The organism is Pseudomonas sp. 09C 129 (assembly GCF_002843625.1).
In the GTDB taxonomy this organism is placed as follows: Bacteria; Pseudomonadota; Gammaproteobacteria; order Pseudomonadales; family Pseudomonadaceae; genus Aquipseudomonas; species Aquipseudomonas chlororaphis.
This window is the reverse complement of the sequence record NZ_CP025261.1, coordinates 4,621,290-4,678,960: the sequence shown is the minus strand read 5'-3', so window position 1 is coordinate 4,678,960 and position 57,671 is coordinate 4,621,290. Positions and strand designations below refer to the sequence as shown.

The window sequence follows — 57,671 nt, the reverse complement described above, 5'->3', positions numbered from 1 at the left end:
TGGTGGCGGTACGCCGCGACAGCGAGGTGCGCAACGGCCAGATCGTGGTGGCGCGGCTGGACGGCGAGGTCACCATCAAGCGTTTCGAACGCCTGGCCGATGGCGTGCGCCTGCTGCCGCGCAACCCGGCCTATGCGCCGATCCTGATCGGCGAGGACCGCGACCTGGCCATCGAAGGGGTGTTCTGTGGCCTGGTGAGGCAAGGCTGATGGGCGCTGTCGTGGCACTGGAGACGCTGTTCAATGCCGGCCGGGTGTGGAAGGGCCGCCCGACGGCGCCCGCGGCCAGCCCGCAACCCACCGGCCACGCCATGCTGGATGCGGCCTTGCCCGGCGGCGGCTGGCCGGAAGCGGCGCTGACGGAAATCCTCATCGCCGCCCAGGGGGTCGGCGAGCTGCAACTGCTGTGGCCGACCCTGGCCCGGCTCTCGGCCGCCGGCGAACGCATCGTGCTGGTGGCGCCGCCCCATGTGCCGTATCCCCAGGCCTGGCAGAGCGCCGGGGTCGACCTGCGCCAGTTGGCGGTGATCCAGGCCGGCGAGCGGGATGCCCTGTGGGCCGCCGAGCAATGCCTGCGTTCGGGCAGTTGCGGGGCCGTGCTGTGCTGGCCGCAACAGGCCGACGACCGCGCCTTGCGGCGTTTGCAGGTGGCGGCCGAGACCGGCCAGACCCTGGCCTTTGCCTACCGCTCCCTCAAGGACGCCATCAACCCTTCGCCGGCGGCCCTGCGCCTTGTCGTGGAGGCGCGGCCGGCGCAGCTGCGGGTGCTCAAGTGCCGTGGCGGCCTGGCCCATTCGGCGCCGATCGCCTTCGCCCCGGGGCCCTGAGGTTGCCATGCGCTGGGTCTGTATTCTGTTCCCGCAATTGGCGCTGGACGCGGCGCTGCGCCAGCGCCCCGAACCGGAGGCCGCGCTGGCGCTGCTCAGCGGGACGCCGCAGCGCCGGGTGATCCAGGCGGTGAATGCCGCGGGCCGCGAGCTGGGGTTGCGCCCCGGGCAGTCGTTGACCGCCGCCCAGGCCCTGAGCAAGGACTTCGCCAGCGCCGAATACGACACCGAGGAAATCGCCCGCTGGCAGCAGTTTCTCGCGGCCTGGGCCTACCGCTTCAGCTCCCAGGTCAGCGTGCATTACCCGCGCACCCTGGTGTTCGAGATCGAGTCGAGCCTGGGCCTGTTCGGCCCCTGGCCACAGCTGGAGGCGCGCCTGCGCCAGGAGCTGGACGAGCTGGGTTTTCGCCACCGCATCGTCAGCGCGCCGAATCCGGCGGCGGCCCGGGTGCTGGCCAATGCCTACGACGGGCTGGCGGTGACCGACCTGGAGCAATTGCGCCAGGCCCTGGGGCGCATGCCCGTGGAGCGTCTCGGCCTGCCGCCGGGCACGGCCACAGCCTTGTCGCGCATGGGCCTGCGCACCTTCGCCCAGGTGCGTGGGCTGCCGCGGGACACCCTGGCCCGGCGTTTCGACGCGGGCCTGCTCAAGCACCTGGATACTTTGTTGGGCGAGCGCTCCCTGGCGCTGGCGTTCTATCAGCCGCCGGACCGTTTCGATCTGCGCATCGAATTGAATTTCGACGTGCTGTCTCATCAGGCCCTGCTGTTTCCCCTGCGCCGCCTGACCTGCGATCTGGCGGCGTTTCTCTGTGGCCGTGACAGCGGGGTGCAGCGCTTCGAGCTGCACCTGGAGCATGTCGAGCTGCCCGACACCCTGGTCAAGGTCGGCCTGCTCAGCGCCGAGCGCGAGCCGGGGATGCTGTTCGAACTGGCGCGCGGGCGCCTGGAGCAAATCCAGGTGCCGGCGCCGGTGCGTGGCGTGCGCCTGGTGGCCGAGGATTTGCCGCGCTTCGTGCCGCAGCACCGCGAGCTGTTCGACGAGCGCCTGCAGCAATCCCTGCCCTGGGAGCAACTGCGCGAGCGCCTGCGCGCCCGCCTGGGGGACGAGGCGGTGCATGGCTTGCGCTTCCACTCGGACCACCGCCCCGAATGCAGCTGGCAGCCGGTCGGCGACAGCCAGGCCTGCCCGCTGCTGCCCGGGCCCCGGCGCCCGGGCTGGCTGCTGCGCGAGCCGCTGGTGCTGGCGGAGGGGGCGGCGCGCATCCTCATGGGGCCGGAGCGCATCGAGTCCGGCTGGTGGGACGGCGGCGACGTGCGCCGCGACTATTACCTGATCGAAACCCGCGGCGGCCAGCAGGGCTGGGCATATCGCCCGGTGGGCGAGGCGGGGCCCTTGCTGTTGCAGGGCTGGTTCGCATGAAGGGCTACGCCGAACTGCACTGCCTGTCGAACTTCAGTTTCCAGCGCGGTGCCTCCAGTGCCCGCGAGCTGTTCGAGCGGGCGGCGGCCCAGGGCTACCAGGCCCTGGCGATTACCGACGAATGCAGCCTGGCCGGCATCGTCCGGGCCTGGCAGGCCTCCAGGGACAGCAACCTGGCGCTGATCGTCGGCAGCGAAATGCGCCTCGACGACGGCCCGAGGCTGGTGTTGCTGGTGGAGAGCCTGGAGGGTTACCAGGGCCTGTGTCGGCTGATCACCCGTGGCCGGCGCCGGGCGCAGAAGGGCCAGTACCAGCTGCTGCGCGAAGACTTCGAACAACCCTTGCCGGGGCTGCTGGTCCTGTGGCTGGCGGACGGTCAACCAGAGGGTGAGCAGCAAGAAGCGGGGCGCTGGTTGCAGCAGGTGTTCGCCGACCGGCTATGGCTGGCCGTGGAGCTGCACTGTGGCCAGGACGATCAGCGGCGCCTGGGCGAGTCGCTGGCGCTGGCCCGCGGGCTGGGCATTGCCGCCGTGGCCTGCGGCGATGTGCATATGCATGTGCGTGGGCGGCGGGCCTTGCAGGACACCATGACCGCGATCCGCCATCACGTGCGGGTGGCCGAGGCCGGCCAGCGCCTGCACCCCAATGGCGAACGGCATTTGCGCAGCCTCGAGGCCTTGCGCGGGCTGTATCCGCCGGCCTTGCTGGAGGAGTCGCTGAGGATTGCCGAGCGCTGCCATTTCGACCTCGGGCAGTTGCACTACCAGTACCCCCGGGAACTGGTGCCCCAAGGGCAGACGCCGGCCAGCTGGCTGCGCGAGCTGACCGAGCGCGGCATCGTCAAGCGCTGGCCCGGGGGCGCCAAGCCCAAGGTGCTCAAGCAGATCGACGATGAGCTGGAACTGATCACCGAGCTGGGGTACGAGAGCTATTTCCTCACGGTGCACGACATCGTCAACTTTGCCCGCGGCCAGTCGATCCTCTGCCAGGGCCGGGGCTCGGCGGCCAACTCGGTGGTGTGTTTCGCCCTGGGCATCACCGAGATCGACCCGGACCGTTCGACCCTGCTGTTCGAGCGTTTTCTCTCCCGCGAGCGCAACGAGCCGCCGGATATCGACGTGGACTTCGAGCACGATCGCCGCGAGGAAGTCCTGCAGTACGTGTTCCAGCGTTACGGCCGCCACCGCGCCGCGCTGACCGCGGTGGTCAGCACCTACCACGGCGCCGGCGCGGTGCGCGATGTGGCCAAGGCCCTGGGCCTGCCGCCGGACCAGGTCAACGCCCTGGCCGATTGCTGCGGCCACTGGAGCGACACGCCGCCGGCCGTCGAGCGCCTGCGGGAGGCCGGTTTCGACCCGGACAGCCCGGTGCTGCGCCGGGTCCTGAGCCTGACCGGGCAACTGATCGGCTTTCCCCGGCACCTGTCCCAGCACCCCGGTGGCTTCGTGATTTCCGAGCAGCCGCTGGACACCCTGGTGCCGGTGGAAAACGCGGCCATGGCCGAGCGCACCATCATCCAGTGGGACAAGGACGACCTGGACGCGGTCGGGCTGCTCAAGGTGGACGTGCTGGCGCTGGGCATGCTCAGCGCGATTCGCCGCTGTTTCGATCTGGTGCGTGGTTATCGTGGCCAGCAGTGGACCCTGGCGACTATTCCGCCGGATGACCCGGCCACCTACGAGATGATCGGCCGCGCCGACACCATCGGCGTGTTCCAGATCGAGTCGCGGGCGCAGATGTCGATGCTGCCCCGGCTCAAGCCGAAGGATTTCTACGACCTGGTGATCGAGGTGGCCATCGTCCGGCCGGGACCGATCCAGGGCGGCATGGTCCATCCGTACCTGCGCCGGCGTGACAAAAAGGAGGAGGTGACCTATCCCTCCAGGGCACTGGAGGTGGTACTGGAGCGGACCCTGGGCGTGCCGCTGTTCCAGGAGCAGGTGATGCAGATCGCCATCGTCGCCGCCGACTACACCCCCGGCGAGGCCGACCAGTTGCGCCGTTCCATGGCCGCCTGGAAACGCCACGGCGGCCTGGAACCCCATCGCCTGCGCCTGCGCGACGGCATGCGCGCCAATGGCTACAGCGACGAGTTCGCCGCGCAGATCTTCGAGCAGATCAAAGGCTTCGGCAGCTACGGTTTCCCCGAGTCCCACGCCGCCAGTTTCGCCTTGCTGACCTATGCCAGCTGCTGGCTCAAATGCCACGAGCCGGCGGCCTTCGCCTGCGCCCTGATCAACAGCTGGCCCATGGGTTTCTACAGCCCCGACCAGATTCTCCAGGACGCGCGCCGGCATCAGTTGGCGATTCGTCCGGTGGACGTGCGCGCCAGCACCTGGGATTGCAGCCTGGAGCCGCTGGCCGGCGCGCAGCCGGCGTTGCGCCTGGGGCTGCGGATGATCAAGGGCTTTCGCGAAGACGACGCGCGGCGGATCGAGGCGGCGCGTGGGCATGGCCCGTTTGTCGACATCGCCGACCTCGGGCAACGGGCGCGCCTGGACAGCCGCGCCCAGGAGCTGCTGGCCGATGCCGGCGCCCTGCGCGGGCTGGTCGGGCACCGGTATCGGGCGCGCTGGGAAGTGGCGGGGGTGCAGCAACAGCTCGGCCTGTTCGCCGGCCTGCCGCGCCAGGAGGAAGCGCCGGTGGTCTTGCCGCGGCCGACGGTCGGCGAAGACCTGCAGGCCGATTACCTGAGCGTCGGCACTACCCTGGGGCCGCATCCGCTGGCCTTGTTGCGGGGCGAGCTCAAGGCCCGGCGCTGCCGCAGTTCCCGCGAGCTGCTGGAGGTCGAGCACGGGCGCCCGGTGAGCATCGCCGGGCTGGTCACCGGGCGCCAGCGACCGGGCACCGCCAGCGGCGTGACCTTCGTCACCCTGGAAGACGAGTTCGGCAACGTCAACGTGGTGGTCTGGCGTGACCTGGCCGAGCGCCAGCGCAAGGTCCTGGTGGGCGCGCAGTTGCTCAAGGTCGATGGCACCCTGGAAACCGAAGGCGAGGTCCGCCACCTGATCGCCGGGCGCCTGAGCGACCTCAGCGACCTGCTGAGCGGTATCACCGTGCGCAGCCGGGATTTCCGCTGATGTAGCCACTGCCGCAGGCTGCGACAAGGCTGAAGGCCTTCAGCGATCTTGAGACTTTTACGGCCGTTGCGGCCGATCGCCGCCTGTGGCAGCGGCTACAGGCCGGGGTTGTTTGCCCGGCATCATGGCGATTTGTCCGACAAGCGCGAAAATGCGGTGAAACCATCCGCGTGGCCTGTGCTCCAAATCTTGAGTACCTGTCCGTGGCGTTCGGGGCGCGGCCGGGAATGCCGTCATTCAATCGTGTTCACTGGGTCAAGCGATGCCGTTCTTATCCGATCCTCATGGTTGCCAGGGCTGGAGAGGCGAGATGGCCGGGCGCATCCAGGCGTTCGACTGGTCCGTCACCGAGCTGGGCGCGCTGGAGCAGTGGTCGTCGAGCCTGTGCAGCGCCGTGCAACTGTTGCTGGCCTCGCCGGTGCCGCTGGTCATGCTCTGGGGCCGCTCGGGCTACATGGTCTACAACGATGCCTACGCCGAATTCGCCGGCGGCCGGCATCCGTACCTGCTCGGCCGCCAGGTGGAGCTGGGCTGGCCGGAAGTGGCGGATTTCAACCGCCATGTGCTGGACACCTGCCTGGCGGGCGGGACCCTGTCGTACCGCAACAAGGAGCTGGTCCTGCTGCGCAACGGCCAGCCGGAACATGTCTGGATGGACCTCTACTACAGCCCGGTGGCCGGCGACGACCAGGCCCCGGCCGGGGTCATGGCGATCGTGGTCGAGACCACCGCCCACGTGCTGTCCGAGCAGCGCCGCCAGGAAGTCGAGAACGCCTACCGCGCGGAAAACGAACGGGTGCAGCTGGCGCTCAATGCCGGGGCGCTGCTGGGTTCCTTTGTCTGGGACATCAAGGCCGATCGGCTGTCGGGCGACGAGCGTTTTGCCCGGACCTTTTCCTACCCGCTGGAGCAGCCGCTGGACGACCTGTCGATGGCGGTCGCCGACGGCCGGGTGCACCCCGAGGATCTGCCGCGGATCAAGGAACAGGCAGCCTACAGCGTGAAAAAGGGCGTGCCCTACAACACCGAATACCGGATCCGCCGGGAGGACGGCAGTTACCTGTGGGTCATGGGCTGTGGCCGTTGCGAGTTCGACGACACAGGACAGGCCTTGCGCTTTCCCGGCGTGCTGATCGATATCCACGAACGCAAGATGGCCGAAGAGTCGCTGCTGCAACTGACGCGCAACCTCGAGCAGCGGGTGGCCGAGGAGGTCAACGCGCGGGTCTCGGCCGAGGAGCAACTGCGCCAGGTGCAGAAGCTCGAAGCCATTGGCGGCATGACCGGTGGCGTGGCCCACGACTTCAACAACCTGCTGCAAGTGATCGCCGGCAACCTGCACCTGCTGGCGCGCCATGAGCCGGACAATGCCAATGTGCAGCGCCGGGTCGGCGCGGCCATTACCGCGGTCGAGCGCGGCGCCAAGCTGTCCGCGCAATTGCTCGCGTTCGCCCGGCGCCAGCCGCTGTCGCCCGAGGTCTACAACCCCCGCCGGATCCCCGACAGCCTGAGTGAGCTGCTGCAACGGGCCCTCGGCGAAACCATCGACATCGATGTGCAACTGCCGGCGAAGCCCTGGTGCATCAAGGTCGATCGCAGCCAGCTGGAAAATGCCTTGCTCAACCTGGCGATCAACGCCCGCGACGCCATGAAGGGCGAGGGCACCATCGGCATCCGCGGCGAAAATGTGGTGCTCGACCGCGGTTTCTGCGCCGGCAAGGGCATCAGTCCCGGTGACTACCTGTGCCTGTCGGTGGCCGATACCGGCGATGGCATGCCCCCCGAGGTGCTCAAGCAGGCGTTCGAGCCGTTCTTCACCACCAAGCGCGACGGCCAGGGCACCGGGCTGGGACTGAGTATGGTGTTCGGTTTCGTCAAGCAGAGCGGCGGCCATATCGAGATGCTCAGCACGCCGGGGCAGGGCACCACGGTGCGCATGTATTTCGTGCGCAGCACCGAACCGGAACCGGGAGAGGCGCCCCGGCGCGGGCAGCGGCCTGGCCACGGCCAGGAAACCATCCTGGTGGTGGAGGACAACGAGGACGTCCGCGCGGCGGCGGTCGAGCTGCTGGAGAGCGCCGGCTACAAGGTGCTGGTGGCGGCCAATGGCGATGCGGCCATGCAACTGCTGCTGAGCGGCGCCCGGGTCGAGCTGATCTTCACCGATGTGGTAATGCCCGGCCTGATCAAAAGCACTGACCTTGCGCTCTGGGCCAAGACCCAGTCGCCGGCCGTGGCGGTGCTGTTCACCTCGGGGCATACCCGCGACATCATTTCCTGCAATCACCAGCTCAGCCCGGACACCCACCTGTTGAGCAAGCCCTACAGCCCGGATGCCCTGACCGCCATGGTCAGGTCGGTGCTGGAGGCGTGAGGCCATAAGCGGGGAAAAGTCCGCCAAACGTTCGACATCCGCGGTTGCTCAAAACCCCGGGCCCATGCACCCTGCACCTCGGTCGGGTGGCTGCCGGTCGCCGGTGCTGGCGCCGTGGGGCTTTCTGACTTGACCTCTGTTCCGACACCTCCGATACAAGGCTGTCCCATGACTTCAGCGCGCAACACGCCTTCGCCCCAGGTTTTGTCTTCCTTGCCCGCGAACAGCTCGGGTTTTGTCAGGGTGCGCGGCGCCCGCGAACACAACCTGCGCAACGTCGACGTGGATATTCCCCGCGATGCGCTGGTGGTGTTCACCGGGGTCTCCGGCTCCGGCAAATCGTCCCTGGCGTTCTCGACCCTGTATGCCGAGGCCCAGCGCCGCTACTTCGAATCGGTGGCGCCCTACGCTCGGCGCCTGATCGATCAGGTCGGGGTGCCGGATGTCGACGCCATCGAAGGCCTGCCGCCGGCGGTGGCTCTGCAACAGCAGCGCGGCACGCCGAGCACCCGCTCTTCGGTGGGCAGCGTCACCACCTTGTCCAGCCTGATCCGCATGCTCTATTCCCGGGCCGGCAGCTACCCGCCGGGACAGCCGATGCTCTACGCCGAAGACTTCTCCCCCAACACCCCGCAAGGGGCCTGCCCCAACTGTCACGGCCTGGGCCGGGTCTACGAGGTCAGCGAGGCGTCCATGGTCCCGGACCCTTCGCTGACCATCCGCCAGCGCGCGGTGGCGTCCTGGCCGCTGGCCTGGCAGGGGCAGAACCAGCGCGACATCCTCGTGACCCTGGGCTACGACGTCGATATTCCCTGGCGCGACCTGCCGCAAGAACAGCGCGACTGGATCCTGTTTACCGAAGAAACCCCGACCGTGCCGGTGTACGCCGGGCTGACCCCGGAGCAGACCCGCGAGGCCCTCAAGCGCAAGCAGGAGCCGAGCTACATGGGCACCTTCAGCGGGGCCCGGCGCTATGTGCTGCACACCTTCACCCATTCGCAAAGCGCGCTGATGAAAAAGCGCGTGTCGCAGTTCATGCTCGGCAGCCCGTGCCCGCTGTGCGAGGGCAAGCGCCTGAAGCGCGAGGCGCTGTCGGTGACCTTCGCCGGCCTCGACATCGGCGAGCTGTCGCAGATGCCCCTGCTGCAACTGGCCGAGGTGCTCAAGCCGGTGGCCGCCCAGGCTTACCTGGAACAGGCCGAGGAGGCCGGCGAGGTCTGGAGCCACGAACAGACCCAGGCCGCGCGCCAACAACGGATCGCCCAGGGTGCGCCGGGGCATGTCGGAGGGCCGGATGTGCGGCACACGCCGAACCTGTCCCTGGAAAAACGCCTGGCCGTGCAACGCATCGCCCAGGATCTGCTGGAGCGGGTCAGCACCCTGACTGGCCTGGGCCTGGGTTACCTGGCCCTGGAACGCAGCACGCCGACCCTGTCGTCCGGCGAGTTGCAGCGTCTGCGCCTGGCGACCCAGCTGGGTTCGCAGCTGTTCGGGGTGATCTATGTGCTCGACGAGCCTTCGGCCGGCCTGCACCCGGCGGACGCCGAGGCGTTGTTCGAGGCCCTGCAGCAGCTCAAGGCTTCGGGCAATTCGCTGTTCGTGGTCGAGCACGACCTGCAGACCATGCGCCGTGCCGACTGGCTGATCGACGTCGGCCCGGCGGCGGGCGAGCAGGGCGGCCAGGTGCTGTACAGCGGTCCGCCGGCGGGGCTGGCCCAGGTCGCGCAGTCGCAGACCCGCGCCTACCTGTTCGCCGAACAGGCGCCGGCCCGTCGTACCGCGCGCCAGGCCCAGGGCTGGCTGCGCCTGGAGGGCATCAGCCGCAACAACCTGAAGGACCTGAGCGCGCAATTCCCCCTCGGCTGTTTTACCGCGGTGACCGGGGTCTCCGGTTCCGGCAAGTCGAGCCTGGTCAGCCAGGCCTTGCTGGAACTGGTGGGCGCGCACCTCGGGCGGCCGCAGAGCAACGAAGAGCCGGAGGAGCTGAACCTGGAAGACGACGCCCCGCAGGCCAGCAGCGGCGAAGTCACCGCCGGGCTGGAGCGGATCAAGCGCCTGGTGCAAGTGGACCAGAAACCCATCGGCCGTACCCCGCGCTCGAACCTGGCGACCTACACCGGGCTGTTCGACCACGTGCGCAAGCTGTTCGCCGCCACCCCCGAGGCGCGAGCGCTGGGCTACGACGCCGGGCAGTTCTCCTTCAACGTCGCCAAGGGCCGCTGCCCGGCCTGCGAAGGCGAGGGTTTTGTCAGCGTCGAGCTGCTGTTCATGCCCAGCGTCTATGCGCCGTGCCCGACCTGCCACGGCGCGCGCTACAACCCGCAGACCCTGGCTATCCAGTGGCAGGGCCTGGACATCGCCCAGGTCCTGCAACTGACGGTGCAGGAGGCGGTCGAGGTGTTCGCCGGACAGGCGAGCATCCGCCGTTCCCTGGAAGTCTTGCGCGATATCGGCCTGGGTTACCTGCGCCTCGGCCAGCCGGCCACCGAACTGTCCGGCGGCGAAGCGCAGCGGATCAAGCTGGCCACCGAGCTGCAGCGCAACCCCCGCGGCGCCACCCTGTATGTGCTGGACGAGCCGACCACTGGCCTGCATCCGCGGGATGTCGATCGCCTGCTGGAACAACTGGACAACCTGGTGCAGGCCGGCCATAGCGTGGTGGTGGTCGAGCATGAAATGCGCGTGGTGGCCCAGGCCGACTGGGTGATCGATATCGGCCCGGGCGCCGGCGACCAGGGCGGCAAAGTGGTGGTCAGCGGGACGCCACAACAGGTGGCCAGGCACCGCAAGAGCCGCACCGCGCCGTTTCTGGCCCAGGCGCTGGGGTGAATCGCGGCACCCTCCGCGGGGCTTCGCTCGTGGCGGGTTGTGAGGCGGGCGGTGGGGCGCGGGAAATGTCGCTGCAGGCGACGAACGGTTAGCGCTGTGGTCTGATTGACGGTCGACAGACTGCGGTGGTGGAGGTCATTCTGGTAACTGGCGAGTGCCTGTAAGTGCGCTTGCTACCGATCAACAAACGGAGGTGTTTCATGCCGGTGCCCCACGACCTGTATCAGGACCTGAGCTACAGCAAAGAAGACATTCAACAGCGCCGGGCCAGTGACCCGCACTTGAATGCCTTGTTCGACAAATACTCCAGCATTGATGATCAGGTGCTCAAAGCGGAGGCCGCGGCGGCCGCTGACGAGGAGCTGAAACGACTCAAGGAAAAGCGGCTGCTGATCAAGGATGAAATCTCCGAGAAGCTGACTGCCCGCTTCTGACCCCGACCCTGTCCTGAGCGAGATGTCCCGAGGCTTCGGGCGTCTCGCCAGGTTCTATGCACTAGCCACTCCCTTCCTGCTGTTTACTTATCTATTTCCCTGTTGCCATCCGCCCCATGGGCGAGGCGCACCCAGGGTGGGCGCGCCTGTGTCATCACTTGCCTGGCTGCGGGCACTTGCACGTGCTCGGGCCTATCACCGGGCCTTTGCAAGGGTCCTTGGACGGTCCGAGCACCGGGCACGCGGCCATGGCCGACAGGGATGAAGTGAGCAGCAGGGAAACCAGGAGGATTTTGATTTTCATGGGGGGATATCCACTCTCAATGTGATGGCGATCAATCGGATTCGATGGTTCGCCGTTCCTTGTGCGGGCGTCAGGTGACGCTGCGCTGGAAAACCTATATTTGATGATAATGAGAATCAATAAGAATATGACGAATGGTAATAATACTGCTGCCCAGCCAACGGCGCGCGACCGGCTTGTTCGGGGCTGAGTGCGAGGGTGTCAGGGCGTCTGCGACAGGGCGCTGCTCAGCGGCAGGCGCGCCATATGCGTGGCCTTGAGCGAGCCGAAGTACAGGGCGTCGCCGTATTCGCGCACCGTGGTGATGGGGGCGTAGTTGCCGGCGCTAGCGTCCTGCAGGTTGGCGATGACCTGGCCCTGGGTATCCAGGCCGAGGACGAAGCCGCGTTTTTCCACCGGCTTGGGCAGCACGGTCATGGCCCGCACGATCATCTTGCGCATCAGCGGGTAGGGCGCGGTGCCGTCCAGCAGGACATTGCGCGGGGCGTAGAGCGCCACCCAGAAACGCCCCTGGCCGTTGAAGCTGAGGTTATCCGGCAGCCCCGGCAGGTTGTCGATGAACAGGTCGTGGGTGCCGGCCTTGGCGCCGCTGAGCCAGTAGCGGCTGATCCGGTAGGCGCCGGTTTCGTTGACCAGCACATAGGCTTCCTGGGGCCCGAGGGCCACGCCGTTGGCGAACTCCAGGCCGTCCAGCAACTGTTCGGTCTGGCCGGTCTGGAAGTCATAGCGCAGCAGACGCCCGTCGCCGCCGTGCTCGATCACCGCCTCGCCATCCTGGCCGTAGCCCCAGCGGCTGGTGGCATCGCTGAAGTAGGCATAACGCCCGGCGGCGTCCACCGCCACGTCGTCGGTAAAGCCGAAGGGCAGGCCGTTGGCGGAGGTGGTGAGGGTGCTCAGCTGGCCCTTGGCGTCCAGCGCCAGCAGGCCCTTGACCGCGTCGGCGATGATCAGCCGGCCATCCGGATGCCGGGCCAGGCCCAGGGGGCGTCCGCCGGTATTGGCCAGTACCTGCAGGGTGCTGCCGTCCAGGGCGGTGCGGATCACCCGCCCGTCATGCAGGCCGCTGATCAGCGAGCCATCCTCCAGCAGCAGGGCTTCCGGCCCATCGATATTCAGCGCGCCCACCGTCTGCACGCCCTTGAGCTTCTGGTTCTCGGCGTACAGGCCGCTCTTCAGCGAAGGTGCTGGCGACGGGGCCCAGGCCAATGGCTGGACCTTGGTCGGCATCAGCAGCAGAAAGGCGCCGATGGCGATGACCACGACCAACAGCAGATGGCGAAACTTGATCCGACGGGGTGCGGCGGGCTTCATCGAGGGCGGCTCCTGGTGATGGGTTCAGGTCGCGTTCTGCGGCGCGACGTCGGCGCCCCGGGGAATCGCCCGTTGCGCCATCTCGCACAAGGCTAGCAGGGAGTCGGCGGACTCCCGTTCTATCCGCCTTCTGAATAGCAGGCGATTGCCCAGGCGCATCAGCAAGCCGTCGAAGCGGTATTCCAGGGTGCGGATAAAGCGCGTGCGGTGGGCGTCCAGCGCCTGGCACTCGTAGGTGACCACCAACTCCAGGCCATGATCGCCCTTGGCCGCGGCGCTCCAGCGATGCCCGGGCAGGTACTCGTCGACCCGCCAGCTCAGGTGCCCGCTGCGCCCGCCGGCGTGGATGTCTTCCTCGAAGCGCGCGCCGGCGGGCAGGGCCCCGGCCGGACCCTGGACCTTCAGCGACGAGGGGTGCCACTCCGGCCAGCGGCTGGAGGCGCAGGCGTAGTCGAGCAGGGCCACCGGGTTGCGCGGAATATCGATCTGATGCTGCATGCGGGTCATGGACGAGGACCTTGTCGATAGAGAGGAGGTGGCGGGTTCCGGCTCCCAGTACAGGGTGCCGAACAGGTAATCCATCAGCGGCAGGACGATGTTGAAATTGCGCTCCTGCATCAGCTCGCGACGGTGATGCAACTCATGCAGGCGGCGCATCTGGCGGATCCACGGCAGCCGCGCCAGCGGGTGCTCGGCCGGCAGGTGTTCGCAGGCATGGAACACCTCGTAGGCCAGGTAACCGATCAGGGTGCAGCTGGCGAACAGCGCCGCGACATTGGCATTCCAGAACTTCAGCAGCCACCACAGCGGCAGGGCGAACAGCAGGCTGTGGACCACGATCAGCCAGGCCGGAAACAGGATCACCCGCCAGTCCCGGGGGCCGTCGTAGGTCATGTGTCCGGGCACGAAGAAACTGTGGTGATCGCCGCTGTGGCGGGCGTAGAACATTCGCGCGAAGGCCTGCTTGTGGTGGCCCAGCCAACGGTGCACGACGTAGATGCACAGGTTGAAGAACAGCAGCGCCACCGGCACCGCCAGCCACTCCAGGGGCTGTACCTGGTGCAGGGTGCTCCACAGCAGGGCGATGCCCGCCATACCATAGGCCAGCACGAAACCGCCGTGCAGCCACGGGTTGTAGCGCGGGTGAACCGCGGCGCGGTAACGCTCGCGAAATGCCAGGGTGGTTTGCCTCAAGGCCGTTCTCCTGTGGGTTTTATTGTTCTTGTTGACAGAAGATTAGTCCTGCTCGAATTATCCAGCTAATGGATATTCGGAATGGGCATTATTCATGAAGCTGAATTTGCGGCACCTGGATCTCAACCTGCTCTTGGTGTTCGACGCGCTGATGCAGGAGCAGAACCTGTCCCGCGCGGCGGTGCGCCTGAACCTCAGCCAGCCGGCCGTGAGCAACGCCCTGGCGCGCCTGCGCAGCCAGCTCGACGAGCCGCTGTTCATCCGCACCGCCCGGGGCATGCAGCCCACGCCGCGGGCCCATGTACTGCACGGTTCGGTGCGCCAGGCCCTGCGCCTGCTGCAGGAAGGCTTGGACCCGGGCAGCGAGTTCGACCCGGCGGCGGCCGACCAGACCTTTACCCTGTCGATGAACGACTACGCCCAGGCGCGCCTGTTGCCGGCGCTGTCGCGGCGCCTGCAAAGCGTCGCGCCCAAGGTGCGCCTGGCGGTGCGCAGCGATGCCGCCGACTCCCTGCCGGCCTGGCTGACCACCGGGATGCTCGACCTGGCGGTGGACTATCTGTACTTCGACGATCCCGACCTCTGCTACCAGCCGCTGCTGGAAGAACAGCTGGTGGTGATCGGCCGTATCGACCACCCGGCCTTCGAGCCGCAGCTCGGCCTCAAGGCCTATGAGCAGAGCCGGCACGTGGCGATTCCGGACCGGGGCGGGCGTGGCTCGCCGCTGGAGATCGTCCTCGGTTCGGCCAAGGTCCAGCGCCATGTGCAGCTGTTCGTCCCGCATTACCTGAGCATTCCCTTGATCGTCGCCCAGTCGGATTTGCTGGGCACGGTGCCGCGGCGCCTGGCGGAGCACTTCTGCGCGCTGATGCCGATCCGCATCGCCGAACTGCCCTTGGTGGCGCCGCCGGTGCAGGTCAGCCTGATCTGGCATCGCCAGCAGGAGCGGGTGCCGGGGCATCGCTGGCTGCGCGAGGAAATCATCGCCCTGGCCGCCCGGTTCGCGCAGCAGCCGGAGCTTTCCGGGCGTTGATGACAAAAAACCAACAAAAGATTGGGACTGGTCCGATTGGCACCGCGGACACCGCCTGTATCCTTTGGGGCCCGCTTGACGAGCAGCCGTGCTGACTCAGAGGCGTCAACCCATTGGAGATTGCATGCGTCACTCGATTCTGAACATTGCCCTGGCAGCCAGTTGCCTCTTTGGCCTGGCCGGGCAGACCGCCATGGCGGCGGTGGATGCCAGCCAGTACGTGGAACTCAAGGATGCCGTGCCGCAGGTCGTGCCCGGCAAGATCGAAGTGGTGGAATTGTTTTCCTACGGCTGCGGCCACTGTTACAACCTCGAAGCTTCGATCAACCCCTGGGCCGCCCAGCTTCCCGAAGACGTGAACTTCGTCAAGCTGCCGGCCATGTTCGGCGGGATCTGGGATGTCTACGGCCAGCTGTACCTGACCCTGGCGACCATGGATGCCAAGCCCGAAGCGCACCACGCGGTATTCGAGGCGATCCACCGCGGCAACCGCCTGAAAACCCCAGAGGCCATGGCCGAGCTGCTCAAAGGCCAGGGCATCGAGCCGGCGAAGTTCCTCGCCACCTACAACTCCTTCGCCGTGCAGGCCAAGGTGATGGACGCGAAAAAACGCACCGCGGCCTACCAGGCCACCGGCGTGCCCTCGCTGGTGGTGGACGGCAAGTACCGCTTCGGCATGACCAACGACGGCGCCAAGGGCCTGTTCGCGGTGGCGGACCAGTTGATCGCCCAGGTGCGGGCGGCAAAATAAGCCCTCGATCCCCTGGCCGCTGTCCAGCCGGCGAGGCTCGGCAGCGGCCCAAGGGCATCGAGCGGTAGTCAAAAAGGGCGTCGCTAGCGATGCCCCTCACAAGCGCTGTCAGTCCTTGATCCGCGGCGCCTGCGGATGCGGGCTCGGGAACGCCTGCTCATAAGCGCGGCACAGGCGCAGCACCTGATCATCGGCAAACCGCGCCCCCACCACCTGCAGGCCCACCGGCAAGCCGTCCTCGGCGAAGCCGCACGGCACCGACGCGGCCGGTTGCTGGGTGAGGTTGAAGGGGTAGCTGAAGGGCGTCCATTCCATCCATTCGCCCAGGCCGGAACCCGGTGGCACGTTGTGCCCGGCAGCGAAGGCGGTGAGCGGCAGCATGGGCGAGACCAGCAGGTCGTAGCGCCTGTGGAACCCGGCCATGTGCGCCACCAGCGCCGCGCGGGCTTCCAGGGCCAGGGTGTAGTCGTGAAGGCTGATGCCTTCACCCTGCCGGGCAATGCGCAGCAGGCCCGGGTCGAGCTGCTGGCGTTGCTCCTGGCTCAGTTGCCCGGCCAGCCGCGCGGCGCCGGCGAACCACAGGGTATTGAACAGTTCCAGCGGGTCGCTGAACCCCGGGTCGACCTGCTCGATGTGGGCACCCAGTTGCGCCAGGCGTTCCACCGCCCGGGCCACCACCCGCGCCACCTGTGGCTGCACCTTCACGTAGCCGAAATCGGCGCTGTAGGCGATACGCAGGCCTTTGAGGTCAGTGCTCTGCGGCAGCCAGGGCGTGCTGCGTGGGGCCCCGGCAAGGCCGTCGCGGGCATCCGGGCGGGCGACGGTTTGCAGCATCAGCAGCGCATCGTCGACGGTGCGGGTCATCGGCCCCAGGTGCGAGAGGATAGTCATGGCGCTGGCCGGCCACTGCGGCACGTAGCCGAAGGTCGGCTTGATCCCGAAGGTGCCGGTGAAGGCGCAGGGAATGCGGATCGAACCACCGGCATCGCTGCCCTGGTGCAGCACGCCGAGGTTCAGCGCGGCCGCGGCGGCCGCGCCACCGGAGGAGCCACCGGCGGTGGTGCGGGTGTCCCAGGGGTTGCGGGTGATGCCGTACAGCGGGTTGTCGGTCACGCCTTTCCAGCCGAACTCCGGGGTGGTGGTCTTGCCCAGCAGCACCGCGCCGGCGTTGCGCATAAAGGCCGGGAAGGGTGCATCGACGTCCCAGGGGCCGCTGGCGGAGGTGGTTTTCGAGCCCTTGCGGGTGGGCATGCCACGGGTCAGGGTCAGGTCCTTGATCGAGGCCGGCACGCCGTCCAGCGCACCGCAGGGCTGGCCCTTGAACCAGCGCTGCTCGGAGGCTTTTGCCGCGTCCAGCGCGCCTTGCGGGTCGACATGGCAATAGGCGTTGACCTGCGGGTTGAAGCGCTCGATGCGCGCCAGGGCGTCCTCGGTCGCTTCCACCGGCGACAGGCGCTTGTCACGGTAATGGGCGAGCAGTTCGACGCCGCTCATCTCGGCGATTTCGCGGTGTCGGGTCATGCTGTCGCTCCTGCTTGCGCCGCGTTGACCATGGCCCGCAGCAACACGGCGCAACCGTCGGCCAGGTCCTGGGGCGCGGCGTTTTCGATTTCGTTGTGGCTGATGCCGCCTTCGCAGGGCACGAAGATCATTCCGGCGGGGCCCAGCTCGGCGATGAAGATCGCGTCGTGCCCGGCGCCGCTGACGATGTCCATATGGCTCAGGCCCAGCTGTTCGGCGCCCTGGCGTACCGCGGCGACGCAGGCGGGGTCGAAGTCCAGTGGCGGGAAATCGGCGGTGGGGGTCAGTTCGAAGCCCAGGCCGTGCTGCTGGCAGGTGTCCTCGATCACCTGGCGCACCTCGTCGACCATGGCTTGCAGTTTGTCGGCATGCAGGTGGCGCAGGTCGAGGGTCATCTGCACCTGGCCGGGAATCACGTTGCGCGAGCCCGGGTGCAGGCTCAGGCAGCCGACCGTGCCACAGGCGTGAGGCTGTTGCTCGTGGGCGATGCGGTTGACCGCGCCGATCACCTGGGCGGCGCCCACCAGGGCATCCTTGCGCAGGTGCATCGGCGTCGGCCCGGCATGGGCCTCGACCCCGGTCAGGGTCAGGTCGAACCACTTCTGGCCGAGGCAGCCCATGACCACGCCAATGGTGGTCTGGCGGTCTTCCAGCACCGGGCCCTGTTCGATGTGCGCCTCGAAATACGCGCCCACCGGATGGCCGAGCACCGCCCGCGAGCCGGCATAACCGATGCGTCGCAACTCGCTGCCCACCGACAGCCCCTGTTCGTCCTGCTTGCGCAGGGTGTCGTCGAGGTCGAACTTACCGGCGAACACCCCCGAGCCCATCATGCACGGCGGGAAGCGCGATCCTTCTTCGTTGGTCCAGACCACTACCTCGATCGGCGCCTCGGTCTGCAGGTCGAGGTCGTTGAGGGTGCGGATCACCTCCAGGCCGGCCATCACCCCGTAGCAACCGTCGAACTTGCCGCCGGTGGGCTGGGTGTCGATATGGCTGCCGGTCATCACTGGCGGCAGCTGCGGGTTACGCCCGGCGCGACGGGCGAAGATATTGCCGACGCCGTCGATGCTGACGCTGCACCCGGCCTCTTCGCACCAGTGCACGAACAGGTCGCGGGCCTGGCGGTCGAGGTCGGTCAGGGCCAGGCGGCACACGCCGCCCTTGGCGGTGGCGCCCAGCTGCGCGAGGTCCATCAGCGATTGCCAGAGGCGTTCGCGGTTGACCAGCGGGGGGCTGTCTTGCAACGGGGGTACGGACACAATCGGACGGTTCATTTCATCTCTCCCCTCAGGCGCTCAGGGCCAGGTAGCGGTTCTTGATGCTCGGGTCGGCGCGGAAGTCGGCGGCGCTGCCCTGGTAGACCACGCGACCCTGTTCGAGGACGTAATGGCGGTCGGCGAGCTTGTCGCAGACCATCAGGTTCTGTTCCACCAGCAGCACCGGCAGGCCGTCGTCCTTGATCTTGCGCAGGATCTTCACCAGCTCGTCGACGATCACCGGGGCCAGGCCTTCGGTGGGTTCGTCGAGAATCAGCAGCTTGGGATCGTTGAGCAGGGCACGGGCGATGGCGAGCATCTGCTGCTCGCCGCCGGACAGCGCGTGGCCGGCGTTTTTGCGCCGCTCCTTGAGGCGCGGGAACATGCCGTAGACATCCTCCAGCTGCCAGCGGCTGCTCTTGCGCTGGGCGATGCGCAGGTTTTCCTCGACGCTGAGCAGGCGGAAGATGCCGCGGTGTTCCGGCACCAGCGCCAGGCCCTGGCGGGCGATCTCGAAGATCTTCTTGCCCACCAGCTCCTGGCCGTTGAAGCGGATCTGCCCCTGGCGCGGGCAGATGATCCCGAGGATGCTGCGCAGGGTCGTGGTCTTGCCCGCGCCGTTGCGCCCCAGCAGGGTCACCAGCTCGCCGGCGTCGACCTGCAGCGAGACGCCTTCGAGGACGTGGCTCTTGTCGTAGTAGGAATGGATATTCTCGACGGTCAGCATCAGGCGGCTTCTCCCAGGTAGGCGCTGCGCACGCGCTCGTCGGCGCGGACGAATTGCGGTGTGCCCTCGACCAGGATCTGGCCGTGACTCATGACGGTGATGCGTTGGCTGATGGACATGACGATGCTCATGTTGTGTTCGATCAGCAGCACCGTGTGGTCGCGGCCCAGGTCGCTGATCAGCTGGGTCATGATCGGGATGTCGTCGATGCCCATGCCGGAGGTCGGCTCGTCGAGCATCAGCAGTTTCGGCCTGGAGCAGATCGACATGCCGACTTCCAGCACCCGCTGCTGGCCGTGGGACAGTTCGCCGGCGAGGGTGTCGGCGCGTGCCGTCAGTTGCAGGCGTTCGAGCACCTGGTCGGCCATCTCCAGATGTTCGCGGCGGCTGTCGACGTGGCGCCAGAAGTTCAGCGCCGCCAGGCCATCGCGGCCCTGGGCGGCCAGGCGCAGGTTTTCCCGCACGCTGAGGTTCTGGAACAGGCTGGTCAGTTGGAACGAACGGGCCATGCCCAGGCCGACCCGGCCGTGGGCCGGTTTCTTGATGATGTTCTTGCCGTTGAACAGGATCGCCCCGGCGGTGGCCTGGCGTTCGCCGGTCAGGCAGTGGAACAGGCTGGTCTTGCCGGCGCCGTTGGGGCCGATGATGGTGTGGATGGTGCCGGCCTCGACCTTCAGGTTGACGCCGTTGACCGCGTGGAAGGCGCCATAGGCCAGCTCCAGGTCCTGGGTTTGCAGCAGGTACTGCGTCATGACAGTTTCTCCTCGGTTGGCAGGGCCGCCTTGCGTGGCCCCCGGATGCGTTCGCACAGGCTCGACAAGCCGCCCCACAAACCGCCGCGCATGAACACCACCACCAGGATCAGGATGATCCCCAGCAGCATCAGCCAGCGTGGCCAGAGGTCGGACAGGAACTCGCCGAGCAGCACGATGGAACCGGCGCCCAGCAGGGAGCCGAACAGCGAGCCGGTGCCGCCGACTATGGTCATGATCAGGATGTTTTCCGACATCGCCAGGTCGATGTTCGACAGCGGCACGAAATGCAGGAGCATGGCGTACAGCGCCCCGGCGATCCCGGTGACCGCGCCGGACAGCATGAACACCAGGATCTTGAAGTGCCGGGTGTCGTAGCCGATGGCGGCGGCGCGGGTTTCGTTCTCGCGGATCGCCATCAGCGTGCTGCCGAACGGCGAGGCGATCACCCGGCGGGCGCCGATGAAGATCAGCAGGAACAGCACTGCGACAAAGGCGTAGAAGTAGCGCGCGTCGCCGAGCGACAGCAGCACGCTGTCGCCGAGGCGGATCTCCGGGCGCGGCACGCTGAGCAGGCCGTTGTCGCCGCCGGTCCAGTCGCTCAGGGTGTAGGCGATGAAGTAGGCCATCTGGCTGAAGGCCAGGGTCAGCATCACGAAGTAGATGCCGGTGCGCCGGATTGCCAGGGCGCCCACCAGCAACGCCAGCAGCGCGCCCACCAGGGCCGCGCCGAACAGGGCGCTGAACAGGCCCAGCTGCAGGTGGATCATCAGCAGCGCGGCGCAGTAGGCCCCGGCGCCGAAGAAGATGCCCTGGCCGAACGACAGCAGACCGGTGTAGCCCAGCAGCAGGTTACAGGCCAGCGCCGCGAGGGCGAAGATCAGGATCTCGGTGGCCAGGGTCGCCGACGGCAGTACCAGCGGCAGGCCGATCAGTACCGCGACCACCAGCCACGGCAGGGCGCGCGACTGGGTCTTGGCGAACGGCAGGGGGTTTTTCTCGCTCATGTTCATGCTCTCCCGAACAGGCCGTAGGGACGGACCAGAATCACCGCCGCCATGGCGCCGTAGATCATCAGGCTGGCGCCTTGCGGCCAGAGGGTGGTCATCAGGCTCTGCACCACGCCCACCAGCAGGCCGCCTACCAGCGCGCCGCTGAACGAACCCATGCCGCCGATCACCACCACCACGAAGGCCACCCCGAGGATTTCCGGGCCGACAAAGGGCTGGGCGCCACGCAATGGGGCGAACAGCACCCCGGCGATCCCGGCCAGGGCCACGCCGAGGGCGAAGGTCATGGAGAACAGGCGAAAGATGTTGGTGCCCAGCAGCGACACGGTCTCGGTGCTTTCGCTGCCGGCGCGCACCAGGGCGCCGAAGCGCGTGCGCTCCAGCAGCAGCCACAGCGCCAGCCCGACCAGCGCCGAGAAGACGATGAGGAACAGGCGGTAATAGGGGTAGACGAAGTCGCCGACGATCAGCACGCCGCGCAGCAGTTCCGGCACCGCGACGCTTTTGCCGACGGGGCCCCAGATCAGCACGCTGGCTTCCTGGATGATCAGCGCGATGCCCAGGGTCACCAGGATCTGGAAGGTGTGGGGCAGGTGGTAGATGCGCTGGATCAATAATCGCTCGATGGCCCAGGCCAGGGCCGCGACCACCAGCGGCGCGACTAGCAGCGCCAGCCAGAAGCTGCCGGTGAGGCTGACGGCGGTGTAGCAGATGTAGGCCCCGAGCAGGAAGAACGCGCCGTGGGCGAAGTTGACGAAGTTCAGCAGGCCGAAAATGATCGTCAGGCCCACCGCGATCAGGAAGTAGATCATCCCCAGGCCGAGGCCGTTGAGGATCTGGAACAGGTAAAGATTGAGCATGCGGGTATCCTCGACAGGTGGCCGGCGACTGTCGTCGGGCGGCCCGCTGCCTCTAGCCAGCGATGAAAAGGTCGGTCGGGGTCAGGCCAGGTTGCAGCCGGTGGCGCCGACATCCGGGAACGAGCGCCCGGAGCTGAGCACTTCGGCCAGGTCGTCCTTGTCGCGCATGTTGGCCGTGGCCTTGCCCTGCAGCAGGTAGTAATCCTTGATCACCTGATGGTCGCCGGCGCGGATGCTTTCCTCGCCGGTCGGGCCCTGGTACGTCAGGCCTTGCATGGCCTTGGCCACGGTCGCGCCGTCGAAACTGCCGGTGGCGACTATGGTGTCGAGCATGATCCGGGTGCCGATGTAGTCGGCGGCCAGCGGGTAGGTGGGGTTGATGCCGTACTTGGCCTGGGTCAGCTTGACCAGCTCGCGGTTGAGCGGGGTGTCGACCTGGTGCCAGTACTGCGCGCCGAGGTAGACGCCTTCGAGCACGTCGCTGCCCAGTTCCTGGAACTGGTCGAGCCCGGCGGACCACACCAGCAGCACTTTCATGCGTTCCTTGATGCCGAAGTTGACCGCCTGGCGCAGGGCGTTGGAGGACTGGCTGCCGAAGTTGAGCAGCACCAGCACGTCGGGCTGGGCGGCGATGGCGTTGGTCAGGTAGCCGGAGAATTCCTGTTCCTGCAACGAGTGATAGCTGTTGCCGACGTGCTCGATGCCATGCTCGGCGCAGACCTGTCTGGCGCCTTCCAGCAGGGCTTCGCCGAATACGTATTGCGGGGTGATGGTGTACCAGCGCTTGGCCTCGGGCAGGCGCTTGATCAGCGGCACCATGGTTTCGCGAATGGCGCCGTAGGTCGGCACCGACCAGCGAAAGGTCGAGGCGTTGCAGTCCTTGCCGGTGACTTCGTCGGCGCCCACCGGGGTCATGAACACGCCGTTGACCTTGCCCACCTCCTTGGCCACCGCCAGCGCCGAAGACGACAGGGTGCAGCCCTGGAAGAATCGCGCGCCGTCCTGGGCAATCGCCTCCTGCACCTTGCGCACCGCCTTGCCGGCGTTGCCTTCGGTGTCGATCACCTTGTAGTTCAGCGGGCGGCCGAGCAGGGTCGGGTACTGTTCCACCGCCAGGCGCGAGCCCATGTCGGCGAACTTGCCGTAGCTGGCGAAGGCCCCGGACATCGACTTGAGCCCGTAGAAGGTAAAGGGTTCGGCGGCAAAGGCGTTGCGCACCCCCAGCGGAAGGCTGAGGCCTGCGGCAACGGTCAGACTGGCTTTCAACAACGTACGACGCTGCATGGGGTAACTCCCTGGTTTAGTTATTGGCAGGAGTGGCAATGGCAAAACGGCGCAGCAGCCTGTGTTCAGGCTTTGTTATTGGCGAAGCGGCGTGTGGCGGGTGCGGCGGTTATCAATGGTGGTGGTCGAACTCCAGCAGGAAGTGTTGGGTGACCTCGCCCTCGAGGGCACTCATATGGTGTTCGGCGTCGCACATGTGTTCGTGCATCAGCTGGCGTACCGCGGTTTCGTCCTCGGCTTTGAAGGCCAGCAACAGGCGCTTGTGGTAATCGAGGTTGGCGGCGTCGAACTGCTTGCGCTTGGGCTTGTAGGCCTTCTTCAGCACCACCAGGTCGCGCAGCAGGTCGTTGAGGAACTGCGCCATGAAACTCAGCAGCGGGTTGGGGCAGGCGCGGCCCAGCAGGTTGTGGAACTCCAGCTCGGCGATGCGCTGTTCGCGCTGGCCGGCCTCGCTGTCTTCCGGGGCGCTGCAGAAGTCGATATTGGCCTGCAGCGCTGCAAAATCGTCAGCACTCAGGCGGCCGATCACCGACACCGCCAGCTCCACTTCGATGACCTTGCGCAGCTGGTACACCTGCTCGCCGTCCATCTGCTGGAAGTGCAGGTAATTGCGCAGGGCGCGACTCGCCGGCTCGGTGCCGGCCTGGTTCAGGTAGGCGCCGCCGCTGGGGCCGGTGCGGGTGTTGACCAGCCCTTCGACCTCCAGCGCCTTGAGCGCTTCGCGGGCCGAACCCTTGGAACACTGGAAGCTTTCCATCAGCTCGCGCTCGGTCGGCAAGCGATCGCCGGGACGCAGGGCGTTGATCACAATGGAACGCTTGACCGACTCGACAATCACGTCGGAAAGCTTCTGGCGTTTGCGGCGAACAGGTCGTTTGAGCATGTTTTCGATTTATCGTATTAATGCGGATAAATAGTACTTAATAGGGCTGGGCCCGCTGCGTCAATCGTCCTGGGGGCGAGCTGTCGTTTTCGATGTGGGAGGGTCGTAATCAGAATCAGGACGAGTGGCGACGAGGCGCTTGCCGAAGGTCCTCCATCCTGTGTCCAGCCACTAAGCTGATGGCAGGCCATGCGCTGCCATAGACGGGAGGAAATCATGATTCTGTGCAAACGCGCCTACGAGCCGGCGAGCCCCGACGACGGTTATCGGGTGCTGGTGGACCGCCTGTGGCCGCGCAACTGTCGCAAGGACCGGTTGCCGCTGGACGAGTGGTTGAAAGACCTGGCGCCGTCCAGCGGATTGCGCCGTGCCTTCAAGTCCGGCGAGCTGGATTTCGCCACCTTCCGCAGCCGTTACCGCCAGGAACTGGCGGCCCGCCCCGAGCATTGGTGGGCGTTGCTGGAACGCGCGCAGAAAGGCCGCTTGACCCTGGTGTACTCGGCCCACGATGAAGCGCACAACAATGCCCGGGTGCTGGCCGAGTGGCTGGAGGACGAGCTGGACCGCCAGGGCGAGGGCAGTTCGCCGGTGTGCTATGCGCACCTGTCGCCGCCTGAATGAAGACGCTGCGCTTCAGGGCTGCTTCAACATCACATAGGCCTCGCCGCCGCGCCGGTCGTGCATCAGCAGGAAGGTCTGCTGGTCGAGGGTGATTTTCGCCGGCAGGTGCTGCGCCACCGGGGTGCTGGAGAACTGCTCGGCCAGCTTGAGAAATTGCGCGGTCAGGGTCTTGTCCCGCTGTGACGGCGTAGTCACCGCGCATTGCTTGCCTTTCTGTACCTGGACCCCAAGGCTGTGGTCCGGCCTGAGCCCCATCCGCGCATACCCGGCATTGTCCAGCCTGGCGATGCCATAGGCCTTGGCCGCGCTGTCGGCCCCGGCGAAGGAGGGCGCGGACTTCAGGCAGATATCGCGAAAGGCCAGCACGCCTTCGGCGATGGTCGCCGCTTCCTTGTCGATGACTTCGGGCGGGCTGGCGCAGCCGGCCAACAGGGCCAGGGCCAGGCTCAAAGGGCTCAGGATCGTGCGGTTCATCGGACCTCCCAGGCATTCACGGGGCATGCTTATAGCCTAGCCAAGCTTCTGCCTGCGGGAGGACCTGGGTGATGGGCGCCTCGCACCATGAAACATTTGTCATGGGCCGCCGGCGCCACCAGCCCCTACACTGGCTTTCACCTCCATGGCTCACGGACACCCCCATGACGGCAGCAGCGGCGGCAAGCATCCTCGAAACGGTCGAAGGCCAGCGCCTCAATGGCGAGGCCTGCGAACCCTGGCGCGAGTGGGGGCCGTACCTGAGCGAGCGGCAGTGGGGCACGGTGCGCGAGGACTACAGCGCCGATGGCGATGCCTGGGCCTACTTGCCCCACGACCATGCGCGCAGCCGTGCCTACCGCTGGGGCGAGGACGGGTTGGCGGGGTTCTCCGACAAGGCCCAGCACTGGTGCCTGGGGCTGGCCCTGTGGAACGAGCGCGACAGCATTCTCAAGGAGCGCCTGTTCGGCCTGAACAACGCCGAAGGCAATCACGGCGAAGACGTCAAGGAGCTGTATTTCTACCTCGATGGCGTGCCCAGCCATGCCTATATGCGCATGCTCTACAAATACCCGCAGGCGGCCTTTCCCTATGAGGACCTGCTGCGGGAAAACGCCCGGCGCGGCCTGGACGATACCGAGTACGAGATCCTCGACACCGGGGTATTCGAGGACGATCGCTACTTTGACGTGACCGTGGAATACGCCAAGCACGCGGTCGACGACATCTTCATGCGGGTCACGGTGCACAACCGTTTTCATCAGCCGGCGCGTTTGCGGGTCTTGCCCCAGGTATGGGCGCGTAATACCTGGAGCTGGGGCGGCGACTCGCGCAAGCCGAGCTTGCGCCTGGAGGGCGAGCAATTGCTGGCCCGGCATCCACGGTGCTCGCCGATGCAGGTCAGCGCCTGGGGGCCGGAGCGTTGCGAGTGGTTGTTCTGCAACAACGAAACCAACTTCCCGAGACTCGATGGCCTGGCCGCGCCCGGTCCGTTCAAGGACGGGATCAACGACTACCTGCTGGGAGGTTCCGCCAGCGCCATTGCCCGCGACGGCGGAACCCGCGCCGCCGCCCACTTCACCCTGGAGCTGGCCGGGCGGGAGAGCAAAAGCGTATACCTGCGTTTTGCTCCGGCTGGCTCGCCCCAGGTCAGCGCCCGGCGCCTGTTCGAACAACGGCGGGCCGAGGCCGACGCGTTCTACGCCGCGCTGCAACAGGGCATCGCCGATGCCGACGCACGCAATGTGCAGCGCCAGGCCCTGGCCGGGCTGCTGTGGTCCAAGCAACTCTACGATTTCGACGTCAACCGCTGGCTCGATGGCGACCCTGGCCAGCCCGCGCCGCCGGCGTCACACGCCCATCTGCGCAACAGCCATTGGCGGCACCTGGCGAACTTCGACATCGTGGCCATGCCCGACACCTGGGAATACCCCTGGTACGCCTCGTGGGACCTGGGTTTCCAGGCGGTGGCCCTGGCCTTGATCGACCCGGGCTTCGCCAAGCACCAGCTGTTGCTGCTGGTCAAAGACCGCTTCATGCATCCCAACGGGCAGTTGCCGGCCTACGAGTGGCGCTTCGACGACGCCAACCCGCCGGTGCATGCCTGGGCCAGCTGGCGGGTGTACCAGCGGGAAAAAGCCCTGACCGGCCAGGGCGACATGGACTTTCTCGAACGGATCTTCCACAAGCTGCTGCTGAACTTCTCCTGGTGGGTCAACCGCAAGGACGCCGAAGGGCGCAACCTGTTCCAGGGTGGTTTCCTCGGCCTCGACAACATCGGGCTGTTCGACCGCTCGGCGCCCTTGCCGCCGGGCTACACCCTGGACCAGGCCGACGGCACCGCCTGGGTCGCGGCCTATGCCCTGGACCTGATGCGCATTGCCCTGGAACTGGCCAGGCGCAACCCGGTGTACGTGGACATCGCGGTGAAGTTCTTCGAGCACTTTCTGTACATCGCCGGCGCCATCAACCGGCTGGACAACGGCGACACAGGGCTGTGGGATGAGCAGGACCGGTTCTTCTACGACGTGCTGCATCGCCCCGACGGTGGCAACGAACCGCTGCGCCTGCGCTCCATCGTCGGCCTGATGCCGCTGTTCGCCGTGCAGGTGCTGGAGCAGCATGAACACGAATGCCTGCCGGGGCTGCGTGAGCGTTTGCTGGAGTTCATGCACCATCGGCCGGACCTGGCCAGCCTGGTGTCGCGCTGGAACGAGCCGGGGCAGGGCAATCGCCTGTTGCTCGCACTGCTGCGCGGCGAGCGCACCAAGGACTTGCTCAAGCGCATGCTCGACGAGGCGGAGTTTCTTTCCGAGTTCGGTATCCGCTCGCTGTCCAGGGTCTTCGCCGAACACCCCTTCGCCCTGCAGGTCGACGGTCATCAGTTGCGCGCCCGTTACGCGCCGGCCGATTCCGACTCACGGCTGTATGGCGGCAACTCCAACTGGCGCGGGCCGCTGTGGATGCCGATCAACTACATGCTGATCGAGTCGCTGCGCGAGTTTCATCGCTACTACGCCGACAACTTCTCGGTGGAACACCCCAGCGGGTCCGGCTACCTGGCGTCCCTGGAGGAAGTCGCCGACAGCCTGAGCCAGCGCCTGACCCGCCTGTTCCTGCGCGACGAGGACGGGCGCCGCCCATCGATGTGCGCCTACGCGCAGTTGCAGGCCGATCCCCGGGACCGGGATCTGCTGCTGTTCCATGAATACTTCCACGGCGACACCGGCCGCGGCCTGGGGGCCAGCCACCAGACCGGCTGGACGGCGCTGGTGGCGTTGTTGTTTCAGCGCTGATTTCTACGCAGCAGTACGATGCGCCGAATGTTTTGAGTTACGTGATCATTGCAGTCGCGCATGCAAGCTAGGTCCAATAGGCGTAGGGCTTCTTCAGGATCATTGAGCTTTTCCAGTTGGTAGATTGCTTCATCAGCGTAGAGCACGGGGTCGCGAGTGCCTGCTTCGATTCTGGTCATGCGTGATTTGGAGGCTTCTGGGCCACGATCCAGTTTCTCGAGTACCGTGCCTCGGATGGATACGCTGTAATCGTTGGAACACTGGCGTTTGCTGGCAAGGTCCAAAAGGCGTAATGCTTCATTGGCATCATTGCGTTGCACCAACTGGTATCTGGCTTCGTCGTTGTAGAACGCGGGATTCTTACTGCCGTTGTTGATGGCCTGACGACGTTGAGCAGAGGCTTCTGGGCCACGATCCAGATTCTCGAGGACTTTGTTCCGGATGGCTAAGCTGTGATCGTTGGAGCACTGGCGTTTGATGGCAAGATCCAAAAGGCGCAAAGCCTCGTTGGCATCATTGCATTGCTCCAACTGGTATTTGGCCTCTTCGGTGTAGAACGCAGGGTTCCTACTACCGTCCTCTATGGCTTGGCGGCGCTGAAGTGTGGCCTCATTTGGATCTCCTACGAGCTTTTGGCAACGGTTCTGGATGGACTGGACATGGTTGTTGATGGCTTCAGGGTAGGCCTTCTGGTGCTTCTCAAGTCGTGCTAGAAACTCTTCAGCCCCACTCGTGCCTCGCCCCAAGAGGAGTTTGCCGAGATTAGCCAGGTAGGGCGGAAATTGCGGACTGAGCTCCAATGCCTTTTCAAAGGCTTGCAAGGCTTCATTGCAGCTGTTTCCCCGGGTCTTCTGCAGGCATTCGCCCAGAAAACGTTGGGCCTTGTGCTCGCGAGGGTGAATATTGGTCAGCAACTGCAGGACTTCCTGCTGTCGTTCAGTCGACTCACCTGCATCGCGGCGACGGTGGTAGATGGCCCACAGGGCCTCGTTGCTCCAGCCGGTTTCCTTCCCGGTGAGATGATCGACCCACTCCTCGATGGTTCCCAGTTCGTTGCCACACAACAGGTGGTAGAAGCTTTCATTGGCCCGCTGGAAGTTGATCTGCTCTTTCTGACGCCCGATCTGGCGCTGCCAGCAATGGGCGATCAACAGGTGCATGTCCGCTACTTCTGCCGGGATATTTTCTGCGTAGTCGGGAGTGAGTTCGATGTCTTTAAGCGCCAGTTTTTTCTGCCGCGTCCAACTGGCGATGAAACCATGCAGGTAGTGATCTTTGTTGTTGTCGAGAGGCAGCAGGCCGCGCCTTCTCAGGTTCTGCCAGGCGTCCTGGATACCCAGGCGGTCCTCCAGATAGTCGGCATGGTCCTGTGGAATCGCATTACGGTAAAGCGCCAGGACCTTGAGCAATCTTTGCTCTGCATCGCCGAGTATTTCATCGTGAATGATGCCGAGCAGTTTCTCGTCCAGGCGCTCGATGACTTCATGACGAAGGTTTTGATAGACCGCCAGGGGAGAGCTTTGCTTTTCTGCCGCGATAGTGGCGAGCAACTCGATTGCCAAGGTATGGGCAGTGCCGCCTTGTCCTCCACCCAGCCACTGGTAGAGTGCTCTCAAGTTATTGCCGGTATACGTCCACTCAGCTCTCTGCTCTTGAGGTGCCTTGGCTGCCAGAAGGGAAGCCAAGCCTGCCCGGTCGAGCCCGGGTATCTCCTGTAGCGCACAGTCGCGACCAAAACTGCCTTCTTCCGGTTTTTCGCTCAACTCATAGACCCACTTCCAGTCGGGGAATGCCTGCGACAGGGCTGTCAGGAGTGTGCGAATCTCGGGGTTGCGCCAGCCCGACGATTCGAGCAGCAGGTGGGCACCGTCGATCCAGATGAACGCATTCTGGGCATGGGGATAAAGCCGTTTAAGTTCTTGCGCCTGTTCCTCGATGCTCCCGCTGGGTGGAAGCGGATCTTCCCGTCGGTTATTCAGCGCATCCAGCAGGCGACGAAAAAGCTCACCCACCGTCATCTGGCGGCTTGAGTGAATGTCCACAAAGACCGTTCCTTGAAAGGCTGCTTGTCGGTGCAGCGCCTTGATCAGGGTTGTCTTGCCATTACCACTCAAGCCGTACAACGCAATGGATGGCTTTTCCTTGAGCGTGGCGGTGAGGGTGGAGATCAGCTTGTCGCGACCAAACAATTCCGGCGGTTTTGGGATGTCATCGGACGGTAGATTGTCCGGCACTGATAATGGCGGTGCTTCTACGCTGCCCGGGACCGCGACAGATGAAACCGGGGCCGTGCGCACCGAATGTTCGAAAGGCCAGAGCCCGTCCGGTGCCATATCGGCAACCGTCTGTACTTTCCAGCCATTCTTGTATTCGAACAGATGGGCGACCCCGCTACCCTGCTGCAGGTCGAGGCTGACCAGGTTGAAGCCGAACTGGTCATCGGTCTCGGCACCTATGGCGCCTGCTTCCAGTTTGATCAGGCGTTGCCCGGGATCGAGCCAGGGGTTGTGACTATGCCCATGCAGCCAGAACTGGAAGTCATGGGCCTTGCGTTTTTTGATGATCTCGATTTCGGCCTGATTGAACCAATCCCGGGGATGGTGAATCAGGCCAATCTTCAGGTCAGCCCCTTCCAGGGCGCTGCTCATGTGGTTGAACTGCCAATCCGCCCCAAGCCACATTTGCCCCTTATCGTCGTTGTCGTAGCAACTCCATGCGGAGTTGAAGCCGGCGATGCCAACCTTGATACCGCTCAGATCGATCTGTCGGGCATAGAGGTGTCGCACGGGGTCATGCAGATGCGGCAGGTACTGCGCGGTAAAGACGCCATAGTCCTCCATCCGCTTCATGTCCGCCGTGAACTCTGCCGACAGGCTGTCAAAGCGGGAGCTGATTTCCTGTGTGTGCCGCATGGAGGCTTTGGCCATGGTCCGCAGGTGGTGCTGCTGGCCCGCGAGGACTTTCTTGCGGTTCACATCATGATTGCCCGGTACGACGAACAGTCGCTCCCGCTCCAGGCCACAACAGGCAAGCAACTGGTCGAAGAAGTCCTTGGCCGGCTGGTACTGCTCAGGCATTGGACAGTCTGGCGTCTGCCCAAAAGCGATATCGCCCGTGCAGAAGATCAACTGTGGTTTGGGCAGTTTGCCGTCCCGGAACTTTTGAGTCAGGAACTCCAGTAACTTGCGGCGTGCATGGCTGTCTGACCAGGCGGTTTTTTTATGAAAGTGGATATCTGACAGATGTAGCCAATGCAGCTGGTTGTGGGTGGGCATAGTTTTGGGCAAATAGTGATGAGCGGCGGGAGGGGGTCGATGGACGCTAGCATAACCATGCTGGCAGATAGGATCCAATGTGCGTGAGGCTTATGTCGCCGTCGCGACCGAAAGTCTCGTTTTGCGCACCACGGAGCCTTGAGACACCGCGGTGCAGGCTGGCAATCAAGCCCGAAGGAAGCGGGCCGGTCAGGCACTCAAGGTATCCGGCTGCGGCACGGCCCAGTCCTCGATCAACCGCTGCGGGGTGCAGCAGGTCTTGCGCTTGTAGACGAAGCCGGCGCATTTCTCGGCGAAGCCGTGGCGGTTCTGCACCATGTCCAGGTGCATCTGTTCCAGCTCGGCGTTGCGGCAGTGCTGCATCAGTTGCGGGTCGGCGTTGGCCTTGCGCTCGCGCAGGGCCTGGTATTTCGGTTCGGTCAGCACGGCGTTGGCCCGCTGCAGCAGCCACAGGCCGAACTCGTCGGGGCAGCGCGGGCCGACTTCCTGGACCATGCCCATCTGCTGGGCCTGGAAAGCGTTGATCGGCAGGCATTGGTCGGTGAGCTTGTGCGCCATGGCGTGGCCGACCGCGCGGGGCAGGCTGTAGGTCCAGTATTCCGAACCGTACAGGCCCATGCTCTTGTAGTGCGGGTTGTAGACGGTATTGGCCCGGGCCAGCACCACGTCGGCCGCCAGCGCCAGCATCAGGCCGCCGGCCCCGGCATTGCCGGTGAGGCCGCTGACCACCAGCTGGCGGGCGCTGAGCAGCTCCTTGCAGACGTCGTCGATGGCCTGGATGTTGTTCCAGGCTTCCAGGCCCGGCACCGGCGCGGCCTGGATTACGTTGAGGTGCACGCCGTTGCAGAACGCGCCACGCCCGCCCTTGATCAGCAGCACCTGGGTGTCCCGGGCCTTGGCCCATTGCAGCGCGCTGACCAGGCGCTGGCAGTGTTCGGTGCTCATGGCGCCGTTGTAGAACTCGAAGGTCAGCTCGCCGACGTGGCCCGACTCGCGGTAGCGGATCGGCTGGTAGGCCTCGTCGCTGAACGGCTCGCTGGCGACCGACCAGTGCAGGTGAGGCACGCCGTCCAGTTGGCCGGCCAGCACATGGCGGGCCGGTAGCTTGAAGTGTTCCGTGCCCGGCCGGGCCTTGCGCTTGAGGGAGCCGATCCACAGGCTGCGGTCGCCGCAGGCCACCAGCACCGCGTCGTCGTGCACCGCCAGCAGTTCGCCGGGGATGCCGCTGCGGCTATCCAGGTGCGCGTCATACAGGTAGTACTGCCCGCCGGCGAGGCTGGCCAGGACCCCGGGCTGGCCGTCGGCGGCGTCGATGCAGCGCTTGATGAAGGCGGCGCTGTCGTGCCAGCTGAAGCTGCGGTCGTCCTGTTTCATGTTCGGTTGCAGGCGGCCGCGCACCTGCGGCTGGCTGTAGTCCAGGGGCACAGGGACGAAGTCGCTGCCGAATTTTTCCACCACATCGCGGATGCAGTAGATCGCCGCGTCGGCCACCGGCCCGTTGTACAGCTCGGACTTGCGCACCTGCGCCGGCACCTTGAATTCCCAGGTGGACCAGATCGGCCCGGCGTCCATTTCTTCCACCGCCTGCAGGGCGGTGACGCCCCAGCGCTCGAGGTTGTTGCTGATGGCCCAGTCCAGGGCGCTGGCGCCGCGGTCGCCGACGATGCCCGGGTGGATGATGATCACCGGGCGGGTCGGGTGGCGCCACAGTTGCTCGGGCACCCGGTCCTTGAGGAAGGGGCAGATCACCAGGTCGGCGTCCGCCTGTTCGATCTGCCGGCAAACGTCTTCTTCGTTGGTGAACAGCACCACGCTGGGACGATGGCCGGACTGGCGCAGGTCCAGCCAGGCACGCTGGGTGAGACCGTTGAAGGCGGTGGACAGCAGAATGATCTTCAGCGATTGCATAGCGACTCTTCCTTGAGGATGAAGCGGGGCCGGCCGTTCCGAAAGCCGTCCCTGGCCGATGGAGGCGCCAGAGTAGAGAGGACCTTTGGGCGTCCTGCTGACCGAGATCAATCAAGTGCGTCGGGCGGCGCCGCGAGGCGCCGGATTACATATATTCGTTAGTTAGCCTGGGTAAATTTTTAATTACTTCCAAATGGATTCAGCCCTGTTGCACAGTCGCTCCCCTAATCCTGGGTCGGCAATGTCCCGAACCAGCCAGACGATTTCGAGAGGGGGAGCTGTCTTGTGAGGGAGCCAGGCATGGGTGCGAATCGGAACCCTCATTACTCACTGATCGGGCAGATGTTCAAACGCGACTATCAGTGGCTGTGCGCCTCGGTGGGTCGCGTCCTGGGCTGCCATCACAGTGCCCAGGACATTGCCTCGGAAACCTTCGTGCGGGTGCTGGCCCTGCCGGACCCGGCGGCCATCCGCGAGCCCCGGGCGCTGCTGACCACCATCGCCCGGCGCCTGGTCTACGAAGGCTGGCGGCGCCAGGACCTGGAGCGCGCCTACCTGGAAAGCCTGGCCCTGGCGCCGACGCCGGTGCACCCGTCACCCGAGGAGCGGGCGCTGGTGATCGAAGCGCTGCTGGCCGTGGACCGCTTGCTCAACGGTTTGTCCGCCAAGGCCAAGGCGGCCTTTCTCTACCATCAGCTCGACGGCCTGACCTACGCCGAAATCGGCCAGCAGTTGGGGGTGTCCACCAGTCGCGTCCAGCAGTACATGGCCGAGGCGTTCAAGCGCTGTTATCAGGCGATGGTCGACGCATGAGCCGGCCGCGCGCGAACGAAGCGCTGGTGGATGAAGCCGCGCAATGGATGGCCCTCCTGCAATCGGGGCAGATGAACGCCCAGGAACGCCAGGCATTCCACGACTGGCGCGCCGCCGACCCGCAGCACGAGCAGATCATCGTGCTGATGGGTGGCGGCCTGGGGGCGCTGCGCAGCCAGGCGTTGCGCAACCTGTCCCGGGACAGCCTGCTGCACAGCCTGAATGCGCCGTCGAGCCGCCGGCGTTTTATCGGCGGCAGCCTGAGTGTGATGGCCCTGGCCTTGGCCGCGACCTTGCTCGGCCGGCGCTACAACCTGCTGCCCGAGGCGGGCGCCCTGTACACCGGCACCGGCGAGCGCCGCGACTTCACCCTGGCCGACGGCAGCGCCCTGACCCTCAACGCCCGCAGCCAGGTCGTGAGCTGTTTCGATGCCCAACAGCGGTTGTTGCAACTGCGCAATGGTCAACTGCTGGTGGATGTGGCCAGGGACCCGCAGCGGCCCTTCGTGGTGGAAACCGAACACGGGCGCATGCGGGCTTTGGGCACGAAGTTCCTGGTGGAGCGCGGCGAGGACTGGACGCGCCTGGTGATGTTGCATTCGCAGGTCGAGGTGCTCACCGCCAGTGGCGCGCGGCAGGTGGTCGAGGCCGGCGAAAGCCTGTGTTTCGACGCTCGGCGCCTGTTGCTGCTGGAGCGTGCCAAGGGCCATGAAAGCGCCTGGACCTCGGGGGTATTCGAGGCCCGCGACCGGCCCCTGAGCGAGGTGATCGACAGCTTGCGTGGCTACCGGCGCGGCATCATCCGCCTCAGCCCCCAGGTGGCCGACCTGCGCCTGAGCGGCATCTATCCCCTGGACGACAGCGACCGCAGCCTGCAGTTGCTCGAGCGTTCGCTGCCGATCCGCGTCAGCTACCACAGCCCATATTGGGTCAGCATCGAGCCGCGCTGAAGGGCGCGGTTATAACCCCATAACCCCTTGGCCTAACCGCCACCCTATAAAAACCCGTCAGTCGCTGCTCATTCCCTGCAACCGCATTCAACAGGGAATCGCCCCATGCACTCATCGATCCTTTTCAACCCGCCGCGCCGGCCACTGGCGCGCCTGTCACTGGCGTTGCTCCTGGCATTTGGCGCACATGGCGGCATCGCCTGGGCCCAACCGGCAGAGGCGAGACAGATCACCTTCGACATTGCCGCCGGCCCGCTGGACGAGGTGCTGCTGGATATCTCGCGGCAGAGCGGGTTGCCGATTTCCTTCAGCCAGGACCTGGTGCAGGGCAAGCGCGGCCCGGCCATCCGTGGCGCCCTGGGCGGCCAGCAGGCGGTGGACAGGGCCCTGCAAGGCAGCGGGCTGGAGGCCCAGCACAGCGAGCAGGGGCTGACCATTCGCAATGCCCCGGCCAGCGCCAAGGCCAGGCCTGAAGTCAGCGCCGTGGCGCCGGTTCGCGCGGCGGACCCGCAGCTGGAAAAGGTCACGGTGACCGGCTCGCGCATCGCCCGCGCCCAGTCCGACGGCGCCACTCCAGTGAACGTGATTACCCATGAAGAGATGGAGGCCCGCGGTTACCGCAACGTCTACGACGCCCTGGCGACCCAGACGCAGAACACCGGCATGACCCAGGGCGAGGACTACGGCAACACTTTCCAGCCCGCCGCCAGCGCCCTCAACCTGCGGGGGCTGGGCCCCAACCACACGCTGGTGCTGATCAACGGCCGGCGAGTGGCGGACTATCCGACGGCCTATGGCGGCCAGGTCAACTTCACCAACCTGGCCAACATTCCTTCGGCGATCATCGACCGCATCGAGGTTCTCAGCAGCGGCGCCTCGGCGATCTACGGCTCTGATGCGATTGCTGGGGTGGTCAACATCATCCTCAAGGAGAAGGCCAGCGGCATCGACGTCAACCTGCGTGGCGGCACCACCGAGCGCGGCGGCGGCGATAACCAGCGCCTGCAGATCAGCGGCGGTGGCAGCTGGGGGGATTTCGATGGCCTGTTCGGCCTGGAACTGACCCATCGCCAGCCGATCTGGGCCGACGACCGCGGTTTCATGGACCGCGGGCCGGCCCTGGACGTCGGTTATCGGCGCAACCTCGACAGCGGCAAATACATCGGCCCTGGCTGCGGCGCCTACTCCGGGGTGTTTGCCAACCACCTCAGTGGCAGCGGCGGGCGCTGCACCACCGACCAGGTCTACAACGATTACTGGACCTTGCAGACGCAGAAGGAAAACTACGACGGCTACACCCGCGGCACCTGGCATTTCAGCGACAGCGGCAAGGTCTTCGCCGACCTGATGTATGGCCTGGACCATATCCAGAACAACACCCGCGGGCCGAGCTTCACCTCGCCCGACTTCATCAACCGGAACACGGGTAACCTGGAGCGCTGGTTCCGGCGTTTCTCCGAGGAGGAAATCGGCGGCCGCACCAGCAACAACAGCAAGTGGCGCGACACCTCATGGACCGGCACCCTGGGCCTGTCCGACCGGATCGCCGACACGGCCTGGAGCTACGAGCTGGCGGCCAACCGCTCGGAGTACCGCAGCGTGCGCACCACCCGCTATACGCCGTCGGCCACTATTCGCGATTTCTACCTGGGGCCGCAGCTGGGCGAGCAGGGCGGGTATCCGCTGTTCGCCCCGGATGCCTCACGGCTTGACCGGCCGCTGACCGAAGAGGAGTGGCGGCAGTTTCGCCGCAACCTGACCCAGACCAGCAAGTCGGTGTCGCAGAGCTACAACGCCTCGCTCAACGGCGAGCTGTTCGACTTGCCGGCCGGGCCGGTGGGCTTCGCCGGCATCCTGGAGCTGGGCAAACAGGAATACCGCATCGACCCGGACGATGGGCTTAACGACGGCAGCTTCTACGGCACCACCCCGGCGCAGAGTTCCGGTGGCTCGCGCAAGCGTTATGCCGCCGGCGGCGAGTTCAGCGTGCCGATCAGCGACAGCCTGTTGGCGTCGCTGGCGGGGCGCTGGGACCAGTACAAATTCAGCGGCCGCACCGAGCAGCAGAAGACCTACAACCTGGGCCTGGAATGGCGCCCGCTGAACAGCCTGCTGCTGCGCGGCAGCTACGGCACCAGCTTCCGCGCCCCGGACCTGAACTACATCTACCAGGCCGACACCAACGGCTATGTGCCGGACCAGATCGACTACTACGGGTGCAGCCAGGGTGTGGAGGGCGCCTGCGATCGCGGGCGGGTGGACTACACCCAGAGCGGCACCGCCGACCTCAAGTCCGAGCGGGGCAAATCCTGGACCTACGGGTTCGTCTGGTCGCCGTCGCGCAACTTCGATGTGTCGGTGGATTACTGGCGCGTGCAGATCGAAGACCTGCTGACCACCGTCGACCAGAACCGCCTGTTGCAAGAGGAAAACGCCTGCCGCAGTGGCGCCATGGACATCAATTCGGCCAGCTGCCAGGCGACCCTGGCGCGCATCCAGCGCAACCCGGGCACTGCCGCGGTGGACCCGAACCGCTTGCAGAGGGTGCAGATCAATGCGATCAACGCCGCCAGCGAACGGGTCAGCGGGCTCGACCTGAAAAGCAATATCCGCTGGGGCGCCGGGGAGTACGGGGCGTTCAGTTCGACCCTGGGCTACACCCTGGTGCTCTCGCATTTCTACAAGGAATCGGACGACGCGCCGACCCAGGACTGGCGCGTGGACCGCAGCAATCATGACTGGCGCAGCAAGGTCAACGCCAGCCTGACCTGGGATTACCAGCACTACACCGCGACCCTGCTGGGCATCCGCTATGGCAGCGTGACCAACGGCAACTCGGACGGGCGCCTGTCGCCCTGGACCGTGTTCAACGCCAGCGCCCGCTACAAGGTCAACGACCGCGCCAGCGTCGGCCTGACCGTCAACAACCTGCTGAACCAGGTCAAGCGCGACGACTCCGGCGGCTGGCCGTATTACCCCACCGGCAACTACGACCCCTACGGCCGCCAGTGGTGGCTGGATGTGAGTTATCACTTTGGCGGCTGAACCCTCCCTGTGGCTGATGGTGTCTGGCCTGATGCAGCGCGGCGCCTGCATCGCGAGCAAGCTGCGCTCCTACGGGGCAGATGAACAGGCATAAGCTCATCACCCAACGGTCTAGACCGGCCTCTATAAAAACCTCCGGGCCGTTGCACATCCCTGCATACACCTAATGCAGGGATGGTTGTCCATGAGTCTGTTCGTACCCCGTAGATCCCCTTTGAGCCTGGCCTTGCTGGCGGCGCTGAATGTATTGCCGGCCTGGGCCGCGACCACTCCGTTCAACCTGCCCGCGGGGCCGCTGGACCAGACCCTGCTGCAGATTTCCCGACAGACCGGCCTGCCGATTTCCTTCGAGCAGAAGCTGGTGAGCGGCCGTTATGCGCCGGCGATCCAGGGCCAGCTCGACCAGCACCAGGCGCTGACCCTGGCCTTGCAGGACAGCGGCCTGAAGGAGCAGCAGGACACCCAGGGCGTGACCCTCGTGGCGGACACCAGCACCGCCAGCAGCGCCCCGGCATTTACTGAGCCCACCACCCAGTTGCAGCGGGTGGAAGTGACCGGCACCGCGATCCGCCGGGTCGATGCCGAGACCGCGGTGCCGGTCACCGTGCTGCGGGTCGAGAAGCTGCGCGAGCAGGGCGTGACCACCACCGAAGAGCTGATCAACCGGATTTCCGCCAACCAGTCCTCGGTCGGCTCCGGGCGCTCGGTGGGCTCCAGCAGCGGCGGGGCGGCCTATGCCGACCTGCGCGGCATAGGCCCGAACAAGACCCTGGTTTTGCTCAACGGCCGGCGCCTGAGCAACAACGCGACCAATGCCATCAACGGCTCCGGGGTCGACCTCAACACCATTCCGTTTGCCGCCATCGACCGGGTCGAGGTGCTGCGCGACGGCGCGTCCGCGCTGTACGGCACCGACGCCATCGGCGGGGTGATCAACTTCATCACCAAGAAGAGCCTGACCCGCGGCCAGGTCAGTACCGGCTACGACACCCCGAGCCATTCCGGCGGTGGCCAGAGCAGGAACTTCAGCGGCAGCTGGGGCATCGGCGACCTGGAGGAAGACCGCTTCAACGTGTTCGGCGTGGTCAGCTACGACAAACAAGAGCACCTGGCCGCCAAGGATCGCGGCTACACCTACAACTACCAGCCGGGCCGGGGCCTGGACTACACCTCCGGCACCGCCTCGCCGGCCAACTGGAGCCAGGGCGCCAATGCCACCAACCCGCTGGCCGGCTCCGGCTGCAACGCGCCGGGCTTGCTGTCGCGCAACGGCATTTGCCGCCAGAGCCTGTGGAGCTACCTGGACCTGGTGCCGGAAACCGAAAAGACCTCGGCCTTCGCCAAGGCCACCGGCAAGCTCAGCGACGATCACAACGTCAGCCTCGAATACTTCTGGGCGCGCAACGAGAACCGCACCCAGATCGGCCCCGGCACCCTGATGGGCAATCAGGTCAACCCGGGCACCGCGTTCTATCCGGGCAATGGCATCACCCCGGGGCCGAGCGGCTTTGCCCTCGACCCGACGCAACCGGTGGCGGCCAACTGGCGGGAAACCGATGTCGGCGCCCGCCGCCATGAAGACGACAACACCGGCCAGCGCCTGCTGCTGAGTTTCGATGGCAGCGTGGCGGGCTGGGACTACAACATCGGCGCCTCGTACAACCAGAACAAGGTGGTCAGTACCATCCGCAGCGGCTACGTGAACGATGTGGCAGTGTCCGAGGGCATCGCCAATGGCGTGATCAACCCCTTCGGCCCGCAGACCGCGGCAGGCAGCGCGCTGCTGGCGGCCAATACGGTGGACGGCGATTACGCCACGGCGGTCGGGCGGGTCAAGGCCATCGACGGGCGGGTCAGCCGCGAGATCGGCGACTGGTTCGGCTCCGGCCCCGCGGCCCTGGCCCTGGGCGGCGAGTACCGCAAGGAAGACTTCCACCAGGATTTCGCCCAGTTCGCCGGCAATGTGCAGAGCCTGGGCATCGACCCCAACGGCAGTGTGTCGGGCGACCGCAGCGTGCAGGCGCAGTACGCCGAACTCAACGTGCCGGTGCTCGACAGCCTGGAGCTGACGGCGGCGATCCGGCATGACAAATACAGCGACTTTGGCAGTACCACCAACCCCAAGTATTCGTTCCGCTTCCAGCCCTTCAAGGAGCTGGTGCTGCGCGGCGCCTACAGTGAAGGCTTCCGCGCGCCGTCGCTGTACGAGCTGTACAACCCGACCTTTACCACCTTCACCAACGCCAACTACAACGACCCGCGGCTATGCCCCGGCGGCACCCCGGCCAATGGCGGGATCGGCAACCGCGACTGCGCCCAGCAGTTCAACCGCAGCACCGGCGGCAACACCGAGCTGAAGCCGGAAACCGCGCGCAACGTGACATTCGGCTTCGTCTACCAGCCGTTCGAGCGGCTCAATGCCGGGCTGGATTTCTGGTGGATCAAGGTCGCCAACCAGATCGCCGAGTTTCCCGAGTCGGCGCCGTTCGACAACCCCGACCTGTACGCCGACCGGCTGGTGCGCAAGGCCGACGGCTCCATCGATCATGTGGTCACGGGCATGGCCAACCTGGGCAAGCTCAAGACCAGCGGGGTCGATGTCAGCCTCGACTATCGCCTGCCAGCCACTGCCTGGGGCGAGTTCGGCCTGGGGCTGCAAGGCACCTACGTCACCCGTTACGACTACCAGCAACAGCTCAAGGGCGAATACATCGACAAGCTCGGGGATTTTCGCGGCGGCGACTTCGCCTCGGCCGGCGCGGTGGCGCGCTGGCGCCACAGCCTGACCGCGACCTGGAACCAGGGGCCGCTGGGCGCGACCCTGACCAACCGCTACACCAGCGGTTATCACGACTCCGATCGCGACAGCCATAACCGCGTCGGCTCCTACAACGTCTGGGACCTGGCCGGCACCTACACCTGGCGCCAGGCCCTGGGCGTGACCCTCGGGGTGAAGAACCTGTTCGACCGCGAGCCGCCGTTCAGCAACCAGACCTACACCTTCCAGAGCGGCTACGACCCACGCTACTCGGACCCGTTCGGAAGGACCTTGTACACGCGGCTCAGTTACAACTTCTGAGTTGACCGGCAATAAAAGGTCCGGACGCTTTTTAGTAACCAAAGGTTCTAAAACCCGCTCTATAAAAATGCCCGGTCAGTTGCACATGACAGGCAGGAGCGGGGTGTTTCGGGTGGAGAGATAAGGCTGGGAGTCGAGTGGCGGCTGGACGATCTTTCGCGAGCAAGCTCGCTCCTACAGAAGTGCACAGGTCCTCTGTAGGAGCGAGCTTGCTCGCGATGACGCCGGTACAGACACCGTCATCCTGGCCCCTGTTCAAAGAGGCATCATTCCATGTTGTTGCAACGCGCTGTGCTGTTCTGGCTCTGCCTGCTGCCGAGCCCCGTGCTGCTGGCCGCCGTGCAACCGTCGCTGACGGTCTACGGCGAAGCCCCGAAATACCCCGCCGGCTTCCAGCATTTCGACTATGTCAACCCGGACGCTCCCAAGGGCGGCAGCCTGCGCCGTTCCTCCCTGGAAAGCGGGCCCTTCGACCATCTGATTCCGTATATCGACAAAGGCACCGGCGTGGCCGACATCGACGGCTGGCTGTACGCGCCGCTGGCCTATCGCTCAAAGGATGAGCCCTACACCGTGTACGGCCTGGTGGCCGAAGGCCTGGAGCTGGCCGCGGACCGTTCCTGGCTGCGCTTTTACCTCAACCCGCGGGCGCGCTTCGACGATGGCAGCCCGATCACCGCCGAGGACGTGCGCTACACCTTCGAGCTGCTGATGACCCAGGGCAGCTTCAAGTACCGTCAGCAGTTCGCCGATGTCGCCGAGGTGCAGGTGGAATCGCCGACCCGGGTGCGTTTTGTGTTCAAGAACACTGAGAGCCGGACCTTGCCCCTGGACCTGGCATCGCTGCCGGTGTTGCCCGAGCACTGGTGGCGCGGCCGCAATTTCGCCGACGGTGGCGGCTTCGAAGCGCCGCTGGGCAGCGGGCCGTACCGGGTGAGCGCGGTGGACGCCGGGCGCAGCGTCGACTTCGAGCGGGTCAAGGACTGGTGGGGGCAGGACCTGCCGGTGGTCCGTGGACGCTACAACTTCGACCGGCTGCGGGTGGAGTTCTTCGCCGACACCGATGTGTCGCGGCAGATCCTCAAGGCCGGCGGCTACGACTACAACCGCGAGTTCTCCGCCACCGGCTACACCATCGGTTATGCCGGCACCGCGCTGGAGCAGGGGCGGCTGGTGCGCGAACACCTGGCGCCGGGTTCGGCCCTGGGCGCCCAGGGCTTTATTTTCAATCTGCAGAAACCGCAGTTCCGGGACCGCCGGGTGCGCCAGGCGATCGCCATGCTCTGGGACTTCGAGTGGAGCAACCGGCAGATGATGCGCAGCCTGTATCTGCGCCAGCAGAGCTTCTTTTCCCACAGCGAACTGGCGGCAGCGGCGCTGCCGGACGCGCAAGAACTGAAGATCCTCGAACCCTGGCGCGGGCAGGTCCCGGACGAGGTCTTTACCCAGGTGTTCCAGGCGCCGCGCACCGACGGCAGCGGGATCATCCGCCCGCAGCAGTTGCAGGCGCTGAAGCTGCTGGAACAGGCGGGCTGGAAACCCCAGGGCGATCAGTTGCGCAACGCCGCCGGCGAGCCCCTGCATTTCACCTTTCTCAATGGCCAGAAAGGCCTGGAGCGTTTACTGCTGCCGTTCAAGCGCAACCTGGTGCAGATCGGCATCGGCTTCGATATCCGCCAGGTCGACACCGCGCAATATACCAACCGCGTGCGCAGCCGCGACTACGACATGATCATCGCCGCCTACCCGGTGTCCCAGGCGCCGGGGCGCGAGCTGTTCAACTACTTCGGTTCGGTGAGCGCCGACGACCCGGGCTCGAACAACTACATGGCGCTGCGCGACCCGGTGGTGGACGGGCTGATCAGCGCCCTGGTGCAGGCCGACAGCCGCGCCAGCATGCTGGCCCACGCCCGGGCGCTGGACCGGGTGTTGCAGTGGGGCTACTACTGGATTCCCAACTACTACCCGCCGGGCATTTCCTCGGTGTGGTGGAACCGCTTTGGCCGGCCGGCCATCGCCCCCCTGTACGACGCCGGGCTCGACACCTGGTGGGAGGTCAGCGCCGAGGCACTGACCCTGAGCCAGATGCGCCAACGTAGCGGGGAGGCGGTCCATGCTGGCTTATAGCGCGCGGCGCCTGCTGCTGATCGTGCCCACCTTGCTGTGCATCCTGCTGGTGAACTTCGTCATCGTCCAGGCGGCGCCCGGCGGCCCGGTGGAGCAGGCCATCGCCCGCCTGCAAGGCATTGGCGCCGCGGCGGTGGGCGGCGGGCATGTCGAGACGGTGGGCGGCGAGTCCCGCGCCACCCGTGGCCTGGACCCCAAGCTGCTGGCCGATATCGAGCGCCAGTACGGCTTCGACAAACCCGCCGGCGAGCGTTTGTGGCTGATGCTCAAGCACTATGCGCGGCTGGATTTCGGCGACAGTTTCTTTCGTGGCGCCAAGGTCACCGAGCTGATCGCACAGAAGCTGCCGGTGACCTTGTCGCTGGGCCTGTGGGCGACGCTGATCACCTACCTGGTGTCGATCCCGCTGGGGATTCGCAAGGCCATTCATGACGGCTCGGCCTTCGATGTCTGGAGCAGCGCGGCGATCGTCATCGGCTATGCGATGCCGGGGTTCCTGTTCGCCCTGCTGCTGATCGTGGTGTTCGGCGGCGGCACCTTGCTCGACTGGTTCCCGGTGCGCGGTTTGGTCTCGGAGAACTTCGCCCAGCTCTCGGCCTGGGGCAAGGTCGTCGATTATTTCTGGCACCTGGTGCTGCCAGTCAGCGCCCTGGTGATCGGCGGTTTCGCCACCTTGACCCTGCTGACCAAGAACAGCTTTCTCAACGAGATTTCCCGCCTGTATGTGGTCACCGCCCGGGCCAAGGGCCTGAGCGAGCGGCAGGTGCTGTACGGCCATGTGTTTCGCAACGCCATGCTGCTGGTGGTCGCCGGCTTGCCCCAGGCCCTGGTCAATGTGTTCTTCGGCGGCTCGCTGCTGATCGAGGTGATCTTCTCCCTCGACGGTCTCGGGCGCCTGAGCTACGACGCCGCGGTGTCGCGGGATTACCCGGTGGTGTTCGGCTCGCTGTTCATCTTCACCCTGTTCGGTCTGCTGATAAAACTGCTCGGCGACCTGTGCTACACCCTGGTCGATCCGCGCATCGACTTCAGTGCAAGGAGCGCCTGATGTTGACCTTGTCTCCCATAGGCCAGCGGCGCTGGCAGCGCTTCAAGTCCCACCGGCGCGGCTGGTGGTCGTTGTGGCTGTTCATCGCGCTGTTCGCCCTGAGCCTCGGCGGCGAGCTGATCGCCAACGACAAGCCTTTGCTGGTGGCTTACCAGGGCCAGTGGTATTTCCCGGCGTTCAAGCGTTACACCGAGCAGCAGTTCGGCGGCGAGCTGCCGTTCCAGCCGGATTACCGCAGCGCTTCGGTGCGCCAGTTGATCGAAGGGCAGGGCGGCTGGTTGCTGTTCGCGCCGATTCCTTTCGCTTTCGACACGGTCAACTACGACCTGACGCAACCGGCGCCCAGTCCGCCCTCGGCGCAGAACTGGCTGGGCACCGACGACCAGGCCCGGGACGTGCTGGCGCGGGTGATCTTCGGCACCCGGGTGTCGCTGCTGTTCGCCCTGGCGCTGACCGCCGCCAGCACGCTGATCGGCATCGCCGCCGGCGCCCTGCAGGGCTATTACGGCGGCTGGATCGACTTGTTGGGGCAGCGCCTGCAGGAGGTCTGGTCGGGGCTGCCGGTGCTGTATCTGCTGATCATTCTCTCGGGGTTCGTCGAGCCGGGTTTCTGGTGGCTGCTGGGGATCATGGCGCTGTTTTCCTGGCTGGCCCTGGTGGATGTGGTGCGCGCCGAGTTCCTGCGCAGCCGCGGCCTGGAGTACGTCAAGGCGGCGCGGGCCCTGGGTGTCGGCGATACCCAGGTGATGCTGCGGCACATCCTGCCCAACGCCATGAGCGCCACCCTGACGTATCTGCCGTTCATCCTCACCGGGGCCATCGCCACCCTGTCGGCCCTGGATTTTCTCGGCTTCGGCATGCCGGCCGGCAGCGCGTCCCTGGGCGAGTTGATCGGCCAGGGCAAAAGCAATCTGCAGGCGCCCTGGCTGGGGCTGACGGCGTTTTTCGCCCTGGCGCTGATTCTGTCGTTGCTGGTGTTTATCGGCGAAGCCTGCCGCGACGCCTTCGATCCGAGGCATTGAGATGAGTGAACGACTGATTGAACTGCGCGGCCTGCGGGTGGCGTTCAAGGCCACTGAAGTGGTGCATGGCATCGACCTGGAGATCCGCGGCGGCGAATGCCTGGCGCTGGTGGGCGAATCCGGCTCCGGCAAGTCGGTGACGGCCCACAGCCTCCTGCAATTGCTCGACCCGGGCAGCACGCGCATCGCGGGCAGCATCCGTTATCGCGGCGAAGAGCTGCTCGGCGCCAGCCCGGCGCGCTTGCGCCAGCTGCGTGGCAACCGCATCGCGATGATCTTCCAGGAGCCCATGAGCTCGCTGAACCCCCTGCATAGCCTGGAGCGACAGCTGGGGGAAACCCTGCGCCTGCACAAGGGGTTGGCCGGCAGCCAGGCCCGCGAACGGATCCTGGAACTGCTGCATCTGGTGGGCATCCAGCAGCCGGAGCAGCGCTTGCAGGCCTATCCCCATCAGCTCTCCGGCGGGCAACGCCAGCGGGTGATGATCGCCATGGCCCTGGCCTGCGAACCGGAGCTGCTGATCGCCGACGAGCCGACCACCGCCCTCGACGTGACGGTGCAGCGCAAGATCCTGCTACTGCTCAAGGATTTGCAGCAGCGCCTGGGCATGGCCTTGCTGCTGATCAGCCACGACCTCAACCTGGTGCGCAGCATCGCCCAGCGGGTGGCGGTGATGCGTGCCGGGGAGATAGTCGAAACGGCGGGCTGCGCGCAGCTGTTCGCCGATCCCCGGCATCCCTACAGCGTCCAGCTGCTGAATGCCGAGCCTGGCGGCCAGGCGCTGCGCCGCGGGCCCAGCGCGACCCTGCTGGCGGTGGACGGGCTGAAGGTCTGGTTCCGCCAGGGCGGTGGCTGGCTGCGGCCCAGGCGTTACCTGAAGGCGGTGAACGGCATCGACCTGCAACTGCAACGGGGCAAGACCCTGGGCATTGTCGGTGAATCCGGCTCGGGCAAGTCGACCCTGGGCCAGGCGATCCTGCGGCTGATCGAGTCCGAAGGCCGCATCCGCTTCAAGGGGCAGGACCTGCACAGCCTCGACGGCAAGCAACTGCGGCCATTGCGTCGGCAGCTGCAAGTGGTGTTCCAGGACCCCTTCGGTAGCCTCAGCCCGCGCCTCAGCGTGCAGCAGATCATTGCCGAAGGCTTGCTGGTGCATAGCGAGCTGAATGCGTGGCAACGCGAGCAGGCGGTGATCGAAGCCTTGCAGGAGGTCGGCCTCGACCCGGCCAGCCGCCATCGCTACCCCCATGAGTTTTCCGGCGGCCAGCGCCAGCGCATCGCCATTGCCCGCGCCCTGGTGCTCAAGCCGGAACTGATCCTGCTCGACGAACCGACTTCGGCCCTCGACCGCACGGTGCAGAAACAGGTGGTGACGCTGCTGCGCCGCTTGCAACAGGAGCATGGTCTGACCTACCTGTTCATCAGCCACGACCTGGCGGTGGTGCGGGCGCTGGCCCATGACCTGATCGTGATGAAGGAGGGCGAAGTGGTGGAGCGCGGCGAGACCGAGCAACTGTTCGGCACGGCGCGCCATCCCTATACCCGGGAGCTGCTGGCGGCGTCCTCGGTGATGGCGGCTCCCGTCACCGGTTTGCCGCTGGCCGAGCCCCTTGGCGCCGACTGAACGCGCGGGCCTGAAACGACGAATCCCGCCGGAAGGCGGGATTCGTGGGCAAACAAGGGCTTCCCTGGGGAAGCGCTTACTCAGGCCGGGAACAGTTCGCTCAGCTTCATCGCCAGCATCATGTCGCCTTCGGCGCGCAGTTTGCCGCCCATGAAGGCCTGCATGCCGTCGGTTTCGCCGCTGACGATGCCTTGCAGGGTTTCGCCGTCCATTACCAGCGTGACCTGGGCGTCCGGGTTCTCGCCTTCCTTGAGCTCGCAGGTGCTGTCTTTGACGATCAGCGAGAAGTTCTTGGTGTCATCGATACGGAAACCGAAAACCAGGTCCAGGCCGGCAGCGGCAGCTGGGTTGAACTTGGCTTTCATGGCTTGTACGGCGTCGGCTACGGAGGTCATGGTTCGATCCTTTTATGGGTTGTTACAGCAAGGGTCACAGTGATCCGGACTCAGCGGAAAGTGATGAGTTCCGGGGCCTTCAGCAGTTGCAGATGGGCATGGCTGTTGAAGGAAGCCAGGGCAACCTCGCGACCGCGAAACTTCAGCTGGTTGAGCGAGGTATTGACGATTTGCCAATTCAGTTCGAAGGCCTGGGCGGCAGGCATCCGGGTAATCAGGTGGAGCAGGGCGGTGATGGTGCCGCCGGAGGTGAACACGGCGATTTTCTGGGTGTTGTCGGCCTGTTCCAGAATGCGCTGCAGGCCGGCCTGCACCCGTTCGACAAACCCCAGCCAGCTTTCCAGCCCCGGTGGATCGTAGGTGCCGGCCAGCCAGCGCTCGATGATCAGGGCGAAGATGCGCTGGAATTCGGCGCGGTTCTGCGCGGCGTTGCGCAGGATGTCCAGGGCGTCGGGTTCTTCGGACAACATGCCGGGCAACAGGGCGCGGATCACCGCGTCGGCATCGAATTCGTTGAACGCCGAATCGGTTTCCAGGATCGGTGTGGGCAGGCCCGCGGCGCTGAACTGCTGCAGGGCGGAATGGGCAGTGTGTTGCTGGCGACGCAGGTCGCCCGCCAGGCAGCGATCGAAGTTCACGCCCAGTTCGACCAGGTGTTGACCGAGCACTTCGGCCTGGCGCACACCCGTGGTCGACAGGACGTCGTAGTCGTCCGCACCGAAGGAGGCCTGGCCATGTCGAATCAGATAGATGCTGCCCACGTCCGCGTCATCCCGGTACGTTGAAAGTTTTGCGAGGTTATGAGGATGCCGGTGAGCTGTCAATGAAAAAACATACGCTTGTTTGAAATGCCCGTTAGAGCACGGTAACAGGAGGTTTCGCGACTGGTCGAGGCCTGGCTGCGCCGGTATGCTGGAGCCATTCCGCCACGTGTTGGCAGTGATGCACGCCTTTAAGGAGTCCCTGTGGAGTTTCTCTCCGAGTACGCCAGTTTCCTGGCCAAAACCGTCACCCTGGTCATCGCCATCCTGGTGGTGCTGATCACCGCTGCCTCGCTGCGCAGCAAAGGCCGGCGCAAGGGCGCCGGGCAGTTGCATGTGAGCAAGCTCAACGATTTCTACAAGGGCCTGCGCGAGCGTCTGGAGCAGAGCCTGCTCGACAAGGACCAGCTCAAGGCACTGCGCAAGTCCGAGGCCAAGGCCGAGAAAAAACACAAGAAGCAGCACGAGGAAAAACCGCGGGTGTTCGTGCTGGATTTCAGCGGCGACATCAAGGCCTCGGCCACCGAGGGGCTGCGCCACGAAATCACCGCGCTGCTGAGCCTGGCCACGCCCAAGGATGAAGTGGTGCTGCGCCTGGAAAGCGCCGGCGGCATGGTGCACAGCTATGGGCTGGCCTCGTCGCAACTGGCGCGGATTCGCCAGGCCGGCGTGCCGTTGACGGTGTGCATCGACAAGGTCGCGGCCAGCGGCGGCTACATGATGGCGTGCATTGGCGAGAAGATCATCAGCGCGCCGTTCGCCATCCTGGGCTCGATCGGCGTGGTGGCGCAGTTGCCCAACGTCAACCGCCTGCTGAAAAAACACGATATCGACTTCGAAGTGCTGACTGCCGGTGAGTACAAGCGCACCCTGACCGTGTTTGGCGAAAACACCGAAAAGGGTCGGGAGAAATTCCAGGAAGACCTGGATGTCACCCATCAGTTGTTCAAGAACTTCGTTTCCCGTTATCGGCCGCAACTGGTCATCGACGACGTGGCCACCGGTGAAGTCTGGCTGGGTGTCGCGGCGTTGGAAAAGCACCTGATCGACGAGCTGAAAACCAGCGACGAGTACCTGGCCGAGCGCGCCAAGAGCGCCGAGCTGTTCCACCTGCACTACGCCGAGCGCAAGAGCCTGCAGGAGCGGGTAGGGCTGGCGGCCAGCGGTTCCATCGACCGTGTGCTGCTGACCTGGTGGAGTCGCCTGACCCAGCAGCGTTTCTGGTAAGAGGCACCACGGGAACGTGTTTCTTCTGTAGGAGCGAGGCTTGCCCGTGATCGCGGGCACCGCGGTAAAGATGCCGGACACAAAAAAGCCCTGAACCGGTTTCCCGGTCCAGGGCTTTTTGTTGGCGCGGGCCTTAGCGGCGACGGAACAGCGGCAGCGGTTCGTCGGTGGCGGCCTGGTAGGTCACGGAGAAGTCCTTGAGGCTTTCCAGGGCTTCGTACGGGTCCTTGTCGGCGCGCAGGGCGTAAGCGTCGAACCCGCAGCGGCGCAGGTAGAACAGCTGGTCGCGCAGCACATCGCCGATCGCTCGCAGTTCGCCCTTGAAGCCGTAACGGTCGCGCAACAGGCGGGCGTTGGAGTAGTTGCGGCCGTCGGTGAAGGCCGGGAAGTTCAGGGCGATGACCTGGAAGTGCTGCACGTCATCGCCGATCTCTTCGGCTTCTTCATCGGCGTCCAGCCACACGCCCAGGCCGCCGTCGCGGGCCTTGAGGGCGTGAGCGTGCTCGCGCCACAGGGCCAGCGGCACGATCAGGTCGTCGCAGTTGGAAATGCCGTCGAGGGTCGCGTCCTTGGGCAGCAGGTGCCAGGTTTCGTCGATGACCTCGTTGTTCTTAATGATTCGCTGCATAGACGCGCTCCTTGAAGAGGTCGATGCCAATACGTTGGTAGGTGTCGATGAAGCGCTCGTCTTCGGTACGTTGTTCCACGTAAACGTCGATCAGCTTCGAGATCACATCGGGCATGTCGTCCTGGGCGAAGGACGGGCCGAGGATCTTGCCCAGGCTGGCGTCGCGGCTGGCGCTGCCACCCAGGGAAACCTGATAGAACTCTTCGCCTTTCTTGTCCACCCCGAGGATGCCGATATGGCCCACGTGGTGGTGGCCGCAAGCGTTCATGCAACCGGAGATGTTCAGGTCCAGCTCGCCGATGTCGAACAGGTAGTCCAAATCATCGAAACGGCGCTGGATGGACTCGGCGATCGGGATCGACTTGGCGTTGGCCAGGGAGCAGAAATCACCGCCCGGGCAGCAGATGATGTCGGTCAGCAGGCCGATGTTCGGCGTGGCGAAACCTTGTTCGCGCAGCTCGCCCCACAGGGTGAACAGTTGGCTCTGCTCGACGTCGGCGAGAATCACGTTCTGCTCGTGGGAGGTGCGCAGCTGGCCGAAGCTGTAGCGGTCGGCCAGGTCGGCGATGCCGTCCAACTGCTTGTCGGTGACGTCGCCCGGGGCTACGCCCGTGGGTTTCAGCGACAGGGTCACGGCGACATAGCCCGGCTTCTTGTGGGCCAGGGTGTTGCGCGTGCGCCAGCGGGCGAAGCCCGGATATTGTTTGTCGAGTTCGGCCAGCTCGGCGTCCTGGTTGGCCAGGGCCTTGTAGTCCGGATCGACGAAGTGCTTGGCCACGCGATGCACTTCGGCGTCGGTCAGGGTGGTCTGGCCGCCGCGCAGGTGAGCCATTTCCGCTTCGACCTTCTCGGCGAACACCTCTGGGGTCAGGGCCTTGACCAGGATCTTGATCCGCGCCTTGTACTTGTTGTCACGCCGCCCGTAGCGGTTGTAGACCCGCAGGATGGCGTCGAGGTAGCTCAACAGGTCCTGCCACGGCAGGAACTCGTTGATGAAGGCGCCGACCACCGGGGTCCGGCCCAGGCCGCCACCGACCAGGACCCGGAAGCCCAGCTCGCCAGCGGCGTTGTGCACCGGCTCCAGGCCGATGTCGTGGACTTCGATGGCCGCGCGGTCCGAGGTCGAACCGTTGATGGCGATCTTGAACTTGCGCGGCAGGTAGGCGAACTCAGGGTGGAAGGTGGTCCACTGACGGACGATTTCACACCAGGGGCGCGGGTCGATCAACTCATCGGCGGCGACGCCGGCGAACTGGTCGGTGGTGACGTTGCGCAGGCAGTTGCCGCTGGTCTGGATGGCGTGCATCTGCACGGTCGCCAGCTCAGCCAGGATGTCCGGGATGTCTTCCAGCGCCGGCCAGTTGAACTGCACGTTCTGCCGGGTACTGATGTGGGCGTAGCCCTTGTCGTAGTCGCGAGCGATCCTGGCCATCATCCGTGCTTGGCGCGAAGTCAGCTGGCCATAAGGCACCGCCACCCGCAGCATCGGGGCAAAACGTTGGATATAGAGGCCATTCTGCAGGCGCAGAGGGCGGAATTCTTCTTCGCTCAGCTCGCCTGCCAGATAGCGCCGGGTCTGATCACGGAACTGCTTGACGCGGTCCTCGATGATCCGCTGATCGTACTCGTCGTATACGTACATATAGATCCTGTTCTCAGGCTTATCAGGTGACGCAGAGGCGGATGTCACCCAAGAAATTCTGCGCGCACGGCCGCGCACTCCCAACGGAGCCGGGCGAAGATACCAGTTTGCAGTTATGCGCAAAAGTGATGTTTGAGTATATGCAAAGAACCAAAACGACTAACGGTATCCGACCGGCTCAAACCCACATTTGTGGTGAGGGCAATCCTCGGCTTAACTGTGCTCGAGTCTTTGTGCAGTCACCGATAAAACCGACAAGAGGCGATGCTATGAGCAATCCAACCAAGGCAAGGAAAAGCGACAGTGCTGTCGATGCTTGGGCCATTCTCTTTCTGATCATTCTGGTCGTGGGAACGGCGGTGTTCTGGGTCAGTCATCAATAGTTGCGGTCAAGCGATGAGCAGAGTCCGAATTGTCTGTGGGAAATGACGATTTGCCGATATAGGCCAGTATTTTGCCAGTTATACTGCGGGCAATATTCCGGGACTCTGGTCGCAATGTTCAAGGCGTTTGGTAAGTGTCTGCTGCTGGTGCTGCTTGTACTGAGTCCAACGTTCTGGGCCATGGCCCATGCCACCTCGGTCGTGTTTTTGAATCCGGGCCACTCCACTGAAACCTTCTGGGTCGGGTATTCCCAATTCATGCAGGTCGCGGCCAATGACCTCGGCCTGGATTTGCGCGTGCGTTATTCGCAGCGCGATTCGCAAACCACCATCCGCCAGGCCCGGGAAGCCTTGCAGGGCCCGGACCGACCGGATTACCTGGTGGTGGTCAACGAGCAATATGTCGCGCCGGAGATCCTGCGCCTGTCCCAGGGCAGCGGGGTGAAGCTGTTCGTCGTCAGCAACGCGCTGACCGCCGATCAGCAACGCTTGCTGGACGAGCACCAGAACCGTTATCCCGACTGGATCGGCAGCATGATCGCCAACGACGAAGAAGCCGGCTACCTGATGCTCAAGGAGCTGATTCGTCGTCACGGCCCGCTCGCTCCCGGGCAGTACATCGACCTGCTGGCGTTCTCGGGCGTGAAGAACACTCCGGTGGCGCAATCACGCGAACAAGGCTTGCGGCGGGCATTGGCGGAGCATCCCGAGGTGCGCCTGCGGCAACTGGTGTATGGCGAGTGGAATCGCCAGCGCGCCTTTGAGCAGGCCCAGCAGTTGCTCAAGCGCTATCCGCAGACGCAGTTGATCTGGTCGGCCAACGACGAGATGGCCCTGGGAGCGATGGAGGCGCTGGAGCAGCAAGGGCGGCGGCCGGGCAAGGATGTGCTGTTCAGCGCCCTGAACAGCTCGCCGCAGGCCTTGCAGGCATTGATCGACGGGCGCCTGACGGCGTTGATCGCCGGGCACTTCACCCTGGGGGGCTGGGCAATGGTGGTCCTCAACGACGATGCCCGGGGGCTGAACCCTGCGACCCATGGCGGCCCGGACTGGCAACTGGGCGTGTTCCAGTTCCTGGACAAGGTCCAGGCGCAGCGTCTGCTGGAGTTGCAGGGGACACAGCAATACGGCGTGGACTTTCGCGGGTTGTCGGCCGAGGGCAAGCCGGCCGGCTACCGTTATCCCTTCTCGCTGAATCTGTTATTGCACTGACAGGCGTTCAAAGCCCCGCCAGGTGCACGACCAGCTTGACGATACCGAACAGGGTCAAGGCGAACACCGCGGTGAACAGAATGCCCAGGATCATGAAATGGCTGGGTTTGCCGTGGGTGAAGTCGCGCTTGCGGTTCTTCCCGCTCTGCACGCCAAAGGCGGCAGCGGCGACGCTTTGCAGCATCTGCCAAAGGGTCGGCGGCTTGTCGTTGGTGGGGTCGTCCATAAATCCCTCGACACAAATGGGTGTGGGGAAAGCATAGACAATACCGCTTGTTCCAGCTTGCGGGAGCGCCGACTGGCGGCTCCCGCAAGTGAAGCGAGCTGGGCTTTTAGTTGTCGTAGCCCAGGTTCGGCGCCAGCCAGCGCTCGGTCACGGCCAGGTCCTGGCCTTTGCGTGCGCTGTAGCTGCTGACCTGGTCCTTGTCGATCTTGCCCACGGCGAAGTACTGCGCCTGCGGATGGGCGAAGTACCAGCCGCTGACCGCCGCCGCCGGAAACATGGCGAAGTGTTCGGTGAGGAACACGCCGCTGCGCCCGGCCTTGCCTTCGGATGCCTCGGGGTCGAGCAGGGCGAACAGGGTGCTCTTCTCGGTGTGGTCCGGGCAGGCCGGGTAACCCGGGGCAGGGCGGATACCGCTGTACTGCTCCTTGATCAGCGCCTCGTTGTCCAACTCTTCGTCCTTGGCATAGCCCCAGTAGTTTTTACGCACTTGCTGGTGCAGCCACTCGGCGCAGGCCTCGGCCAGGCGATCGGCCAGGGCCTTGACCATGATCGAGTTGTAGTCGTCGCCCTTGTCCTGATAGGCCTTGGCCACTTCTTCGGCGCCGATGCCGGCGGTGGTGATGAAACCACCGACGTAGTCGGTCACGCCGCTGTCCTTGGGGGCGACGAAGTCGGCCAGGGAGAAGTTCGGCTTGCCGTCGGTCTTGATGGTCTGCTGGCGCAGGTGGTGCAGCCTGGCCAAGGGCTGGCCGTCGGCGCCATAGACTTCCAGGTCGTCGTCCTGCACCTGGTTGGCTGGCCAGAAGCCGAACACCGCGCGGGCGCTGATCAGCTTCTCATCGATCAGCTTGTCGAGCATTTCCCGAGCGTCCTGGTACAGCGCGGTGGCGGCTTCACCCACCACTTCGTCCTCAAGGATGCGCGGGAACTTGCCGGCCAGGTCCCAGGAGATGAAGAACGGCGTCCAGTCGATGTATTCGGCCAGGACCCGCAGGTCGATATTGTCCAGCACCTTGGCGCCGGTGAAGGTCGGCACGGTCGGCTGGTAGCTGCTCCAGTCGAACTGCGGCTTCTTGGCCACGGCCGCCGGGTAGCTCAGGCGCTCGGTGCGGGCGCTGCGGTTGGCGGTGCGCTCGCGGACTTCCACGTACTCTTCGCGGGTGCGCTGGACGAAACCGGCCTTGAGCTCCTTGGACAGCAGCTGGGTGGCCACGCCCACGGCGCGCGAGGCGTCGGTGACGTAGACCACCGCGTCATTGCTGTACTTGGGCTCGATCTTCACCGCCGTGTGCGCCTTGGAGGTGGTGGCGCCACCGATCATCAGCGGCAGGTGGAAGTCCTGGCGCTGCATTTCCCGGGCGACGTGGACCATCTCGTCCAGCGACGGGGTGATCAGGCCGGACAGGCCGATGATGTCGCACTTCTGTTCCTTGGCCACCTGCAGGATTTTCTCCGCCGGCACCATCACACCGAGGTCGACGATGTCGTAGCCGTTACAGCCCAGGACCACGCCGACGATGTTCTTGCCGATGTCGTGCACGTCGCCCTTGACCGTGGCCATGAGGATCTTGCCCTTGGCTTGCGGCTTGTCGCCTTTTTCCAGCTCGATGAACGGGATCAGGTGGGCCACGGCCTGCTTCATCACCCGGGCGGACTTGACCACCTGGGGCAGGAACATTTTGCCGGCGCCGAACAGGTCGCCGACGATGTTCATGCCAGCCATCAGCGGGCCTTCGATCACTTCGATCGGGCGGGCGAAGGACAGCCGCGACTCTTCGGTGTCCTCGACAATGTGGGTGGTGATGCCCTTGACCAGGGCGTGCTCCAGGCGCTTGTTGACGTCCCAGTTGCGCCACTCTTCGGTCTCGGCTTCCTTGACGCTGCCGTCGCCCTTGTACTTGTCGGCGATGGCGAGGAGGGCGTCGGTGCCTTCCGGCGTGCGGTTGAGGATCACGTCCTCGACGGCGTCGCGCAGCTCCTGCGGGATCTGGTCGTAGATCTCCAGCTGGCCGGCGTTGACGATACCCATGGTCAGGCCGTTGCGGATCGCATACAGCAGGAACACCGAGTGGATCGCCTCGCGCACCGGGTTGTTGCCGCGGAAGGAGAACGACACGTTGGACACGCCGCCGGAGCTCAGCGCATAGGGCAGCTCGTCGCGGATGTAGGCGCAGGCGTTGATGAAGTCCACCGCGTAGTTGTTGTGCTCCTCGATACCGGTGGCCACGGCGAAGATGTTCGGGTCGAAGATGATGTCTTCCGGCGGGAAGCCGACGTCGTTGACCAGGATGTCGTAGGAGCGCTTGCAGATTTCCTTCTTGCGCGCCTCGGTGTCGGCCTGGCCGGCTTCGTCGAAGGCCATCACCACCACGGCGGCGCCGTAGCGCTTGCACAGCTTGGCGTGATGAATGAACTGCTCGACGCCTTCCTTCATGCTGATGGAGTTGACGATGCCCTTGCCCTGGATGCACTTGAGGCCGGCTTCGATCACTTCCCACTTGGAGGAGTCGATCATGATCGGCACGCGCGAGATGTCCGGCTCGCCGGCGATCAGGTTGAGGAAGGTCACCATGGCCTTCTTCGAGTCCAGCATGCCTTCGTCCATGTTGATGTCGATCACCTGGGCGCCGGCTTCGACCTGCTGCAGGGCGACTTCCAGGGCTTCGGTGTAGTTCTCTTCACGGATCAGGCGGGCGAACTTGGCGGAACCGGTGATGTTGGTGCGTTCGCCGACGTTGACGAACAACGACTGGCGATCGATGGTGAACGGCTCCAGGCCCGACAGGCGGCAGGCCTTGGGAATGTCCGGGATCTGCCGCGGGGCATAGCCGGCGACGGCCTTGGCGATGGCCTCGATGTGCCCCGGGGTGGTGCCGCAGCAGCCGCCGACGATGTTCAGGAAGCCGCTCTGGGCGAACTCTTCGATGACCTTGGCGGTTTGCGTCGGCAGTTCGTCGTATTCGCCGAATTCGTTGGGCAGGCCGGCGTTGGGGTGCGCGGAGACGTGGGTGCTGGCCTTGTTCGACAGCTCTTCCAGGTAGGGGCGCAGTTCGCTGGCGCCGAGGGCGCAGTTGAGGCCGACGGAGATCGGCTTGGCGTGGGCCACCGAGTTCCAGAAGGCTTCGGTGGTCTGCCCGGACAGGGTGCGGCCCGAGGCGTCGGTGATGGTGCCGGAGATCATGATCGGCAGTTCGAGGCCCAGCTCTTCGAACACGCCCTGCACGGCGAAGATCGCCGCCTTGGCGTTGAGGGTGTCGAAGATGGTCTCGATCAGGATCAGGTCGGCGCCGCCCTCGATCAGGCCCTTGGTGGCCTCGGTGTAGTTCTCCACCAGTTCGTCGAAGGTGACGTTGCGGTAGCCGGGGTTGTTGACGTCCGGCGACAGCGAGCAGGTGCGGCTGGTCGGGCCCAGTACGCCGGCGACGAAGCGCGGCTTGTCCGGGGTCTCCAGGGTCTTGGCGTCGGCCACCTTGCGCGCCAGGCGCGCGCCTTCGACGTTGAGCTCGTAGACCAGCGCTTCCATGCCGTAGTCGGCCATGGAAATCTGCGTGGCGTTGAAGGTGTTGGTCTCGAGGATGTCGGCGCCGGCATCCAGGTAGGCTTTCTCGATGCCGCCGATCACGTCCGGGCGGGTCAGCACCAACAGGTCGTTGTTGCCCTTGACGTCGCTCGGCCAGTCGGCGAAGCGTTTGCCACGGTAGTCCTGCTCCTCGAGCTTATAGCTCTGGATCATGGTGCCCATGCCGCCGTCGAGAATCAGGATGCGCTCTTTGAGGGCTTGCTGAAGGGCTTGGAGGCGCGTGCTGCGATCGGACATGAAAGACTACCTGGAAGGGCCATTACGAAGGGCGAGGATCATAGCAAACCTGTGCGCTTTTAGAGCATGCGGCACTTTTGCATGAATATCGCTCATGTTGGTGGCCGTGCTGGCCCGGTAGAATCGCCGGATTTTCTTATGGATTGGACCAGGGATATGTCTTACCGCGTTGTCATCGGCAGTCTGCTGCTGCTTTTAAGTTCGCTCGCCAGCGCCCAGGGTCCCGCGCCAGCGATCTCCTACACCCGCGATATCCAGCCGATCTTCACCGAGAAGTGCGTGGCCTGCCACGCCTGCTACGACTCGGCCTGCCAGCTCAACCTGGGCAGCGGCGAGGGCGCGGCCCGCGGCGCCTCGAAGATCCCGGTGTACGACGGCGAGCGCAGCAAGGCGCAGACGCCGACCCGCTTGTTCTACGATGCTTCCGGCAAGCACGCCTGGCAGGGCATGGGCTTCTACTCGGTGCTCGACGCCCAGGGCAGCCAGGCGGCGCTGATGGCGCGCATGCTGGAACTGGGCCACAAGACGCCGTTGCAACCCAACGCCAAGCTGCCGGACAACATCGTCCTGGGCCTGAACCGCGAGAACATGTGCGCGCAACCGGCCGAATTCGACGGTTATGCCCGGGCCCATCCGCGCGAAGGCATGCCGCTGGCGGTGACCGGCCTGACCGATCAGCAATACCAGACCCTGCAACGCTGGCTGGCTTCCGGTGCGCCGATCGACGAGCAGGGCCTGGCGCCG

The 57,671-nt window shown here is 65.3% G+C and carries 42 protein-coding genes (2 of these 42 cut by a window edge); 22 read left to right on the top strand and 20 right to left on the bottom strand.

Annotated elements, in window-relative coordinates; translation table 11 throughout:
- The 7 genes from lexA to CXQ81_RS20790 form a co-directional block, all read left to right on the top strand.
- Positions 1-209 carry the end of a transcriptional repressor LexA gene (gene lexA, locus CXQ81_RS20820; RefSeq protein WP_007929352.1) on the top strand. 409 nt of this gene lie to the left of the window's left edge, so only the last 209 of its 618 coding nucleotides appear in the window; the start codon falls outside the window, past its left edge; the stop codon is at positions 207-209.
- Positions 209-826 carry a translesion DNA synthesis-associated protein ImuA gene (gene imuA, locus CXQ81_RS20815; RefSeq protein WP_101338426.1) on the top strand — a complete coding sequence of 206 codons (618 nt, stop codon included), beginning with the start codon at positions 209-211 and terminating at the stop codon, positions 824-826. Before lexA ends, imuA begins: the two co-directional genes overlap by 1 nt.
- A 7-nt stretch (positions 827-833) precedes the next feature.
- A complete protein-coding gene (locus tag CXQ81_RS20810; protein WP_101338425.1) occupies positions 834-2,249 on the top strand; it encodes a DNA polymerase Y family protein in 1,416 nt (471 codons plus the stop codon).
- Entirely contained in the window at positions 2,246-5,329 is a 3,084-nt protein-coding gene (locus CXQ81_RS20805; RefSeq protein WP_101338424.1) for an error-prone DNA polymerase, read from the top strand. The genes CXQ81_RS20810 and CXQ81_RS20805 overlap by 4 nt, the downstream gene beginning before the upstream one ends.
- Positions 5,330-5,591: 262 nt before the next feature.
- Positions 5,592-7,703 carry a PAS domain-containing sensor histidine kinase gene (locus CXQ81_RS20800; protein ID WP_101338423.1) on the top strand — a complete coding sequence of 704 codons (2,112 nt, stop codon included), beginning with the start codon at positions 5,592-5,594 and terminating at the stop codon, positions 7,701-7,703.
- Between the two features lie 168 nt (positions 7,704-7,871).
- Positions 7,872-10,532, top strand: coding sequence for an excinuclease ABC subunit UvrA (locus tag CXQ81_RS20795; protein WP_101338422.1), 2,661 nt, complete (start codon positions 7,872-7,874; stop codon positions 10,530-10,532).
- Positions 10,533-10,732: 200 nt separating this feature from the next.
- Positions 10,733-10,966 (top strand): DUF465 domain-containing protein, encoded by a 234-nt coding sequence (locus CXQ81_RS20790; RefSeq protein WP_007932361.1) that lies wholly within the window; start codon positions 10,733-10,735, stop codon positions 10,964-10,966.
- Positions 10,967-11,120: 154 nt separating this feature from the next.
- On the opposite strand, the gene CXQ81_RS31270 is transcribed toward CXQ81_RS20790, so the two are convergent.
- From CXQ81_RS31270 to CXQ81_RS20780, 3 genes are all read right to left on the bottom strand, one after another.
- Positions 11,121-11,270, bottom strand: a complete 150-nt coding sequence (locus CXQ81_RS31270; RefSeq protein WP_178081077.1) for a hypothetical protein — start codon at positions 11,268-11,270, stop codon at positions 11,121-11,123.
- A gap of 201 nt (positions 11,271-11,471) precedes the next feature.
- The gene (locus CXQ81_RS20785; RefSeq protein ID WP_101338421.1) at positions 11,472-12,581 is read right to left on the bottom strand and encodes an SMP-30/gluconolactonase/LRE family protein; all 1,110 of its coding nucleotides are present in this window, start codon (positions 12,579-12,581) and stop codon (positions 11,472-11,474) included.
- A gap of 24 nt (positions 12,582-12,605) precedes the next feature.
- Positions 12,606-13,775 (bottom strand): SRPBCC family protein, encoded by a 1,170-nt coding sequence (locus CXQ81_RS20780; RefSeq protein ID WP_101338420.1) that lies wholly within the window; start codon positions 13,773-13,775, stop codon positions 12,606-12,608.
- 94 nt (positions 13,776-13,869) lie between these two features.
- On the opposite strand from CXQ81_RS20780, the gene CXQ81_RS20775 reads away from it, so the two are divergent.
- Positions 13,870-14,808, top strand: coding sequence for a LysR family transcriptional regulator (locus CXQ81_RS20775; RefSeq protein WP_101338419.1), 939 nt, complete (start codon positions 13,870-13,872; stop codon positions 14,806-14,808).
- Between the two features lie 124 nt (positions 14,809-14,932).
- On the top strand, positions 14,933-15,559 hold the full coding sequence (locus CXQ81_RS20770; protein WP_101338418.1) for a thiol:disulfide interchange protein DsbA/DsbL: 627 nt from the start codon (positions 14,933-14,935) through the stop codon (positions 15,557-15,559).
- Between the two features lie 108 nt (positions 15,560-15,667).
- Here the strand turns inward: CXQ81_RS20770 and CXQ81_RS20765 are convergent, their stop codons facing one another.
- The 8 genes from CXQ81_RS20765 to CXQ81_RS20730 all read right to left on the bottom strand — a co-directional run bounded on the left by CXQ81_RS20765 (position 15,668) and on the right by CXQ81_RS20730 (position 23,855).
- Positions 15,668-17,080, bottom strand: coding sequence for an amidase (locus CXQ81_RS20765; RefSeq protein ID WP_101338417.1), 1,413 nt, complete (start codon positions 17,078-17,080; stop codon positions 15,668-15,670).
- The gene (locus CXQ81_RS20760) at positions 17,077-18,357 is read right to left on the bottom strand and encodes a Zn-dependent hydrolase (protein ID WP_101338416.1); all 1,281 of its coding nucleotides are present in this window, start codon (positions 18,355-18,357) and stop codon (positions 17,077-17,079) included. Before CXQ81_RS20760 ends, CXQ81_RS20765 begins: the two co-directional genes overlap by 4 nt.
- Positions 18,358-18,370: 13 nt before the next feature.
- Positions 18,371-19,066 carry an ABC transporter ATP-binding protein gene (locus CXQ81_RS20755; protein ID WP_007932342.1) on the bottom strand — a complete coding sequence of 232 codons (696 nt, stop codon included), beginning with the start codon at positions 19,064-19,066 and terminating at the stop codon, positions 18,371-18,373.
- Positions 19,066-19,818 (bottom strand): ABC transporter ATP-binding protein, encoded by a 753-nt coding sequence (locus tag CXQ81_RS20750; protein WP_085534251.1) that lies wholly within the window; start codon positions 19,816-19,818, stop codon positions 19,066-19,068. The genes CXQ81_RS20755 and CXQ81_RS20750 overlap by 1 nt, the downstream gene beginning before the upstream one ends.
- On the bottom strand, positions 19,815-20,825 hold the full coding sequence (locus CXQ81_RS20745) for a branched-chain amino acid ABC transporter permease (RefSeq protein WP_101338415.1): 1,011 nt from the start codon (positions 20,823-20,825) through the stop codon (positions 19,815-19,817). Before CXQ81_RS20745 ends, CXQ81_RS20750 begins: the two co-directional genes overlap by 4 nt.
- 2 nt (positions 20,826-20,827) lie before the next feature.
- Positions 20,828-21,688 carry a branched-chain amino acid ABC transporter permease gene (locus CXQ81_RS20740; protein ID WP_009044477.1) on the bottom strand — a complete coding sequence of 287 codons (861 nt, stop codon included), beginning with the start codon at positions 21,686-21,688 and terminating at the stop codon, positions 20,828-20,830.
- An 81-nt stretch (positions 21,689-21,769) separates the two neighbouring features.
- Positions 21,770-22,972, bottom strand: a complete 1,203-nt coding sequence (locus CXQ81_RS20735; protein ID WP_007932337.1) for an ABC transporter substrate-binding protein — start codon at positions 22,970-22,972, stop codon at positions 21,770-21,772.
- 112 nt (positions 22,973-23,084) lie between these two features.
- Positions 23,085-23,855, bottom strand: a complete 771-nt coding sequence (locus CXQ81_RS20730) for a FadR/GntR family transcriptional regulator (protein ID WP_085534255.1) — start codon at positions 23,853-23,855, stop codon at positions 23,085-23,087.
- Between the two features lie 216 nt (positions 23,856-24,071).
- On the opposite strand from CXQ81_RS20730, the gene CXQ81_RS20725 reads away from it, so the two are divergent.
- Positions 24,072-24,476: a DUF488 domain-containing protein gene (locus CXQ81_RS20725; protein ID WP_101338414.1), complete on the top strand. Its 405-nt coding sequence runs from the start codon at positions 24,072-24,074 to the stop codon at positions 24,474-24,476.
- A gap of 12 nt (positions 24,477-24,488) precedes the next feature.
- Here the strand turns inward: CXQ81_RS20725 and CXQ81_RS20720 are convergent, their stop codons facing one another.
- Positions 24,489-24,950, bottom strand: coding sequence for a hypothetical protein (locus CXQ81_RS20720; protein WP_101338413.1), 462 nt, complete (start codon positions 24,948-24,950; stop codon positions 24,489-24,491).
- Positions 24,951-25,114: 164 nt separating this feature from the next.
- Here CXQ81_RS20720 and CXQ81_RS20715 point away from each other — a divergent pair, with 164 nt between their 5' ends.
- Positions 25,115-27,745 carry a glucosidase gene (locus tag CXQ81_RS20715; RefSeq protein WP_101338412.1) on the top strand — a complete coding sequence of 877 codons (2,631 nt, stop codon included), beginning with the start codon at positions 25,115-25,117 and terminating at the stop codon, positions 27,743-27,745.
- On the opposite strand, the gene CXQ81_RS20710 is transcribed toward CXQ81_RS20715, so the two are convergent.
- Positions 27,736-31,020 carry an AAA family ATPase gene (locus CXQ81_RS20710; protein ID WP_101338411.1) on the bottom strand — a complete coding sequence of 1,095 codons (3,285 nt, stop codon included), beginning with the start codon at positions 31,018-31,020 and terminating at the stop codon, positions 27,736-27,738. The genes CXQ81_RS20715 and CXQ81_RS20710 overlap by 10 nt on opposite strands.
- A gap of 189 nt (positions 31,021-31,209) precedes the next feature.
- Positions 31,210-32,928, bottom strand: a complete 1,719-nt coding sequence (locus CXQ81_RS20705; protein WP_101338410.1) for a hydrogenase maturation protein — start codon at positions 32,926-32,928, stop codon at positions 31,210-31,212.
- A 300-nt stretch (positions 32,929-33,228) separates the two neighbouring features.
- Between CXQ81_RS20705 and CXQ81_RS20700 the strand changes: the two genes are divergently transcribed.
- The 8 genes from CXQ81_RS20700 to CXQ81_RS20665 all read left to right on the top strand — a co-directional run bounded on the left by CXQ81_RS20700 (position 33,229) and on the right by CXQ81_RS20665 (position 46,636).
- Positions 33,229-33,741 carry a sigma-70 family RNA polymerase sigma factor gene (locus CXQ81_RS20700; RefSeq protein WP_007921828.1) on the top strand — a complete coding sequence of 171 codons (513 nt, stop codon included), beginning with the start codon at positions 33,229-33,231 and terminating at the stop codon, positions 33,739-33,741.
- Complete coding sequence (locus CXQ81_RS20695; RefSeq protein ID WP_101338409.1) at positions 33,738-34,691, top strand: FecR domain-containing protein; 954 nt, start codon at positions 33,738-33,740, stop codon at positions 34,689-34,691. Before CXQ81_RS20700 ends, CXQ81_RS20695 begins: the two co-directional genes overlap by 4 nt.
- A 105-nt stretch (positions 34,692-34,796) precedes the next feature.
- The gene (locus CXQ81_RS20690) at positions 34,797-37,736 is read left to right on the top strand and encodes a TonB-dependent receptor (RefSeq protein WP_101338408.1); all 2,940 of its coding nucleotides are present in this window, start codon (positions 34,797-34,799) and stop codon (positions 37,734-37,736) included.
- A gap of 184 nt (positions 37,737-37,920) precedes the next feature.
- The gene (locus tag CXQ81_RS20685; protein ID WP_101338407.1) at positions 37,921-40,815 is read left to right on the top strand and encodes a TonB-dependent receptor; all 2,895 of its coding nucleotides are present in this window, start codon (positions 37,921-37,923) and stop codon (positions 40,813-40,815) included.
- 273 nt (positions 40,816-41,088) lie between these two features.
- Entirely contained in the window at positions 41,089-42,942 is a 1,854-nt protein-coding gene (locus CXQ81_RS20680; RefSeq protein ID WP_101338406.1) for an extracellular solute-binding protein, read from the top strand.
- On the top strand, positions 42,929-43,990 hold the full coding sequence (locus CXQ81_RS20675; protein WP_101338405.1) for a microcin C ABC transporter permease YejB: 1,062 nt from the start codon (positions 42,929-42,931) through the stop codon (positions 43,988-43,990). The genes CXQ81_RS20680 and CXQ81_RS20675 overlap by 14 nt, the downstream gene beginning before the upstream one ends.
- Positions 43,990-45,012 (top strand): ABC transporter permease, encoded by a 1,023-nt coding sequence (locus CXQ81_RS20670; protein ID WP_101338404.1) that lies wholly within the window; start codon positions 43,990-43,992, stop codon positions 45,010-45,012. The genes CXQ81_RS20675 and CXQ81_RS20670 overlap by 1 nt, the downstream gene beginning before the upstream one ends.
- A 1-nt stretch (position 45,013) precedes the next feature.
- Positions 45,014-46,636, top strand: coding sequence for an ABC transporter ATP-binding protein (locus CXQ81_RS20665; RefSeq protein WP_101338403.1), 1,623 nt, complete (start codon positions 45,014-45,016; stop codon positions 46,634-46,636).
- Between the two features lie 80 nt (positions 46,637-46,716).
- Here CXQ81_RS20665 and CXQ81_RS20660 read toward each other — a convergent pair whose 3' ends face one another.
- On the bottom strand, positions 46,717-47,031 hold the full coding sequence (locus CXQ81_RS20660; protein WP_007921837.1) for an SCP2 sterol-binding domain-containing protein: 315 nt from the start codon (positions 47,029-47,031) through the stop codon (positions 46,717-46,719).
- A 50-nt stretch (positions 47,032-47,081) separates the two neighbouring features.
- Entirely contained in the window at positions 47,082-47,792 is a 711-nt protein-coding gene (locus tag CXQ81_RS20655) for a histidine phosphatase family protein (protein WP_101338402.1), read from the bottom strand.
- 204 nt (positions 47,793-47,996) lie between these two features.
- Here CXQ81_RS20655 and sohB point away from each other — a divergent pair, with 204 nt between their 5' ends.
- Complete coding sequence (sohB, locus tag CXQ81_RS20650) at positions 47,997-49,019, top strand: protease SohB (protein ID WP_007921839.1); 1,023 nt, start codon at positions 47,997-47,999, stop codon at positions 49,017-49,019.
- Between the two features lie 133 nt (positions 49,020-49,152).
- Here the strand turns inward: sohB and CXQ81_RS20645 are convergent, their stop codons facing one another.
- Both CXQ81_RS20645 and CXQ81_RS20640 read right to left on the bottom strand, forming a co-directional pair.
- Positions 49,153-49,647 (bottom strand): DUF934 domain-containing protein, encoded by a 495-nt coding sequence (locus CXQ81_RS20645; RefSeq protein WP_007921840.1) that lies wholly within the window; start codon positions 49,645-49,647, stop codon positions 49,153-49,155.
- A complete protein-coding gene (locus CXQ81_RS20640; protein WP_007921849.1) occupies positions 49,631-51,289 on the bottom strand; it encodes a nitrite/sulfite reductase in 1,659 nt (552 codons plus the stop codon). Before CXQ81_RS20640 ends, CXQ81_RS20645 begins: the two co-directional genes overlap by 17 nt.
- 497 nt (positions 51,290-51,786) lie before the next feature.
- Between CXQ81_RS20640 and CXQ81_RS20635 the strand changes: the two genes are divergently transcribed.
- Positions 51,787-52,884 (top strand): ABC transporter substrate-binding protein, encoded by a 1,098-nt coding sequence (locus tag CXQ81_RS20635; protein ID WP_101338401.1) that lies wholly within the window; start codon positions 51,787-51,789, stop codon positions 52,882-52,884.
- Between the two features lie 7 nt (positions 52,885-52,891).
- On the opposite strand, the gene CXQ81_RS20630 is transcribed toward CXQ81_RS20635, so the two are convergent.
- Positions 52,892-53,110, bottom strand: a complete 219-nt coding sequence (locus tag CXQ81_RS20630; RefSeq protein WP_009044467.1) for a DUF2970 domain-containing protein — start codon at positions 53,108-53,110, stop codon at positions 52,892-52,894.
- Positions 53,111-53,216: 106 nt separating this feature from the next.
- Positions 53,217-56,927 carry a methionine synthase gene (gene metH / locus CXQ81_RS20625; protein ID WP_101338400.1) on the bottom strand — a complete coding sequence of 1,237 codons (3,711 nt, stop codon included), beginning with the start codon at positions 56,925-56,927 and terminating at the stop codon, positions 53,217-53,219.
- A 156-nt stretch (positions 56,928-57,083) separates the two neighbouring features.
- Between metH and CXQ81_RS20620 the strand changes: the two genes are divergently transcribed.
- Positions 57,084-57,671, top strand: partial view of a fatty acid cis/trans isomerase gene (locus tag CXQ81_RS20620; protein WP_101338399.1) — the 5' portion only. The gene runs 1,704 nt beyond the window's last position; only the first 588 of its 2,292 coding nucleotides appear in the window; it begins with the start codon at positions 57,084-57,086; its stop codon lies beyond the right edge, outside the window.

Coding starts and splice junctions, on each gene's coding strand:
- imuA (WP_101338426.1), top strand. CDS start 209: ATGGGCGCTGTCGTGGCACTGGAGACGCTGTTCAATGCCGGCCGGGTG.
- CXQ81_RS20810 (WP_101338425.1), top strand. CDS start 834: ATGCGCTGGGTCTGTATTCTGTTCCCGCAATTGGCGCTGGACGCGGCG.
- CXQ81_RS20805 (WP_101338424.1), top strand. CDS start 2,246: ATGAAGGGCTACGCCGAACTGCACTGCCTGTCGAACTTCAGTTTCCAG.
- CXQ81_RS20800 (WP_101338423.1), top strand. CDS start 5,592: ATGCCGTTCTTATCCGATCCTCATGGTTGCCAGGGCTGGAGAGGCGAG.
- CXQ81_RS20795 (WP_101338422.1), top strand. CDS start 7,872: ATGACTTCAGCGCGCAACACGCCTTCGCCCCAGGTTTTGTCTTCCTTG.
- CXQ81_RS20790 (WP_007932361.1), top strand. CDS start 10,733: ATGCCGGTGCCCCACGACCTGTATCAGGACCTGAGCTACAGCAAAGAA.
- CXQ81_RS31270 (WP_178081077.1), bottom strand. CDS start 11,270: ATGAAAATCAAAATCCTCCTGGTTTCCCTGCTGCTCACTTCATCCCTG.
- CXQ81_RS20785 (WP_101338421.1), bottom strand. CDS start 12,581: ATGAAGCCCGCCGCACCCCGTCGGATCAAGTTTCGCCATCTGCTGTTG.
- CXQ81_RS20775 (WP_101338419.1), top strand. CDS start 13,870: ATGAAGCTGAATTTGCGGCACCTGGATCTCAACCTGCTCTTGGTGTTC.
- CXQ81_RS20770 (WP_101338418.1), top strand. CDS start 14,933: ATGCGTCACTCGATTCTGAACATTGCCCTGGCAGCCAGTTGCCTCTTT.
- CXQ81_RS20765 (WP_101338417.1), bottom strand. CDS start 17,080: ATGACCCGACACCGCGAAATCGCCGAGATGAGCGGCGTCGAACTGCTC.
- CXQ81_RS20760 (WP_101338416.1), bottom strand. CDS start 18,357: ATGAACCGTCCGATTGTGTCCGTACCCCCGTTGCAAGACAGCCCCCCG.
- CXQ81_RS20755 (WP_007932342.1), bottom strand. CDS start 19,066: ATGCTGACCGTCGAGAATATCCATTCCTACTACGACAAGAGCCACGTC.
- CXQ81_RS20750 (WP_085534251.1), bottom strand. CDS start 19,818: ATGACGCAGTACCTGCTGCAAACCCAGGACCTGGAGCTGGCCTATGGC.
- CXQ81_RS20745 (WP_101338415.1), bottom strand. CDS start 20,825: ATGAGCGAGAAAAACCCCCTGCCGTTCGCCAAGACCCAGTCGCGCGCC.
- CXQ81_RS20740 (WP_009044477.1), bottom strand. CDS start 21,688: ATGCTCAATCTTTACCTGTTCCAGATCCTCAACGGCCTCGGCCTGGGG.
- CXQ81_RS20735 (WP_007932337.1), bottom strand. CDS start 22,972: ATGCAGCGTCGTACGTTGTTGAAAGCCAGTCTGACCGTTGCCGCAGGC.
- CXQ81_RS20730 (WP_085534255.1), bottom strand. CDS start 23,855: ATGCTCAAACGACCTGTTCGCCGCAAACGCCAGAAGCTTTCCGACGTG.
- CXQ81_RS20725 (WP_101338414.1), top strand. CDS start 24,072: ATGATTCTGTGCAAACGCGCCTACGAGCCGGCGAGCCCCGACGACGGT.
- CXQ81_RS20720 (WP_101338413.1), bottom strand. CDS start 24,950: ATGAACCGCACGATCCTGAGCCCTTTGAGCCTGGCCCTGGCCCTGTTG.
- CXQ81_RS20715 (WP_101338412.1), top strand. CDS start 25,115: ATGACGGCAGCAGCGGCGGCAAGCATCCTCGAAACGGTCGAAGGCCAG.
- CXQ81_RS20710 (WP_101338411.1), bottom strand. CDS start 31,020: ATGCCCACCCACAACCAGCTGCATTGGCTACATCTGTCAGATATCCAC.
- CXQ81_RS20705 (WP_101338410.1), bottom strand. CDS start 32,928: ATGCAATCGCTGAAGATCATTCTGCTGTCCACCGCCTTCAACGGTCTC.
- CXQ81_RS20700 (WP_007921828.1), top strand. CDS start 33,229: ATGGGTGCGAATCGGAACCCTCATTACTCACTGATCGGGCAGATGTTC.
- CXQ81_RS20695 (WP_101338409.1), top strand. CDS start 33,738: ATGAGCCGGCCGCGCGCGAACGAAGCGCTGGTGGATGAAGCCGCGCAA.
- CXQ81_RS20690 (WP_101338408.1), top strand. CDS start 34,797: ATGCACTCATCGATCCTTTTCAACCCGCCGCGCCGGCCACTGGCGCGC.
- CXQ81_RS20685 (WP_101338407.1), top strand. CDS start 37,921: ATGAGTCTGTTCGTACCCCGTAGATCCCCTTTGAGCCTGGCCTTGCTG.
- CXQ81_RS20680 (WP_101338406.1), top strand. CDS start 41,089: ATGTTGTTGCAACGCGCTGTGCTGTTCTGGCTCTGCCTGCTGCCGAGC.
- CXQ81_RS20675 (WP_101338405.1), top strand. CDS start 42,929: ATGCTGGCTTATAGCGCGCGGCGCCTGCTGCTGATCGTGCCCACCTTG.
- CXQ81_RS20670 (WP_101338404.1), top strand. CDS start 43,990: ATGTTGACCTTGTCTCCCATAGGCCAGCGGCGCTGGCAGCGCTTCAAG.
- CXQ81_RS20665 (WP_101338403.1), top strand. CDS start 45,014: ATGAGTGAACGACTGATTGAACTGCGCGGCCTGCGGGTGGCGTTCAAG.
- CXQ81_RS20660 (WP_007921837.1), bottom strand. CDS start 47,031: ATGACCTCCGTAGCCGACGCCGTACAAGCCATGAAAGCCAAGTTCAAC.
- CXQ81_RS20645 (WP_007921840.1), bottom strand. CDS start 49,647: ATGCAGCGAATCATTAAGAACAACGAGGTCATCGACGAAACCTGGCAC.
- CXQ81_RS20640 (WP_007921849.1), bottom strand. CDS start 51,289: ATGTACGTATACGACGAGTACGATCAGCGGATCATCGAGGACCGCGTC.
- CXQ81_RS20635 (WP_101338401.1), top strand. CDS start 51,787: ATGTTCAAGGCGTTTGGTAAGTGTCTGCTGCTGGTGCTGCTTGTACTG.
- CXQ81_RS20630 (WP_009044467.1), bottom strand. CDS start 53,110: ATGGACGACCCCACCAACGACAAGCCGCCGACCCTTTGGCAGATGCTG.
- metH (WP_101338400.1), bottom strand. CDS start 56,927: ATGTCCGATCGCAGCACGCGCCTCCAAGCCCTTCAGCAAGCCCTCAAA.